We start from the raw sequence: 57,671 nt of genomic DNA on the forward strand, positions 1-57,671 counted from the left end.
GGCGTCGGCAGCGGTGGCCAGCCACGCGGCCGTGACGGCGCCGGCCGCGCCACTCCAGCAGGCACGGCCGATGCCGGCGCAAATTCAAGCGCCGAGCTACGCCGCAATGCCGCCGGCGGCTGTCGCCACCGGTGCGCCGGCGATGAACTCGGCGCGCGCCGCCATCAACGCCGCGCTCGAGGCAGCCCGTTCGGCCAGCCGCGGCCAGAACGCCGCGCCAAAGCGGCCGACCGCGATGTCGAACCAGGCGGCCGCCAGCGCGCAAGCACAAGCACAAGCGCCAGCAACTGCGCCGGCGCCGCCGTCCCAGCCAGAACCGGAGCCTGCGCCACCCGCACCCGCCGCCGCGCCGTCGCCGCCGCCGCCCTGGGATCAGCCAGGGGCGCCATCCGCCGCAGCGGCGCCGGTAGTGCAGGCCGCGCGCCAGGTTGAGGAAGAGGACGAAGGCCCGCCATCCTGGGTCACCGAATTTTCCGACGATACCGCGCTGGCGCAGCAAGCGCCAGCCGCCGCATTGATCGTGCCGGCCCGCGCGAGCGCCGCAGCGCGCGCGCCGTATATCATCACGCCGGTGCCCGCCATCGAATGGGATGGCAACTGGCCGGCGCTGGCGGCGACCCTGGCCTTGCGCGGCGTGTCGCAGCAATTGGCGATGCAGACCGAACTGGTCGGGTGCACCAGCGACGGCCACCAGAGCACGTTCCGCCTGCGCGCACCGATCGATACCTTGCGCGCCAGCGGCAATACCGAAAAACTGGCGGCTGCGCTGCAGGAACGTTTTCCGCGCACCCGGGTCGCGGTCGAAATCGATCTCGGCCCGGTCTGGTTCACCGCTGGCGTCGAGGCCCAGGCCTGGCGCGAGCAGTGCATGCAGCAGGCCGAGGCGACTGTCGCCGGCGACGTCTTCGTGCAGGAGATGGGGCGCCAGTTGGGCGCCTTCGTGGTCCAGGGCTCGGTGCGTCCGCCTTCGGGCGCGGCCTGAGCCTGCCGTCGAATGCCCTATAATTTGTCACTGTATTTGTCACCCTTTTAGATTTCGGAGAACACCATCATGATGAAGAACCAGCTCGCAGGCCTGATGAAGCAAGCCCAGGCCATGCAGGACAATATGAAGAAGGCGCAGGAGCAACTGGCGCTGATTGAAGTCGAGGGCCAGTCCGGTGCCGGCCTGGTGAAGATCGTCATGACGTGCAAGAACGACGTCAAGCGCGTGTCGATCGACCCGTCGCTGCTGGCTGACGACAAGGACATGCTCGAAGACCTGGTCGCCGCCGCGTTTAACGACGCCGTGCGCAAGGCCGAAGCGACGTCGGCCGAAAAAATGAGCGGCATGACGGCCGGCATGGCGCTGCCGCCAGGCTTCCAGATGCCGTTTTGAGCCGTCAGTGATTGATCTTTCTTTGATCCTCCAATGTCGAAGTCGCTCGATTTCCTGACCGAGGCTTTGCGCCGGTTGCCCGGCGTCGGTCCGAAGTCGGCGCAGCGGATGGCTTTCCACTTGCTGCAGCACGACCGCGAGGGCGCGGCGATGCTGTCGCGCGCGCTATACCAGGCGGTCGACACGGTGCACCACTGCGCGCTGTGTAATACCTTCGCCGAAACCGAGGTATGCAGCCTGTGCCAGGACGACGCGCGCGACCGCACCTTGCTGTGCGTGACCGAAACTCCGGCCGACCAGATGATGATCGAACAGACCTTGACTTACAAGGGCCTGTATTTCGTGCTGATGGGGCGGCTCTCTCCGCTCGACGGCATCGGCCCGAAGGACATTCACCTTGAAAAGCTGATCGGGCGCGCTGCCGACGGTGTCGTCGGCGAGGTGGTGCTGGCCACCAATTTCACCAACGAGGGCGAGGCCACCGCCCATTACATCGGCGAAATGCTCAAGGCGCGCGGGCTGCGCGTGTCGCGCCTGGCGCGCGGGGTGCCGGTCGGCGGCGAACTCGAGTACGTCGACGCCGGCACCATTGCGCGCGCGATGCTCGACCGCCGCGCCACATAGCAAACGCGATGGACGCCATGGACGCAAAGAATACGCCGATGGGACCGGGGGCGTTGGCCGGCATCAAGGTGCTCGAACTGGGCACGCTGATCGCCGGTCCCTTCTGCGCGCGCATGCTGGCCGAATTTGGCGCCGACGTCATCAAGATCGAAACCCCCGATGGCGGCGACCCGCTGCGCAAGTGGCGCGTGCTCAAGGACGGCACCTCGCTGTGGTGGTCGGTCCAGGCCCGTAACAAAAAATCGCTGACGTTAAACATGAAGGATGCGCGCGGCTGCGCCATCGCCAAAAAACTGGCTTTGGCCGCTGACATCGTGATCGAGAATTACCGTCCTGGCGTGCTCGAAAAATGGGGCATCGGCTACGAACAGCTCAAGCGCGACAATCCGGCCGCGATCATGGTGCGCCTGTCCGGCTTTGGCCAGAGCGGGCCGATGAAGGACCAGCCCGGTTTTGGCGCGATCGGCGAATCGATGGGCGGCTTGCGCCATGTGTCGGGTTTTCCGGACCGTCCGCCGGTGCGGGTGGGCGTCTCGATCGGCGACTCTGTGGCGGCGCTGCACGGCGTGATCGGCGCGATGATGGCGCTGCGCCACCGCGATGCGACCGGCGGGCGATCTGGCGGCCAGGGCCAGATGGTCGACGTGGCGCTGTACGAGTCGGTGTTCAACCTGATGGAGTCGCTGGTGCCTGAGTTCGACTACGCCGGCGTGGTGCGCGAGCGAACCGGCGGCGCGCTGCCCGGCATCGTGCCGTCGAATACCTACGCCACCGCCGACGGCGAGAGCATCGTCATCGCCGGCAATGGCGACGCCATTTTCAAACGTCTGATGCTGGCGATTGGCCGCATCGACATGGCCGGCGACGCGGGTCTGGCGCGCAACGACGGCCGGGTGCCGCGCAGCCTGGAGATCGATTGCGCGATCCAGGCCTGGTGCTCCGGCCTCGACATCGACAGCGCGCTGGCGGTGCTGCGGGCGGCCGATGTGCCGGCCGGAAAAATCTATTCGGTGCGCGACATGATGAGCGACCCGCAGTTTCTCGCCCGCGGGATGTTCGAGCAGCACCAGTTTGCCGACGGCACGCCGGTCAAGATGCCGGCCATCACGCCCAAGCTGTCGGCCACGCCAGGGGTGACGCGCTGGCTCGGTCCGACGCTGGGCGAGCACACCGACGCGGTGCTGCTCGAGCTCGGCTACAGTAGTGACGAGATCGCTATTTTTCGGCGTGACGGCGTGGTATAAAGTGCCTTGACCCGTTTTGAGTGTGCGCAAACCGCGCTAGTGGCGCGCTGCTATCGTGAGCCTTACTCACGATGGACCCTCGAGCATGCATCTGGTCGACATCACGATGTTTTATGCCGCGGAAGGCGGCGGCGTCAGCACCTACCTGAACGCCAAGGCGCGCTGGCTGGCGCGGCACAGCCGCATCGCCCACACCATCGTCAGCCCGAACGTGCACAGCGGCGGCAGGGCGCCGGCGCTGCGCGAAGTCCCGGCGATTGCGTTTCCTGGCATCCACGGCTACCGCATGCCGCTTACGATCGCCTCCCCAGCGCGCATCCTGCGCGCGCTGCAGCCTGACCTGATCGAAGCGGGCGACGCCGGCCACTGCGCCTGGGCGGCGCTGCGGGTCAAGCGCGAGCTCGGCATTCCGGCAGTCGCTTTCTATCATTCCGATCTGCCGCGGCTGATTGCCAACCGCTTCGGTGCGGTGGCGATGCGCGGCACCCGTGCTTACCTCGCCCGGCTTTACCGTCAGTTCGACATGGTGATGGCGCCGAGCCGGCTGATGGTGCAGCAGTTGCTCGAGATGGGCGTTGCCGATGCCATCCACCAGCCGCTCGGCATCGACATCGACGTGTTTCGCCCGCAACGGCGCATTGACACCCTGCGCAAGCATTTGCACTTGCCGCCGGACGCGCGCCTGCTGGTCTACGCCGGGCGCTTTACGGCGGAAAAAAAACTCGACGTGCTGATCGACGCGGTGCGCAAACTCGGCCGGCCGTATCACCTGGTGCTGGTCGGTGGCGGCGCCGCGCTGCCGCGTTTTCCGCAGATCACCCATATCCCGTTCCGGCGCGACCAGCGCGTGCTGGCCCGCCTGTTGGCCAGCTGCGACGTGATGGTTCATCCGGGCGACTGTGAAACCTTCGGCCTGATCGCGCTCGAAGCGATGGCTTGCGGCTTGCCGGTGGTGGCGACCGGCGGCGGCGTGGCCGAGCTGGTCGATGAGCAGACCGGGCTGCTGGTGCGGCCCGACAGCGCCGCCAGCCTGGCCGAAGGAATCGCCGCCATGTTCGAGTGCGACCTGGCGGCGCTGGGGGCCAACGCGCGCCGTAAGGCACAGGACCACCACGACTGGAATCTGGTGATGCCGCAACTGCTGAACCGTTACGGTGAACTGCTGGCTAGCCGCCAGCGCGCCGAATTCGACGCCGATCGCATCTGTGCAACCGACTGAGCCCAAAGCGCTGTGCGTCTCGATCCACGATGTCGCGCCCGACACGTGGGCCGACTGCGCGCGCCTGCATGCGGCGCTGCGCGCGGTGGCCGACGTGCCGCTGACCTGGCTGGTGGTGCCGCACTACCACGGCCGCGCCCTGGCCGCGCCGGCAATGGAGGATGGCTTGAACGGCGTGCTGGCGCAAGGCCATGAACTGGCGCTGCATGGCTACACCCACCTCGACAGCGCGGCGCCCGGCGCCAGTTGGCGCAGCCGCTTCCTGCGCACGGTCTACACGCAAAACGAAGGCGAGTTCGCCGCCATTGACATTGAAGATGCCAGGTCGCGCATCGAATCCGGGCTGGCCTGGTTCGGCGAGCGCGGATGGCCGGTGCGCGGTTTCGTGCCGCCAGCCTGGCTGTTGGGCGAAGCGGCGTGGCGCGCGCTACGCGGTTTTCCGTTCGAGTACACCACCACGATGCGCTATTTTCACTGGCTTCAGACGGGCAGGAAGCTGTCGTCGCCGGCGCTGGTGTATGCGGCGCGCAACCGCAGCGGCCGGCTGCTGTCGCCGCGTGTGGCCGGCGCGATGGCCTCGCTGCTGGCGCCGGCGCCGCTGGTACGGCTGAGCCTGCACCCGCCCGACGCCCGCCATCCGGCTTTGCTGCGCCATGCCCAGCACTTGGTCGAGCGCCTGCTGGCTGATCGGCAGCCGCTCACCAAGGGCAATTTCGCCAGCGCGTTCGTTGCGTCCGCGCTTCCCATGTGCGAGCTGGGCTGACGCAAGGAGAGCGGATCTGCATGCCGGCCTGAGTGTCGGCCTTAATGTCGGCCTGAACGCTGACCCGACGTGGACTTGCGCATCGATTTACCAGGCCGGCCCCCACATCCCGCCGCCGCCCCAATGCGAACGGCCGAAGCCGCCATAAAAATTGCTTGAGCCGTAACGCAGGATATCGTCCTTGGTGCTCAGTTGCAGCACGCAGTTGCGCCACGGGTCGGAGTTGGCTTGATATCCCAGCCGGACGCAGGCCGGGCCGTATTCGGCGACGATGCGGTCCATGTCGGCCTGCTTGCGCGCGGCCCGCTCCTGCGGCGTGGTGCAGCCGGCCAGCAAGAAGGCGCTGGCCGCGACAATCAAGAGCTGTCGCATATCGATTCCTTTCCAAAGAAAAACGTGCCCCCGTAAACGGTTTATTTGTTTGAGCTTAAGGGCGAGGCCTGTTCAATCCATGATCCAGATCAATCCGGCGCGGAAAACCGGTCGCTTCGCCGCCAGCGAAATTGTTTTTATTATCAATATTTTCTGTCACTATTGTTAGTTTTTTTAATTGGAAGGGAGTGCGATGCACAATCCGGGACTGAAACGCTGGTCGTTGCGGGTCTTGCTGAGCTGCGTTGGCGTGTTGGCGTTGGCGTTGCTGGCGGCCTGGCTGTTCTTGCGCGCCAGCCTGGCCCAGCTCGACGGCACGCGCCGCGCGCCCGGCCTGTTTGCCACCGTCAGCGTGGCGCGCGATACATACGGCGTGCCGCTGCTGCAAGGGAGCAACCGGCTCGACCTTTCCTACACCACCGGTTTCATCCACGCCCAGGACCGGTTTTTTCAAATGGACTTGCTGCGCCGGGTCGGCGCCGGCGAGTTGGCCGAGCTGTTCGGCGAGCGCGCGCTGGCGGCCGACAAGGCGCATCGTCTGCACCGCTTTCGCGCGCGCGCCGAGCGGATGCTTGCAGCCATGCCGGCCGCCGAGCGCCAGTTCATCGACCGTTACGTCGCTGGCGTCAACGACGGCATGAAAGCGCTCGGAGCCCGGCCGTTCGAATACGCGTTGACCGGAACCGCGCCGCGCGCCTGGAACGCGGCCGATTCGCTGCTGGTGGTGTGCGCGATGTTTTTCGATTTGCAGGGCAGCCAGGAACCGCGCAAGCTGGCGCGCGGCTGGATCGTCGAGCACACCGACCCGGCGCAGCGCGCTTTCCTGCTGCCGGATGTCACCGAATGGGACACGCCGCTCGACGCGGCGCTGCTGCCTGGTCGAACACCCATCCCGCCGCTGCCACCGCGCTGGTGGGGCCAGCGCGGCGGCAGCGCTTTGCTGCGGGTAGCGTCGGCCGACTTCATCGATGCGGTCGGCAGCAACAACTGGGCGGTGGCCGGCAGCCGCAGCCGGGACGGCGGCGCCATCGTGTCCAATGACATGCACCTCGGTCTGCAACTGCCGACCACCTGGTACCGGCTGGCGCTGCAGTTCCAGGACGCCGACGGCAAGCCGCGCCGCATGGCCGGCCTCATGCTGCCGGGTACGCCGCCGCTGATTGTCGTCGGCAGCAACGGCCATGTGGCCTGGGGGTACACCAACAGCTACGCCGATCTGCTCGACCTGGTCGCGCTCGATGTCGATCCGGCCAACCCGGCCCGGGTGCGCACGCCGAACGGCTGGGAGACGCTGGCAAGCCATGATGAGACCATCCTGGTAAAAGGCGCAAAAGCGCACCGGTTCGTAGTGCGCGACAGCTCGCTCGGTCCCCTGCGCCAGGCGGGCGGGCGCACCTACGCGATTCACTGGATCGCGCACCTGCCCGGCGCACTCAATTTAAACCAGCGCAAGCTGGAGACGGCCGACACGCTGGTGGACGCGCTGGCGGCGGCGGCCACGATCGGCATCCCGGCGCAAAATTTCATCGCCGGCGACGACAAGGGCAACATCGGCTGGACCATCACCGGCATGCTGCCGCGCCGGGCGATGGCTGCGGTTACCTGGGACGGCGCGCTGGCGCCGGCCAACTATCCGCGCATCGTCAATCCGGCCAGCAGACAACTGTCGAGCGCAAACAGCCGCCAGCTGATGGGGGCGGGCGCGCAGCTGATCGGCGACGGCGGCTTCGACCTTGGGGCGCGCGGCCGTCAGATCCACGACGGCTTGCTGGCGCTCGGGGCCGATACCGACCTCAAGGCCGTGTACGGCGTCACGCTCGACGACCGGGCGATTTTCATGGCCGGCTGGCGCCAGCGCGCGATCGCCGCGCTCGATGCCGCCGCTGTTGCGGCCAAGCCGCAGCGCGCCGAATTCCTGCGCCTGCTGCAAACGGGATGGCGCGGGCGCGCCAGCGTCGACTCGACCGGCTACCGGCTGGCGCGCGGCTTCATGTGGGCGCTGTACGACCTGCTGTTCGGCGCCGCCAACGTCGACATGGCCGCGCTCGACGACAAGGCCGGCATGAACGCGGCCAGTGCGCGCTGGCCGGCGGTGGTGGCGCGCCTGCTCGACGAACGGCCGGCGTCCTGGCTGCCGGCGGCGTATCCAAACTGGCGCTCGCTCGAGCTGGCGGCGATCGACGCGGTGATCGCGCAGCTGACCGCCGGCGGCGAGCCGCTGGCAAAGGCGACCTGGGGCGCGCGTAATACGGCGTCCATCGCGCATCCGATCAGCAGGGCCGTGCCGGCGTTGAGGCGTTTTCTGGCGGCGCCGGCCGACTCGCTTCCCGGCGACGCCAACATGCCGCGCGTGGCGGGCCCCAATTTTGGCCAGTCGGAACGGATGACGCTTACGCCGGGCAAGGAGGAACAAGGGGTCTTCAACATGCCGGGAGGGCAGAGCGGACACCCGCTATCGCCGTTTTTCCTGCGCGGGCATGCGGCGTGGGTGGCGGGGGAGACGGTGCCGCTGCTGCCCGGGCCGGCCGTTCATACGCTGCGCTTCGAGAAGTAGCCGTCGTTGCCGCCGGCCGGTTTAACGAGCTATTCGGCTACTTCGCCGGCGCCGGCGCCGCCGCGCACGGCTGCAGCAGGATCTGCGTGATGGCCTCGTGCGGCGACGGATGGCCCAGGTAAAAGCCTTGCACCATGTCGCAGCCGTACTCCTGCAGCATCAACAGTTGCTCGTCGGTCTCGACGCCTTCGGCCACTACCACCATCTTCAAGCCGTGCGCCATCGCGATGATGGCGCGCGTGATGGCGGCGTTTTCGGTGTCCTGGGGCAGGCCGCAAATGAAGCTCTTGTCGATCTTCAGTGCCCGCACGTCGAAGCGTTTGAGGTAGTTCATCGACGAATAGCCGGTGCCGAAGTCGTCGATCGACAGGTACACGCCGATCGCCCGCAGCTGCTCGAGCGTGGCCATGGTGGCGCGGGCGTCATCCATCAGCGTGCCTTCGGTCAGTTCGAGTTCGAGCATTTTTGGATCGAGCCCGGTGTCATGCAACGCCGAGATGACGATCTGCGACAGGTTCTCGTCCTTGAACTGCTTGGCCGACAGGTTCACCGCCATTCGCAGCGAGCGCCTGGCGATGCGATGCCATGCCATGGCCTGGTTGCAGGCGGTGCGCAGTACCCATTCGCCGATTGGCACGATCAGGCCGGTTTCTTCGGCCAGCGGAATGAATTCGGTCGGCGAGACGATGCCGCGTTCGGGGTGGCGCCAGCGCACCAGCGCTTCGACGCCGACGATCTCGCCGGTGCGCACTTCGATCTGCGGCTGGTACAGCAGGTACAGTTCCTGGTTCTTGAGCGCCTTGCGCAGGCCGACTTCGAGTTTGACGTGGCTCATGATCTGCATCGTCAGCGATGAGCTGTACAGCTTCGCGTTGTTCTTGCCGCAGTTTTTGGCGTGGTACATCGCGGTGTCGGCAAACTTGAGCAGCGAATCGCAGTCGTCGCCGTCTTCCGGGAACAGCGAGATGCCGATACTGGCGGTCACGAAAATCTCGTTGCCGTCGATAAGGAAGGGGCGCCGCATCGCTTCTTTGACCCGCTGCGCGACATTGAGCGCGTGATCGACCCGTTCGAGGTCCGGGATCAGGATGGTGAATTCGTCGCCGCCCAGACGGGCCAGGTTGTGCGACTGGTCGCCGCGTGCCACCAGGTCGCTCGGGCGGATGGTTTCGCGCAGGCGCTCGGAAACCACCTTGAGCAGACTGTCGCCGACGTTGTGGCCGAGCGTGTCGTTGATGCGCTTGAAGGCGTCGAGGTCCATGAACAGCACGGCGAACTTCTTGTTGCCGGTCTTCGAACGGTGCAGCTCGCGCTCCAGCGTTTCGAGGAAGGCTTGGCGGTTCGGGATACCGGTCAGGCTGTCGCAGTAGGCCAGGCGGCGGATCTGTTCTTCCGTGCGTTTGCGTTCGCTGATGTCGCGCACCAGGCCGAGTACCTCGCTCGCTCCCGTGGCGACCAGCCGCGCCTCGAAGTGATGCACGGCGCCGAAGCGCACCAGTTCGTAATCGACTGAGCGGATATGCTGGGTGTCGAGCACCGCGCGCATCTGTTCGACCAGGCGTTCGGCGATATCGCGCGGGAATACCTCGGTGACGTGCTTGCCGATGCACGCTTCCATCGGAAAAGCGGAGATGTTGCCGTGGCCGGGGCGCTCGTGGCCCGGCTCGTAATCGAGGTAGAAGCCGTCGCGGTTGAGGCGGAAAAACGTGTCGGGTATGGCCGCGAGAACCGCCCGGTTGTGGGCGTCGGCAGCGCGCAGGCGCACGATGGCGTCGGAAGCGCGCAGCACGTACAGCACGCGGTGGCCGAGGATCGGCCAGTTGATCGGTTTCGAGACGAAATCGGTGGCGCCCACTTCGTAGGCGTTGGTGACCGCCTCGATGTCGTCGCCGCCGGTGACCATGATGATCGGCACCGGCGCGCCGGTTTCGATGCGGCGGATCTCGCGGCAGGCCGAAAAACCGTCCATGTTCGGCATCTCGACGTCGAGCAGGATCAGGTCCGGCGACATGCTCTGGAAGTAGGCGACGGCCTGGGCACCATCTTCCGCTTCGATGCCGTCGAGTCCGACCTGGCCGAGCATTTCGAGCATCAGGAGCCGCATGACCGGATCATCATCGGCGACCAGGACGACACCGCGTTTGGTAGAGTTGGGGGATGCCATGTCAATGTTCCTTCTCTAAGATGGCACTGAGCGAATGCCGGACAGCCTGGAATTCGTGCTCCATGTCGGTGAGGATGCCGGCCGCTCCTTCGGTGGTGTCGGTGCGGCCCAGGTGCTCCATGTCCTTGCACATTTGCGCCAGCGTTTCGGCGCCGACGTTGGCGCTGCTCGATTTGAGACTGTGCGCGACCTTGCGCAGGTTGCCGGCGTCAAAGCCGGCGATCGCGACGCGCAGCGTTTGCAGATGCTGCGGCGTGTCGTCGACGTAGGCGTTGATGACGCGCTGGACCAGCGCGCCGCCGCGCTCGGGCGACAGCGCGCGAATGTTGTCGAGCGCATGCTGGTTAATAACGTCGCGTGAGCCGGCGCCGCGTTTCGGCTGGACACTCTGGCCAGGGCTTGGCTGCACCGGCTTGGGCTGAACCGGTTCGCGTTGAACCGACTCGCGCTGTACAAATTCGAGTACCTGCGGCGGCAGTGAAGGGCGCTGCTCGGCGTGGTGAACCGTCGACGCCAGCGGCAGCGCGATCCAGCGGCCGATGACCGCGCCCAGCTGCTGCTGGGTGAACGGCTTGCTCAGGTAATCGTCCATGCCGGCGGCCAGGCACGATTCGCGGTCGCCCTGCAGCGCGTTGGCGGTGATCGCGATGACCGGCACCTTGCGCGCACGGCCGTTGTCGCGTTCGAAACGGCGGATCTCGGAAGTGGCGGCAAAGCCGTCCATCACCGGCATCTGGCAGTCCATCAGCACGATGTCGTACTGGCCCTCGCGCACCGCCTGCAGCGCTTCCTCGCCATTGCGCGCGCAACTGACGTCCAGCCCCAGACTGTCGAGCATCGCGGTGGCCACTTCGACGTTGACCGGGTTGTCCTCGGCCAGCAGTACCCTGCGCTGGCGGGTGCCGGCACTGACCTGGCGTACCGACGCCGGCGGCTCGGCCAGCGGGGCGACGGCGACGCCTTTGCGCGGACGGGTGGCAATGCACTCGAACAGGTCGCCCGGACGTACCGGCTTGATCAGCTGGTAGGCGACGCCGGCTTCGCGGCGTTGCTGCGGATCGGCCGCCAGCCGGTCGGAGCTGAGCAGCAGGATGCGGGTGGCGCGGCTGGCTGGATCGGCGCGAATGCCGGCGGCGAGCGACAGGCCGCTGGTGCGCTCGAGGTCCATGTCGAGGATGGCGACATCGTATGGCTGGCCGGCGCGCGCCGCCGATACCAGCCGCTCGGTCGCCTGCATGGCCGAGCCGACGCTGTCGCACGTGAGCTTCCAGGCCACTACCTGGTGCTCGAGTTCTTCGCGGCTGGCTAAATGTTCGTCGACGATCAAAACGCGGAGTCCTTCAATGGCGGTGAGGGAAAATCCAGGCTCGTCAGGGTCGACGCGCCGCTTGTCAAAACTTACCGTGAACCAAAAGATGGAGCCTTGCGTTAAAGCATTATCGACACCAATTCTCCCGCCCATCAACTCGACCAGTTGCTTCGAGATAGCCAGGCCGAGGCCGGTGCCGCCATACTTGCGCGTGGTTGATCCGTCCGCTTGCGAAAACGCCTCAAAGATGCGGTCGCGCGCCTCGCGCGAGACGCCGATGCCGGTGTCGTGCACCTCGAAGCGCAGCGCCACCGATTGCTGGTCCTCGCGGTTGACCTGGACCTTGGCAAGGATGCGGCCCCGGTCGGTGAACTTGATGGCGTTGCCAAGCAGGTTGGCAACGATCTGGCGCAGCCGGTTGGGATCGCCGCAGATCGAGATCGGGATGTTGTTGGCAATGTCGAAATCGAGCCCGATGCCCTTGGCCTGGGCTTGCGGGGTGTAGACGTTGTTGATGTCGTCGAGCAAATCCCACAAATTGAAATTGATGTACTCGACGCTCAATTTGCCGGCCTCGATCTTGGAAAAGTCGAGAATGTCGTTGATGATTACCAACAAGTGCTCGCCAGAACTTTTGACCAGCTTGGTGTATTTGCGCTGCAGCTCGCTCAGGTTGGTGCCGAGCAGCATCTCCGTCATGCCGAGCACGCCGTTCATCGGCGTGCGGATCTCGTGGCTCATGGTGGCGAGAAAGGCGCTCTTCGCCCGGCTTGCCGCCTCGGCCGCGTTCTTGGCCTTTTCAAGCTGTTCGGTGCGCACGCTGACCTGGCGCTCGAGCTCGTCGCGGTGGTGGGTAAGAGCCGCGCCGCGGCCCTCGATCTGCGCCAGCATGTCGTTGAAGCTGTCGATCAAAGTGCCGAGCTCGTCGGTGCGGTCGTGCTGGATGCGCAGCGTGTAGTTCTGGCTCGCCGACACTTTCTGCGCCGCATTGATCAGCTTGGCCACCGGGCTGGCGATGCTGCTCTTGAAGCGGCTCGCCAGCAGCAGCGCCACCAGCAGCGAGCCGCCCATCGCGGCCGCAATCACGCCCAGGCTCTTGAAAATATCGAGCCACATGTTGGTCAGGTCCGCTTCGATCATCACCAGTCCGACCTGATGGTCGTTGCCGGTGACGGGGCGGTATAGCCGCATGCGCGTCGACCAAAACATGCTGCCCTGGGCGTTGGCCTCGGCCAGCGCGTCTTCGTCCATGCCGCCCGGCTCGATCTTGTCGGCGGCCTCCTCGACGCGGCCAGGCGCGCTGTAGCGCGCAAACAGCTTGCCGTTGCGGTCGAACAGGGCGGCCTTAGAAATTTCCTCCTTGGCTTTTAACGCCGACAAGGTAGCGCGCGCCGAATCGGGATCGTTAAATACCAGCGCGTCGACACTGTTGGTGCCGACCACGCCGGCGAACGAAGACAGTTGCATGCCTTCGTCCTTGCGGTGATTGAGCACCGACGTCACCGCGAAAGCGATGAATACGAAGAGCAAGGCGGTACCAGTCGACAGGGAGGAAATGATCGTCAGTTTATGGTTGAGGCTGGAGCGCTCAAAATTCAGCATGGCATACCCTGCGGCGCGGCGTTGAAAAGATGGGCAAGGATGGGGCGAATCGGTCGGGCCCTGCATGGAATTGCAATTCCGGCAGGAAAAATATACGGGGAAAGGTTCCCTCTCCCTTTGATGTGTCGCAAACGGTCACAGTCTTACAGGAAACAGTTAGGTTTATCTAGGGAAATTCGACAAGGAGGGCGGCGTGCTTAGCGTAATGTGCTGCACTTCCCGACGCTGAAAGCGGAACTTGCGGCGAGCCGACGAACGCACCGTAATGCACGAAAGTAGTGACGTCAGCTTACGACAGTATGTCCACATGGCAATTAAGAGATTGCCTTCCATCAATTGCTGCTTTAGTATTGATTGAACGCAAAATGAAAAGAATGCCGATGGACGCGCCCGATTCCCTGTTACCGCTGGTCGAGATGCAAGCTGCGGCCAACGCGGGCAATCAGTGGGTGGCGCTGACCCTGTGCATTGATGCCGGCGCACAAGACCCGACCGCCGCCTGGCAAGCCGTGTTCGCCACATCCGCGCTATTGACGGCGCTCGCCCCGCTCGACTGCGTGCTGCTCGTTTCCACCCCCGCGATCCTGACGCCGGCCTTGTTGGCGCTGCTGCCGTCGAACCGCGTGCTGTTCGCGATTGCCGCCGGCGCGTTGCTGGACCCTGCCGCCTGCCGCGCCATGGCCGCGCTGCAGGAAGCGGGTTACCGCATCCTGATCGACGGCTCGACGCCGGCCGGCGTGCTGCTGCCGCCGAATTTACGCGCCGTCTCGCGTGATTGCACCGGTGGCGCCAGCGGCCCGGTGCCGGGCGCGCTGCTGGCGCTGTACGGCCCGCACCTGGCGCGCGGCGTAAACCACGCCGCGCGCCGCGACGCTTGCGAGCAAGCCGGCTTCGGCTGGTTCAGTGGCGCGTATCCGCTCCATCCGGCGCCATCAGACGACGCAGATGGCGGCTGCGCGCGCAAAAGCCTGCTCTCGCTGCTCGGCCTGCTGGCAGAGGACGCCGACACCCGCGACATCGAAATCCTGATCAGGCAAGACCCGGCGCTGTCCTACCATTTGCTCAAGCTGGTCAATTCGGCCGCCTTCGCGCCCGGCACGCCGATCACCAACCTCCACCAGGCCATCGGCCGGCTCGGCCGGCGCCAGTTGCAGCGCTGGATGCAGCTGTTGCTGTATGCGCGGCAGCGCGATGACGGCTTGCCCAATCCATTATTGCCGGTGGCGGCAACCCGCGCCGCCCAGATGGAGTCGCTGTGCAGGCAGCGCGGCGGCGACCGCGACGCCCAGAACGCAGCGTTTACCATCGGCGTGTTTTCGCTGCTCGACGTGCTGCTGGGAATTTCGATGGGCGAGATCGCCGCCGCCCTGAAGTTGGCGCCTGGCAACGCTTGCGCCCTGATCGAGCGGCGCGGCGAGCTTGGCCAGCTGCTGGCGCTGGTCGAAACGCCGGCGCCGACGCTGGCCGGTCTGCAGGCCGCCGGGGTCGCGCCGCCGCACTGGTGGCAAAGCCAGCTGCACGCCTACCGCTGGGCCATCCAGGTCAGCCGGAACCTGTAGATGCAGATGCGCGCTGACCCTTACCCTGAATCCGACTTCATCGCCAGTAGCGCGGCGCTGTGCGAAGCGGTGCTGCGGCTGCGCGGCAGGGTGCTCGACGAAGAACTCGGCCGCATCGCACGCTGCCTGCTGGCCAGTCCGTACGGCGTGTTCGAGCCGGGCGAGGGCGACGATGACGGTCACAAGGAGATCGATGACATCGGCGGCGAATTGCGCCAGAACGTCACTTGCGACGGCAATTATTTCGGCAGCTACAAGGTGTTCGGCCGCGCCAACTTCGGCCCGACCGACCGCCACCACCTGGCCAGCCTGGCCAGGCTGACCGCCAGCCTGCTGCAGGTTCATTCGCTGGCGCAACGATCCGCCCACGCCTACGTCCAGGTCGAGGCGCAACTGGCCCAGCAGCAGCAGGTGCTCGACCAGATCGAAGAATCGGTGCTCACGCTCGACCTGACTGGCTACATTACCAGCTGGAACAAGGGCGCCGAGCGGCTGTTCGGCTACAGCGCGGTCGAAGCGATCGGCAACCACATCCTGTTCCTGTACACCGACGAGGAGGCCGATGTTCACGACCGCTTCGCCGAGCAGGGCGGGCGCGTGATGGAAGTGCGGCGCCGCAAGAAATGTGGCGACGTCTTCTGGGCCAGCATGACGCTGTCGCGGCTGTGCGACGCCAACGGGCGGTCGAGCGGCCTGATCGCCTATCTGCACGACATTACCGGGCGCAAGGAGGCCGAAGAGCGGCTGCACCACCTGGCCTATTACGACGCGCTGACCAAGCTGCCCAATCGCAGCCTGCTCACCAAGCTGCTCGATCAGGCGCTGACGGTGGCGCAACGCAACGCAACGTCGGGCTGCGTGCTGTTCATCGACCTTGACCGGTTCAAGTGGATCAACGACACCCTCGGCCGGAGGATCGGTGACGAACTGCTGCGCCAGGTGGCATTGCGTTTTCGCGCCGTGCTGCGCCACGAAGACATCGTCTCCCGCATCTCCGGCGACGAATTCGTCGTCGGTCTGTTCGACATCCGCCAGCACTTCGAAGCCACCACGGTGGCGCAGAAGCTGCAGGCCTCGCTGGTCGATGCCTTCGTCATCGAAGGCCACGACCTGCGGGTCGCCGCCAGCATCGGCATCAGCGTTTATCCGCAAGACGGCGGCGACGCCGAAACCTTGCTGCGCCTGGCCGACATCGCCATGGCGCGCGCCAAGCGCGGTCATGACACTCTCGAGGACAGCGTGGCGTTTTACAGCCTCGACATGAACCGGGGCATGCACGAGCGCATGCGGATCGAATCGGGCCTGCGCCACGCCTTGGGCAACGGCGAACTGCTGCTGCACTACCAGCCGAAATTCCAGATCGACGGCGGACGCATCATCGGCGCCGAAGCGCTGGTACGCTGGCGTCATCCCGAGCGCGGCCTGATACCGCCGGGCGACTTCATTCCCCTAGCCGAAACCACCGGCCTGATCGTGCAAGTAGGCGAGTGGGTGCTGGAAGCGGCCTGCGCGCAAGCGGCCGTCTGGCAGCGCGCCGGCATGCCGCCGCTGCGCATCGCCATCAACGTCTCGGCGCGCGAGTTCACCGCCGCCTTGCCGGGCCGGCTGGCCGCGACCCTGGCGCGCTACGAACTGGCCCCAGTCTGGCTCGAACTCGAGATCACCGAAAGCGCGCTGATGCACGACATCGAGCGCGTGATCGACATCATGGACCAGATCAACGCGCTCGGCGTCACCTTGTCGCTCGATGATTTCGGCACTGGTTACTCGAGCCTCTCGTACCTCAAGCGCTTCCCGATCCACACCCTGAAAATCGACCGCTCCTTCACCACCGGCCTGCCGTCCGACGCCAGCGACTGCGCCATCGCCACCACCATCATCAGCATCGGCCAGCAGCTGCGCCACAAGGTCATCGCGGAAGGCGTCGAGACGGTTGAACAGCTCGAGTTCCTGCGCCAATCCGGCTGCGACGAAGTGCAAGGCTACCTGTTCTCGCGCCCGCTGCCACCTTTCGAATTCGAAACGGCGCTACGCGAGAACTGGCTGCTGGTCGAATAGCGGCCACAGGCGCTACCGGCGCTTGGGTGATTTATGTATAATGCGGGTCTGCAGGAAGCGTGGCCGAGCGGTTGAAGGCACCAGTCTTGAAAACTGGCGACGGTGTGAGCCGTTCGTGAGTTCGAATCTCACCGCTTCCGCCACTTAAGTCCTTGATACTAAAGGGCTTTTTTTGTTTTAACGGGTGGGCATTTGCTGCTCAAAAACATCGATCATCGGTGCTTCGTGGGTCTAGTTGCGGAACCGAGTTCCGCAACCTACGTTCCCCGTAGACTTCCACGTTAATTGAAAAAGCCCAGAGCGATCCGGGCTTTTTTTATTTCGTCGGCCGCACGGCCTGGCCAATGCGTCGATACACCCGCTCAGTGATGTCTTTTTCGGTGTGACCGAGCAGGGCGCTGGCGGCCGTCATGTCGACGATCTCACTGGCCGACTTGGCGCGGATGTCCCGGAACTGGAACGCCTTGATGCGCTCGGCCAAGGCAAGGTTATCGTCCTTCGTGCACGCTTCGATAGCGGTCTTGCGTGCCGCGTCAAAGCGGACGCGCAGGTGCCACTTCTTGACTTGTTCGCCGCTCGGCAACGTGACCAGGTAGCTGCCTGCCTTGCGACCCGGCCGGCCCTGAATGCGCTCGACGACGCTGGCCAGCTCCGACTTAACCGCATTCTCCTCGAGCATGATGCGCAGGAATTTCCCGGTCTTGCCTTGCTTGACGTGCAGCGAGCCGTCGCGAATATCGGCGTCGCGCATCCGGAGCACGTCCGCTGGCCGCTGGCCCGTCAGGTAGTTCAGATCCATGGCGTCCTGCAGCTCGAGGCAGGCCACCTGGTGCACCGTGGCCCAGACGTCCTTGTCGGCGTAGAAGTCGCGCGGCTTCTCCTTGTTCTTGCGTACGCCCCGGCATGGGTTCTCGTTCTTGGTATAGCCCCATTCGCGCGCCATGTTGAAGACGTGCGACAGCAGCGTGACTTCGCGATTCGCCCGTACCTTCGCCGTGCGTGCGTCGCGGTACCGGGCGATGTCCTGGGGTGTGAGTGCGTCGATCGGGGCCTTGTCGAACGCCTCGCGCAGCTGCCGAAGCGATCCGCTATTTTCGCGTTGCGTGCTTGCCGCCTTGGTAGGCAGGATGTCCTTGATGTACTGGTCGAAGACAAACTGCATCAGCGTCACGTTGGCGGGCACAGGCTTGCCCTCGTACTCGGCCCATTTGCGCTTCGCCTCGTTCAGATCTGTCCCCAGCGGCAGCTCGACCCGTTTGCCGTCCTTGTCCCGGCCGCTGTAGTAGTAGCCGATCCAGATCGTGCCGGATTGGCGGCTGCGGCGTCTTGCGACCATCCGTGGCGGCAGCTTCTTTCCAGTGGTTTTGGGGCGCATCGTGGGTTTTCCTTATCGTACTTTTGATGTGTCAAGGCTCCAGCCTGCTGCTGCTGGTGTGCTCAGCGTGGCTGGATTGATTCCGGTCAGTCGAAGCCTGGCGTACAAACGACCAATCTTCGGTGCCCCTGCGCGGTTCAGCAGGAACACCCAACCATTTTTCGTAAGCCAGTCCACCTGATCATTCTTTCGGCTGCAGCCAGAGATATCACTGACTTCCTCATCGCTGAGGGTTTCAGAAGGCAGTGTCATTTCAAATATCGCGCTCACGGGACCGCCTGCGCCGCTGGATTCTTCACTTCGACGATGTCCAGCTGGGTGCGGACGTCGGTACTGAATACCTCCGCCCAACCTTCGCCATGGGCAAGCGCGGCGCAAATCAACCTATCGAGCATAAAGGCATGTTCGGCCTTAGATTGCGTCGGGATCGCAAAACCTGCTTTTCGAAAGACGTGCGCGATGGGGCTTGTACGGAAGTTCGGGAAGCCCAACACATGTGTAAGTGCCCGCGTCATCGTCCGTGGGTAGAGCATCGGCACGTCACCGAAAGGCAGCGCTAGCTGCTGAGCGACAATAGCTATTATGTCGGTGATCTGTTCGCTGATTCCCCCGAGCAGCGGCTTAACTCGCCGAAGGAGCTGCTGCAAGGATTCATCCAGCTCTGCGGCAATCACAGCGCGCACGCGCACCACATTGTGTCTGCGGCCACTCGGCCCAGCCGGGGGGGCTTCGATCGAAGACTGGCGGCGCATGCACGAGTGGCTGTTGGGTGTACGGCCGATAAGGTGCGATGGTTCGTCGAAGCTGAGATTCATACCTTCAGTCTTCGCATGCATCGGTTTCGGGGCAGGGGTAGTGGCAACGGCAATAATCGTTCTATCGCAGGCCACGGACCTCGATCCGCAGCTTTTACCCGTGTCCTGGTCACCATGACATATTGACTCGGGCAGTTGTAGGGGTACTAGATTATCCGCGCGGATTGTTTCCATTAGCCGCGCGCCGGTGCGGTACGCCGCAAACGCTTTTCCCGCTGCGCATCGAATCTTTCCCTTAAGCGACCATACGCTCCCAACTGGGCGGGTTGCGACCGCAGCGCCATGATATTTTTTGCGGTCGCTATGGCCGTGCTGCAGATATCGACTGCTGACTCCGGCATTTTGGCGACCGCTCGGCTGGGCGCCTGCCATGAATCCTGCCCAAAAGATTTGAGGTGTCATAGAAAGTTTAAGGTGTGTGGCCCCAGCCCGTGTGCCGAATAATGGACTGAATTACGTGGCGGATCCACGCTGACCACTACAACTAACGGACCACGTACTGATTCCGTTAGCCTATCGCCTCACATGCGGCAGAACCACCTCGTGGTTCACCTGGCAACCGCAAATTTCTTTACTACATTATCTGTTTTTTTGGCATCGGTGTTGCAAACACGACTTTTTCACCTGTTTCACATATTTATTTCTCATTTGAGGTAACCGTAGCAACATTTATTTCAATATGGAAACTATGGCGTCGGTTAGATTGGCGAGTGATTACTCGGTACGGCCAGAAAGCTAGACAGCTACTAATGCGTCACATTGAGCTTCCCCGTATCAATGAGATAATTTAGCATAACTGCATGCATCATACTTTCGGAAAAGGAGCCGCAGCGTCGCTACTTTGTCATGATTAAAGCACTTCCGGTTACTCGCAAAATCAGCAAATTTTCAAAAAATGCGTATACGAAATCGAAATCTTTTATGATACTTGCAGCACTCTTCCTTCTGCTTAACCGCACCTGGGCGCACTCAACCCTCGTCGTGCCTCGGCATTCGCCAGATTTGCTGCTTGTCTCTCGTGTCGTTAACTATCCCCAAGCTCTTAAAAACGATAATCTACCATTCAAGATTTGCAGCGTTTCTTGACCGCTGACGCGGTCTTTGGAAACGCAGAGCAAACAAGCCCTTAGCCACGAAGTTTTGTGGCGAAGGCTATTTGCTCTGCACTTTGGTGCAGAGCTGCATTTGATGTCAACATTATGCAGTAGTAAAGTCGCTCGTTGACGAGCTGCACGGCTGTCTTTACATGGCGCGAACCTTCGTGCAAACCTCGTTCTATTTCGCTAGTCACAGCCAATCCGAACCGGGCAAGGACCAGAATAGGTACGCTCATCACGCACGCAGTCAGGACCCGTTAGGACGTGTAAAATTGACTGTCATGACCTGATGCGGTGGCAAAAGGCCATATCCCCAACGCAACTGAGGAAACTTTCATAACCTTATCATCTGCGGCGTGATAAGCGGGCGGCGGCACCACTTTCCTGTAGTTTTTTCGTAAAAATCGAAAATAAAAGATCGTATCGACACAAAGCGTTGATATCGACATGCCCACAACAGACAGAATGAACCGAAATTTTTACGAACTATCTCGCAATTTTGAGTGTACCTAAGAAAAATTATTGAGAATATATAATATATCAGGCGCCGAATTTATATTTAGATTCAACGGACTGCAGCTCATATCTAAAAAAATTATGAACGGAACTGATAGGTTAGCTGAAAATTTCATTGATCATTCATAACCAGATATCGAGCTGTTTGTGGATGTTGTTAGAGATCTCGACTTTCGTCGCCCCGCGCGCTTGCGCAGTTGCGGAAGCCCGCACGACAGGTGGCGACCCATGCGTGCAACTTAGGGCGCTCAACCGGCTCCCCGATCAGTTCGATGGTGCTGCAACCTCTCATCGCCCAGGGCGGCAATCTGAAAGTCGCGCACCGCCACGTTGCGATTTCAATCGTGCTCGCGTATGGCCCGCTGCTGGAAAATTTTCGGCAAGACAATGACATGCCGCTCGCGATGGTCCTGCGGTGGGTGGCGCAGCAGGCGCGGGGATGAATCGTTGTCGAACACTGGCGTCATGTCGACCAGTTTCCGGTCCCGCACGCGCGGCGATGAAACGTTCGCACGTATTGCGTCCCAGACACGCATCGCTATTAGCCGTAAGCGCGTAAAAGAACCGTTACCAACGGCGTCCTTGCGCTCCTGAGACACCCGTTCCCCGCACGCGAGGACGCTGCAAATCCCCGCACGGCCGGGCGTTGCAACTCTATTTTGAGCCAGTTTCAGTGCTATGCTGAAATGTTGATCTCACTGGAGATGACGGATTAGTCGGTGCAAGACCCGTGGAAGAAGGCTAACAACGACTCTGGAGAGACCATAAACGGTCGAAGAGTTCCCAGTGGCCTCCGGAGCGCTACAGCCGCACAGCGGCCTTCGACAACACTTCAGTCTCGTTAGTCGAACAGGTTAGCGACGGTAAATGCGGCAACCTTGCCAGTTTGCTTGAGGTAGTCGGGCAAAAGTGTGGCGCCCACAAAGATAGCCTTCGGAGCGCCTGTGACAAATCGCCGTCCGCTGTCGAGCCGTCCTCAATACTGGCGCGCGGGAAGCTGCCGGAAAGCCATGAAACAGGTCAAACTGCTACTCGTCGAGAGGGGTGATTTTCGAAAGAGTGGTCATTGGCTGTCGCGTGAAGTTCGTCCACGAGCAATATCTCAAGTTGAGGAGGGTTTTCGCGGTAACCCTCACGCTCGTGGATGAACCGCGAACAAGCGACGCGACACGCGCCTAGCTGTCTAGATTCGTGGGATCATGTACCCATGCGTAGTTGGCCACTGTTCAAAGCCAGAGACGCCCTGCGTACAATGCAATCAACGACAACCCACCGGCGACTTCATGACACAAGCCCTGCATAGCCAAGCGCGTACAACCCACCTGATCCGTGAAGAGATCCGTACCTCGACGTTGTCTCAAGCGGCCCTCGCGCGGCTCTATAATGTCACGCGCCAGACGATTCGCAAGTGGCAGGATCGCGATAGCCCGGTGGACCGATCCCACAATCCGATCACGATGTACACCACGCTCACGCCTGTACAAGAACTGATCGTGGTGGCGCTGCGCGAGACGCTCCTGCTGCCCACCGACGACCTGCTTGCAGTCACACGTGAGTTTATTAATCCGGCCGTCTCGCGCGCCGGCCTGGGGCGCTGCCTGCGCCGCCACGGCGTCTCAGACCTGCGCGATTTGGTCCCTGTCCTCGAGGGCGAGAAGCCCGCGACCAAGAAGACGTTCAAGGACTATGAACCGGGCTACCTTCATATAGACATCAAGTATTTGCCGCAAATGCCCGACGAGACTGCGCGACGCTATTTGTTCGTCGCCATCGACCGCGCAACCCGTTGGGTCTTCATGGAAATCTATGCCGACCAGTCCGACAGCAGCAGCACCGATTTCTTGATCAAGGTGAAAAACGCCTGTCCGATCAACATCGTCAAGCTACTCACCGACAACGGCAGCCAGTTCACCGACCGTTTTACCAGCAGGAAGAAAGACCCCGTCAGCGGCGATCGCATACCTACTGGCAAGCACGCATTCGACGTGCTCTGCAAAGACCTGGCGATCGAGCATCGCCTCATTCCGCCACGCCATCCGCAAACCAACGGCATGGTCGAACGCTTCAACGGCCGCATCAGCGAGATCGTCAATCAGACCCGCTTCGGTTCTGCCGCCGAGCTCGAATCGACTCTGCGCAACTACCTCAAGATTTACAACAACAACATCCCGCAGCGCGCACTGGAACATCAAACTCCGATCCAGGCGCTCAAGAAATGGCATGAGAAAAGGCCCGAATTATTCGCTAAACGCGTCTATAACCAAGCGGGTCTTGACACCTAGCCAACGCGTCAAGCAACGCATTGTCGCACCCGGCCGAGCGGTGGATCGCTGCCGACGCATGCTTTCATGCGCGGGACGCCCTCCTCGTCGCTTACTAAGCTCATTCGTCGACGTCGTCGGGCAGGCTGGCTAAGAGCTCGCCAATCCGCGCCAACTGTGCCTGCAGCGCGGGTACACACGAGGCAACGGCGGGAACCGTCAGATCGGACGATTCAGTCTTTGATAAGAAACCGTTCACGATCGTCCCCGAGCCATTTCGGTTGCCGACCGCGACCCGTCCACGTTTCGCCGTTCGGGCCCCGATATTTTGCGGGGACGTTGCCTGACGACTTCGACGACTTACTCGTTTTTTTGCCAACGCCGAGATCGCTTGGTGCAATACCGAATTCACTCATCATCGAGCGGATTTTGGCAACCGCGTCCGCCTGGCCAGCTTTTTTCACACTGGCCATTTCTTTTTCTAGCGCGGCGCGCTGTCGTTTATAGGTCGCTTCGAGTTCTGCATATTTTTCTTGCAGTTGTGCGAGTGTTGGGTTTGTCATTGAGTTGTCTGTTCTGGTTGTTGGTACTTTTATATGTGAGTAGGGGCGACTTTGAAAAAGTCGATGTTAATTGTCTCATATCTTCGCGCTAACCCGATCTATCGTGCGGAAGGCCGCGTTTATCAGCAAGGAAATCTGGAAGGTGCTTTGAAAGCTCAAGCAGAAGGGACAGTCTTTCCGAATTCCTCATGAGCTATCGATAGTCAGTGATTTCAGTGGAGGGCGGAGTTCTCGAGGCGGACCAGTACCAGGTAGTGTTTGCAAACACGGCGATCGTCTAAAATTCGACACGGCAAGTCTGTGCCCGCGATGACCGATTTTCTACCGCCGCGGTAGCTTATTAACGAGGTGGCACCGAGCTACTAACCGGTATCCGCTAAGCCTGAGAACCTCGAAGTATTTCACTTCAGCCGGATTTGCCTATTCGCTTGGCGCGCTTCGGCGCGTTGATCTTCTCCGCCAAGCAGTGAAGGGACGTGCGTTTCAACCGCTGCTCCAGCGTCGACAGGAATTTTCTCGATAGCTACGTTATGCCGGCTGATGCGACCGATTGCGCTGCCGCCCACGCCCGCCAAGTCATCTCTTGCCTTCTGCAAAATCACTCGGTCACACGCAGTATTTGCGACGACGTCGAATCCTGCCCGCAGCAATGCAGTCATCGCGCGATACCTGAAATCATCGCTTCCGCTGCGCACCGTGAGCGATCTCCATCCTTTTATTTTCGCAAGCTCGATCATTGCCTCGATCTCTTTGCCGTTGCCCCTGTCGCAGTGAATACTAAGCCCCCGGTCAACGACCCGACCGTCCCGGTTTGTGAAAACGACGCCTTCAAGTGATTTATCGACGCGCCAATATTTCGCGAGCTTCTCTGATGACTGCCCATAGGTTTTCTCCAGCATCTGCTGACGATGCCTGCTTCGAGATTGCGGAATATCCGCTGGAATATTCGCGAACAGAGGCCTGCGCAAGCGGGAATCGAGCGCTATTTTTTTATGATCTTTTCGAAGAGCGTTTTCTGCTTTCCTGCCTGCATCGGCACCGCGCCCAGCTTCTTCGAGAGAGGATTGAGTGATAATTCGATCAACTCGACGCGCGTGCTCGTCATTTTTAATGTCGCTGTCATGCATGGGGGCAGCCGAGCGAACGGTGGCATGTTCTGCAGGAACTGATCGTATTGCGACAGCGATGAATCCGTTATCGCCAAGTTCTCGATTTCGTTCCGCAATTGCATTTCGTCGTGCTGCGTTACCCCGTGCGGCAAGTTGTTCACTATCGCGAGTTTGCTCATACTGGATAACTTTCTGTAGTTCAGACCATTTATATTTCTCGCCCAGTTTCGATCCCGAAAACGCTACGCCGGAAAATGTAAAACTGAATCCGTTCATTTTCCCAGTGCTCGCAATGTTTGCGACTACGCCGATGCCCTTGGCCTCAAGCCGGCGCACAAATTCGATTGTACTGGGACGCCCTCCTGTTGCAGCGGTCACAAGTTCTTGCAAAATAAGGCGCGGAGGCCGCTCGCCGAGGCGTATAGCTTTTTCTACTTCGCCATTTGTTAGCGCCTTATGAGCAGCTTCTTTGCTCGCGCCGACCGGTGTTAATGCGTAGTCTCGTTCGAGCTCGCGCATTAGCTTCTCTTGACGCTTGTAGTCGTTGCTATCACTGACCACAGTTCCGTCGAATCTGATTCGATTGGCAAGGATATGAATATGCTCGTGGTCAGTGTCGGTATGACGCGTTACAACGAATTGGCTTTCCTCAAGGCCCATGGATTTCAAGTATTTATTGCCAATTTCTATCCACTGTGCGTCGGAAAGCTTTTCGCCGGGCGCGGCAGAAATAGAGACGTGCAAGACCGCCTTTTTAAGATTGGGACGAAGTTTGCGGATTCGGCCAAATTCCTTCGCCATTGCGCGGGACTGCACACTGGCGAGATTTGTATACAATAGCTGGCCACCATATTTCCCCAGATCGTATTCGAGTGCACCCCGAAAGCCAGCGCCTATTTTCTTTTTAGCGATCACTCTCTTACTCCAATCAGGTCTAAGCGAAGCCGACTAACTTCACCGATCATATGAATTAAAAGATCGTCAGCGACGATAACCTGACGACCAGCATTTGCATGTTTCGCAAGCTGATTGAGATTCGCTGATAAGCGAGCGAGCGATGCGTATTGGTCGCGATTAACAGCGGGCGCAGGGGGCGAAGGAAGGCGGCGCGATAGCGCTGTCTCACGCACGAATTCCGCCAGGCGCATCGCACACGCAAGGGCGCGTTCGCACAGATGAGCGTGCTCACCACGCGAAAAGGCCACGTTAACGCTCTTGTAGCGCACGTCCGCTGCTGGTAGACGCGGGCGGCCGCCGCGGGATCTTACTTTCGTTTCCGTCATAGTTTTCTCCTTAGTGAGCGCAGCGGGTGGTATTTCCCCCCGGAGGGCAGGTCACCCCAAGCGAAGCGCCGGGGTGAGTTTCCGCGCAGTGGAAACATGGCTTGCTACTAACCTGCTGTTGCTTTCGAACTATTGCGTCTACGCTAACATGCGTTGCCAATCAGAACCTAGCCGGAGACCCTACGTCGGCGGGTTTTTCGTGCCGGCGACGAAATAAGTGCCTCGGCCGGACGGGGGCGGCAACGTTGTTCGTCGTCGAAAATGGGGGTGCGGTAGACTGAAGAGAGGCTGCAATCGCTTAAGCGATTACAGCCGCCCTGGCGGGCGCGAGGGGGGGCTGCGGGGGAGGAAAGGCGGGTACCTGCAGTCAGCAGGTCTTGGCCGGCGCCTGGATCCCATTGCGCATTAACGTGAGTTCACCAATTAAAAATGACCCGACTCAACATCTTCCTTGATACTGAATTTTCTGATTTTGTCGGCCTCGACCTAATCTCGATGTCGCTTGTTGCTGGCACGAGTCCACCGCAAGAATATTATGTCGAGATTACAGATTTTGATCGGACAATCTGCAACGAATTCGTGATCGCGAATGTCTTGCCGAATTTAAATAAAGCGCCTGGACGTGCTATGTTATATGACGCTGCACGTGACGACTTACGCGCCTGTCTTGAGGAATTTCGCAAAGCCAATGCAGTGGTTTGTTATGATAACGTCGGGGACTATGTGCGGCTCCAGGAGCTCTTATATCAGCCCTAGCGCGGCACGGAGTACGTTCGTTTTCCCGAGTGGCTGGGCACTCATAATATTTATATGCAGCTTGATCCTGTTTTGCTTTTAGAGTATTGGCGGGACCATCTGGAATATACGCAACGTCATGCTTTGCACGATGCGCGGGCGAATGCTGCTGACTATATCGACGGCGGTGAGGCGCAAAAGTATTTAGATACAATCGTATCCCGAACGCGAACACGAGCAAGATAATGCGAATTTATATAGACACGGAGTTCACGAATTTTGAAGCGCCGTCTTTAATATCGTTGGCACTGATCGCTGATACATCGCCACCAAGCGAATTTGATGGCGAGCTTGTGGCTGGCGATTACGAAATTTCAAGCTGCAGCAATTTCGTCCGAAAAAATGTTGTGCCGGCTCTCGGCAAGCGACCAGATCGAGTTTTAAAGATTGAGGAACTGCGCAGCCAGGTGCGCACTTTCGTAAAACAGTTTGCTGCGAGTGACCCGATTATTAGCTACGACTACCCGCTCGGTCTCGGTTTTTTTAAGGCAATTGTCGGCGATATACCCGCTGGCTACGATACGAAAGCATTAGAGGAAAATCCTCCGAAAGCGTCGTCGACGAATATTTTCTGACGAATCCGTATCATCATCGGCACCATGCCCTGCATGATGCCCAGGCGCTACGACATGCACACAAAGCGGGGTTTCCACCATGACGATCAAGCTAAGACGATTTCTTGCGAGCGATGCGTTTCAGGCGGCCGCGGCGAAGCGTGTTGCTGCGGCAGTTGGTGAGGCCGGCGCGACCTTTAACGCTGGAACCTCACAACATCGGTGAGCAGCGGAACTCGCAGCGGTCCGCCTCTATCGATGCAGTACGAGGCGTAATCGACAAAGTGTCGTTGCCTCGAACGGTAATGGGGGTAGTGGTCCAGATGCCAACGACAAGCATCGATGAAATCCTGTGCCGGTATGGCTAGCTGTTTTGATAGCTCTTCAAAACGGTTCAAATCGACCAGCAGCTCTGCACATTGCGCGTCGTTCGCTGCGTTCGGGGCCCAAAGCACTCCGGCTGGCAACTCATGAATCGCGTAATCAAGAACCGAGTAAATCTGAGCCACCTCCCGCTCAAGGGCTTGTACACTGGCGCCTTCTGGAATTGTCATAACGAGTACGTGGTTAAGTAAATTATCTTTGAAGGACCGCTTTTGGCTGCGGATTCAATCGATGATTGCAACACTCTAACCTAAGTAGGCGCCGAGAAATTATTGTGATTTATAGCGAACAGCAAGGGATGCGATGCAAGGCGTCCGCCGCGACGCCTAGTTACGGCCACCGAAATTCGACATTACAGGAGAAATGTCATCTTTTGCAGCGGTTGTCGCAAGCGATTCGAAGTGGGCCGAACACCAACGCCGATTCGACTGGTCCCTTGAGACCGCTTACGGAAGCATCTGGCCAGTTCAAGTATCGTGATGATCGCAACGGTCGTCGTCACGGTGGCAACCCATGACTTGGCGAAGGGCGTGCTAACTGGGGTATTGTTGCCTGGCGTCTTTTTCGCTTAGAAAGTGAGCCAACTCGTCGAGGTGCGCTCGCGCACTGGAGACGCCGGACGTGCCCGCCAAAAGCAGATGGCAGGACAGGTTTTCTTCGCTTCATCTGATCAGCTCGTCCACGCGTTCGACTACGGCGAAGCCCTCGATCGCGTGCACATTGACCTCAGCGATGCGCACTTCTGGGATATCACCGCGATCAGCGCATTGGATAAGGTCGTGTTGAAGTTCCGCAGGTCAGGAGCGCAAGTGGAGGTACACGGACTCGTAGCGATTCAACTGTTGGCTTAGAACATAAAATAGTTCCACATAGGAAGCCAAAACTACTTGACGACAAAAAATTAAAAAATGGTAAACGAGTTTTTAACGAAAACACAAAGTCGATGTATGTTTGTACTTACAGTCTGACACATATTAAGAACTTTTGAAGGTTTCCAGAATCTTACTAAGTAGACGCAGCGCCGCATCTTTACGGATAAAGAAGGCCTGGCAAATGCTATACGCGCAGTAACGTCTACGGTCGATCATACACGTTCGGGGAGAGCGGAATGGCTGGGAACCGGTTCGAGAACGATATAGCTGAGCTCTCCTTACAATCCAGGGAACGTCCCTTCGACGCAATCGTCGTCGGCGCAGGTTCTGCAGGCCTGACATTTGCGCGCACACTGTATGAAGAGGGGGTTAGGGTACTCTTACTGGAGGCTGGTCCATTGCCGTTCTTGGGGCACATCAACAATACTGACATGCGGTTTTCCCGGCAGTTGTCGCGTGAACTGCGGGACACGCTGGCCTACCGCCAAAACCTGGACGGCGGCGGGCATTTCGGCCCAAACTATAGCTGTTTGGGTGGGCGTGGTTTGTTCTGGAACGGCGCAAGCCCACGGTATTCACCCGGTGATTTCGCTCATTGGCCCTCGACAGGCGTACCAACGGAAGCGGATTACCTGTGGGCCGAGCATCAGTTTCACGTTTCTGCCGGAATGGGAGAAACCGCAATGGCCCAGAACATAATCGTTCGGCTCAAGCAGGCGACATATGCAGCAGAACCAGGCCCGTTTTCGGCCGATATCAGTGGCCTTTACCCCGGGCGCTTGAGCGCAGGAATAGGCTCTGGCCTGGGATTATTTCTGCGCGCTTGCGGTGATGCGCTGGTCAAGAGCGAAATCACAGTTACGATCAATACACGCGTCGATGAGCTGTTGATCGAAGGCGGAGCGGTGCGTGGGGTGCTCGCCTTTCAGGACCGGAATTCCCGGAGCCCGGTCGAGTTGCTGGGGCGTTCAGTTGTCTTGTGTGGCGGCGGCCTCGAATCGGTGAAGCTCGCTGCAGTCTCCAAAGTGCCGGATCCAAACAAAAGAATCGGCAGGGGAATCCAGGAACACTTGTTTTACACCGCATCCCTGAATGCCCATGCACTTTACGACAGGGACACGCCTTCATCGGCCATCGTCTACGTTCGTGCTCCATCACAAGTGGAACATCAGTGGGAACTGCATGCCCCTGGAAACCGGCTTTTTGCGATCGATGATGGCAGCATTTGGGCGCCCGCCAGTTCACCGCCCTACGAGATAATGATCCGGGCCTTCGCCGCCACCGAGAAGCGTGACGACAACGCTCTAGAGGCCAGGCGGGGGCCACTTGGAAGCTCGACCATTCATTTCACATTGTCCCTTGCGGACCAGTTGCGCAAGGATCAGATCCTTGCCGACGCAGTGCGTTTCGCGCGCGCCCTAGGGGCTGCGCCGTCTGCCTCGCCGGCGCTCGAATCGGTCGAACGGTTCCGGCCAGTAGGGAGCAGTTACCACGAGGCCGGCGGGCTAGATATGGGCTTGGAACTGACAACGTCGGTCACCATGCCTGATGGGCGCTTCCATCATCTGGACAATCTGGTCAGCGGCGATGCCGCGTCCTTTCCGCGAATTGGTGCAACCAACCCGCATTTGACGATCGTTGCATTGGCCCGCCGCAAAGCAACGTTGCTCGCACAGCGCCTCACCGCCTGACTGGAGACTGTTATGCCTCATGTACAAGGTGTCGAACTGCCCGTTGGGGCGTTAGGCGTGCGTCTATTCGTTGGCTACCGGGCAGCTGCTTTCGTTCCTCAAGCAGGAGATGACGGCACGACGCGGGCGAAAAAGCGCGCCGAGTTCTTCAACGAGCTCGGCAGTGCGTTCATGCCCGCAACGGCGGTCATGCAGGCGCCACTCGGTCTGGCGGCATACCTGCCCGCAGTGCTCGATACTGACCCTGCATCCGGACTTCCGGACGAGGTGGCAGCCATCGTGTACGCTTCGCGTACCGTCTACGACCGTTACCGCGAAACGTCCCTGTCGCGCAGGATTTATACACGCTCCCATGTAGCCGTGTTCGACATGGCGCGCTCCGTGGCCCAGTTTGGGAAGCCACTCGACGACCCAAACGTCGTCCAGGCCAATGGCAGTGCGCATCGTTTCAGCTTCCTCTTCGAACAGGCTAGGGTAGATTGGCAAGCTGGCCAGACACGGGTTGTTTTTATCACTCCTGGCGAGGCAGGTGAAGCGTTCCAGTGGGAGCTTTTGCACCGGCTCGGCGCGTGCGCTGTTGCCGCAACAGAATTTGGCGTGGACCAGATACTAGTTGTTTGTGCGAACTCGTTCGCAGCGCTCTGGATTCACGCGCCCCTTCCTGTACGCGATCCCGTTGGCACGCTCGATCTGCTCCCGGGGGGTGCCACCATCGTCCGCGATCTCGAAGCAATCCAGGTTCCGGTCACTGGCGACTTTTCGCCCACGCCGACGGTTGACGGGCCGGTCGCGATCACCTTTCGTTTCGAGCGCAGGCTCGACCTGTTTATTCCTCCGCAATAGGCTGGTGCCATGCAAACGCTTCAGGACCAACTCCGCGAGTACCTGGCTGGCTGGCGCAATGACATGAGCCCAGCTTGGGATGAATTCTTCGCGGGCATCGAGCCTGACCTTGAAGCGGTTGACTCGACGCTACTGGGTCCATCAGAGCTACCCGTCATACCGGGGCGGCGCGGTAAGCCCCTGGCCGGGGCGCCGGAAGGTGCGCATGTGTTCCGGGCGTTCGACGACATCGTTCCTGCCCGCGTGCGCGTGGTTGTGATTGGTCAGGATCCATATCCTCGAGTAACGAGGGCGACTGGCCGCGCCTTTGAGGACGGAGCCCTGATTGATTGGAGTGGCGAGGTGGCGGTCAGTTTGCAGCGTGTGGTGCAATCGGCGCTTGCATACCGATACCGCCGCCTGGACTTTGCGACAGGGCCAGGCGGCTGGGCGCAGATCCAGTCCATGCTTGTAACAGGCGCGCTAGCACTCGAACCGCAACGTGATTTTTTTGACCGTCTGCAACGGCAAGGTGTCCTGTTCGTGAACGCCAGCTGGACCTTGACCCGTTTTATGCCAGGTGGCGCACCCGAACAGGTGGCGCAGGTCGCCATGTGGCGGCCAATGGTGCGCCACCTGATTCAGGGGTTGATCGAACGTAGGCAGGGGGTTGTGTTCCTCCTGCTCGGTGCATTCGCCCAAGGCGTCTTCGCTCAGAGCGGCGGGGGCGGCGTTGAGCAAGATGGGGCACCACTCGCCGGCTTCGCAGCAGTGCGCCATCCCCATCCGAATGCAAAAGGCGCATGCGGATATTTTTCAAAACGGAACCCGCTTGCTCAGGTGAACGCTCGTCTGACGCAAATGTCCCAGCCGAGCATTGAATGGTGAGTCCACAAAGGGGAAGCAGATGAAACTGGGGGCATATCTCGGCAACCAAGCGCACGCCCCGGCGAACAGCCGCGCGGCTCTCATCAGTGCTTACACGGGCGGCGCCGGACTTCTGCACTGCGCAGTGCGTCTGACGACCGATGCCGAGTTTGTGATGGTGCGTGATGACGATATTGGCGACCTGACCGGCGACACGGGACGGGCGAGCGAGATGACGCTTGCGCAGCTGCGTGGGCACGACTTTGCGCGGCGATTCAAGCCACGCGGCACAGCGGCTGACAGCTTTTATTATTTCGATCCAAAAGTGGGTGGGCGCTCGCTAGCGGTGGCGACCCTGGCCGAACTGATCACTGAATGGCCACGGGACGTGGAATGGCTCATCGAAGTACGTCCGGCAGCGGCCGCGGTCCAGTTGGCCAAAATTTTGCGCGATCGTGGCGCGCTTGGCCGCTCGATTCTTGCGTTGGAGGAGGTGGATGCGGACACCGACTGGAAACCGCAATTTCCGCGCCTACGTACCGCCTTGCTGCTCGGCGACGCGGTGCCGTTGTCGGACCTGACGGCAGGCGTTCACGACCTGCTCGTCATGCCGGCCGGAAGGATCTGGCGCGATGGACGTTGGATAGGCGAAACTGAACAGGTCGAACGTTTGTGGCGCGACGGTGTTTTTCCCCTAGGCGTGCATTTGGTCGCGCTTGATCAGCCCGAACTCGGAACGCTGCTCTCAGCAGCCAACGGGACCGGCTGGGCATTCGGGCTCAGTAGTGCGTCATCGTTTGATTGGTGCAGCGCCCGCCCTTCCTATGTGCATGTGGACGAATCCTTCGCAGGACAGGAGGTCGACCGCGCATATTTCGCCCTCGGCTACTCCAAGGCGAACCGGTATGCGAAGGTGAGTTGGGATGATGGCGTGCAAGTCGAGCTAGCGCCCTACGATGGGCCGATGCCCGGGGGGATGGGTAATCCGATCGAGCGAAGGCTCGAGCGCCTCGAGTGGGACCTCATCAATGTGGCTAAAGACTGGCCCTATTATTCCGGCGGCGGGCTCGGACTCACGATGGGCATCAGTGATGATTTCGCGGCTGAGGTCAGTTATACCGTGCAGAGGACCGGCCAGGCGACAACGCTCGAGATGGCCGCGTTGAATGTCGATCCCGGTGCACATCGGGCAAGCCCACCTGCATCGTTCCGCGACAAGGACAGTTTTTATGACCCCCACGGTGCACCACCCTATGTCGGTGTTGAGCACGACGAAGACGACGGTTTCCGCATTAACTGGAATTTGGGTGTGGAGTATGACAACAACCAGTACGGCCGACCGGTTGGCGATGCGGCGACCCCACGTGGCGCGCGTTTGCGGCTAGAGCGCAGAGGCGCTTACTTCGCAGCCTATTACCGCAATCCGATCGATGAAACCGGCATGCTGCTGGCGCCACAAGACTGGGTTTGCGTGGGCGTGGCGCGCAATGACAGCATGAATCGCACGGTTTACCTGCGTTGTGTCGGGAAACGCTGGCGCCAGGAGAAGGCGGACGATCCTTCCGAATTTGAGCCCATCATTCCGAACATCTTCGTATTCCGGGATCTGCACGTTGAGTGTTTTCCATTTTCTGAGAAGGAGTGAGCCATGCTGCCACTGGAACAGGATTTAGCAAGGAAAATCATCGACTTCGGTCTGAACACGGAAGATCTCCGCTTGGAACCTGCCTCTCCAGAGACCACCGTTCTGGTCGACCTTGGCTTGCCGTGGCCAGCCGGTGAAGGGCCTGTTCCACTTCCCTGGCCCGCTGGCGAACTGCCTGCGTTGCACGATAGCCTGCCGGAAGCGGACGTGCTGGTTGTAACCTGGACAGTGGCCGAGCATGAGGCGCTGGCCGATGTGCTGACCCCCGGTTATGGGCGCAACACATGGGCGCGTTACGTCAGGCGCTTCGATGAGCATTATGCGCCGCAGATTCGTAACGGCGCGCCGGCCCAGCGCTCCAAGAGGCTGGGCTCCTATTTCCGCACGCGCGTCGGAGAGCGGATGGTACTGTGCTTCAAGTCTGAACTGCACCTTAACCAAGATGGCATCGCCAGCGAACCCGGTCGCGCAACGCTGCCAGTCAAGGACTTGTTCCGGCAGCTGATCGACGAAGTGCGCCCCTCGCTCGTGATCACAGTGGGCACTGCTGGAGCAACCTTCCCGCCAGAGCGTTCCGTGACGGTCGACGGGATGACCTGCCCGCCGCACGAACTAGGGGATGTCATCATCACGCGCGGTGCGAAATTCCGGCTGCAGCGCGAATTTGCGAACGAGGACTTCGCACGGCAGGCGTACCGCTGCAGCGAGTTCGAGATCCCTACACGGCGCCTAGCGGCGGCTCGGAACCTTCTGCGGGTCCATACTCGCAAGCTCGTAGAGCCTGCATTTGCGCCGCCCCACAACAAATATGCATGGCCACTGACGCAGCCCGTGGCTGGCTTTGCGAACGCGCCGGATCTCAAGATCGACGGTGAACACTTCCCGGCGTTTCACCCGATGTTAACGACGGACTTCTTCGAATTCGGGACCTCCGAAAACGGTCTCGAACAGGAAGGTTGCGGTGTGGAGATGGGCGATGCCGTGCTTGCGATGGTCGTGGATGAGATGAAGGGGCAGGGGCTCGCTGCGCCCCATTGGCTGGTCATCCGTAACGCGTCCGATCCGCAGATCAACGGCAAGCTGCCCACACGCGATTCGCCCGACATCGCGCCTGAACTGCGGCGCGCGTTGGACATGCAGGCGCACTGGGCGGTCTGGTATTACGAGACCTATGGTTATTGGACAAGCGTCAACAGCGCGGTCGCCGTATGGGCAATGGTGGCATGACATGGCGGCCGTCAACGATACCATTCCCGTCGAGGTCGAACTGGCGCTCGACGTCATGCCATGCCAGGCGATGCGCCGCACCTACGACAGTGCAGCCAAACCCCATCCCTGCTCGCATTTCGCCGAGTGGGGAGTCTTTCATAGCTATGATTACCAGGCCGATGGCCCGCCGGCCGTACCGGGTGTAGTACAGCCCAGCGCGTATGTCGGGAAGCGCCCAGTGGTGCCGGAAATTCTCAGTGGATGTCGTAAGGCGCCCATCCTTGCGGTGGGCATCAACCCGAATCTGCCGGGCTGGTCGACGGGCACACGCAATTCAATCCATCCCTATTTCGATGATTACCTCCAGTACGCGCACTACTTCCGCTGGCGTGCGCTTGACAAATTGCGCATCCCGGCGCAGCGTTACCGCGAGCTCAAAGGCACGCGCGACGACGATCCCTTCACTACATTACCTTTAACGCCCGAGGGTTCGCAGATCGACGTCGAGCTTGCTCCTGTGACGATGTACGCCGGTTATCAGTCCTTGCTCGACGGCTTGGCCGAGCGAATGGGCTGGGAACACCACAAGCTGATGGTTGGAGAAGATTTGGCCTACGCGAACATGGTGGCATGCGGTTCGGCACGGTGGACCACGAGACCAGTTGCAGGGATGCCAGTCATGGGGGAAGAGCGCGGACGCGCAATCGTCCACGAATGCTTCCACAAGCGGCGCTATTTTCTGCGACAGCTGCTGCAAAGCTTACCTGGCGTACTGCTTGTATTTAGCCAGACGACAGCAGACGCATTCATCACAGCGATGTCGGGAAAATTTACGCGTGGCGATCCGGCGCCACGCGAACCGTTGGCCGATCTGCTCCAGCGGGAGATACGCCTGCAGTTCGGGCACACCGACGATGGAGAGCTGCTCGACGCACGCGTCATCTTTTCGCCGCATGTGTCGGCTCGTCCCGACGAGTTCGAAGCGGCGCGCCAGCGCATCATAGACCAGCTCGTTGCGGAAGTCACCTCAGGTGGCCTCACGTTCAACCCAACTACTGGACACCTTGCGCGCAAGCGCGGCGCGTGCGTGTTCTGCCGCAATGACCTGTACAGCATCGGGCCTTGCGACTATCGCGCCGAGCTGAGACCGGTTGCGACGGAGCGCGGTCCCAGTCCGCTCGAGGACGCCCCCCGCGCCGACGCGCTAGCCGAACGCGCGGCACAATTCAAGCTACTGGAGGCCTTCATGAATACCTCGCCAGCACCCCGCATTGATCTGCTCGACGACGCTGCTGCAAGCAGTCCACCGCTGGTATTGCTGGGTGACGTCGTTACGATGAATGGGCCGCCGTTGGCGCAGGGAGCCGTCTATCTTCGGGGCGGCAAGATTATCGCGGTGCAGGCGGCCGATGTGGTGGCGCCGGCCGGTTTCGACGACGCGCCGCGCATTGCGACAGACGGCGTCATTTATCCTGGATTGGCTGACCTGCACAACCATCTGGTCTACAACGTACTGCCGCTATGGTGGCCAAAACAGGCCCGCATGAACCGTTCTCAGTGGCTGCGCGATCCTGAATACAAGCGGCTGGTCTCTCTGCCAATGGAAGTGCTTGCCAAGCGCCAGGACTTGTTGCGGGCAGTGGTGCGCTACGTCGAAGTCAAGCTGTTGCTGGGAGGCGTGACGTCCGGCCAGGGAATGGTTAGCAAATACCGGGGCGGGAAAAACTTTGTGGGACTGGTTCGCAACTTTGAGCAGCCAACCGACCTGGACCTGCCTGCGATACGCCATAAGATCACCGATCTGTCCAACCGTGACCTCGAGACATTCAGGACAACGCTAGAGACCGGGAGTCAGTTCTTCTTCCACCTGGCGGAGGGAACCGATGCGCGCGCCCGCGACCAGTTTGCGCTGCTAGACGCGAACGGACTGTTAGCACGCAATCTTGTTGGCGTGCATAGCCTTGGCCTGAAGTCCGAAGACCTGCGCAAGCTGGCAGATCACGACGCGGCAATGGTGTGGTCGCCATTCAGTAACTCGATCTTGTACGGCCAGACCGTGGCACCTGACGTTCTGCTAGAGAGTAACATCCGCTTTGGGTTGGGCAGCGACTGGACACCTTCTGGCAGCCGCAATCTGCTTCAGGAAATGAAAATTGCTTCGCTGACGGCCGAAGCCAAGGGCGTGGCGCTGAGTGCCGAGCGCCTCGCTCGTGCAGCGACCGTCGATGCGGCGCACATCGCCGGCTGGGGCGAACGGTTGGGCCGCCTTCGGACAGGCTACGACGCCGACCTGCTCGTGCTTGTGAAGGAGATGGCAGATCCCTATGAAAACCTGATCGCAGCTACCGAGCGCGAAGTGCGCATGGTGGTCATCGCCGGACATCCACGGCACGGCGACCTAGAGTTGATGCGTGCCTCACGAATCGCGGAGCATGACCTCGAAACCATCACCGTCGGCGGGCGAACCAAGGCTTTGTTCTTGCGCCATCCCTCTTCTTCATTGAATTACCTTCGCTTCAGTGCCGCCCAGGATACCTTGCGCAAGGCAATGTCAGATCTTCCGGCCGCACGCAACGCAGTCGTGTTCGATCCCTTGGACGATCAGGACTGGTTGGAGGTGGAACTCGAGATGCAGACGCCTGGGCCGGAGCCTGGCGAAATCGATGTCCTGGCGGACGTAGTGCTGCCGACCTCGGTAAAACTCGATCCGCCAACGGTTATCGATGATCCAGCCTATTGGGAAACGCTGGATCAGATAGCGCACCTGCCAGCGTATCTGAAAGGGCCAAACGGTTTGAAACGTTTCTATTGATCCCCGAGGAGACCGTCATGGAACATCGCTTTTCTCTGCTCACGATCAACGACCAAGAACTGGCCACCGCGCGCCGCGTGCTCGGTGCGATACCTGTCGTTCAGGACGACCACTACTTGTACGGGACAGCGAACGACCAAGTCTTGCGGGCCTTGTTGGAGCAGGGGTTGTTGGTCAATGTGGTGCCAGACGACGTGCTCCACCCATTTCTGGAACCCGACAATGTACGCATCAACTCTTTGCTCAGCGACGTGGGACTGCCCATAACGGGGATGCCGGATGGACCAATGACGCACTGCCGGGTGACGCTCGCCGGGCCAATCAATACCGAGCGGCAGCAGGTATTGGCCGGCATAGGCATCAAGCTGCTGCGAAAGCTTAGCCAAAGTGCCTATCTCGGTGTGCTGCGGAGCGAAGAACTACCCGAGTCGCCACCTGCATGGGTGAGCATTGCGCGTTATGGCATCGATGCCAAGCTCGATCGCCAGTCGCTTGATCGTGCGCTGCCGATTTTACAGCGAAGCACATGGCGCGTCTTGACCGGCCCATTGGCGATAGACAACGGAACCGTGACACCAGACACCGGGACAGGGCCAAGCCCGGAGCCAGTGCCGACCTCTAGCGACGGGTTCGTGACCTACGACCTGCGCACGCACGCTCCGGCAAGCCTGCAGTTGGTGGAAAGGTGGCTCAGGTCACGTTTGACCGACGTCGAGGCCGGGGACGACCGGATTCGTTTTCGCGTGGCAGCCGGTGCCACCGAACAGGAGTTGCTTGCGACGCTGGCCAGAATCGAGGAAGTCTCGATCGTCGAAGCCTATGTCCCGCCAATGGTGGACGTCGCATATGCAACACGCATCGTGCTGGGGAAAATGCCTGCTGTCGACAGTCCTTGGAAAGGGCGCGGCCAGCTGGTCGGCGTCGCCGACACTGGAATCGATGCCGATCACCCCGACTTGCGTGGTCGCGTAACGACCGTGTTGCGGGTTGCCCCTTTATCGGCACGCGACCCCAAAGGGCATGGCACCCACGTCGCATCCATCATTGCTGGCAACGGCGCGGCCAGTCAGGGTGTGCTTACCGGGCTGGCACCAGAGGCGAACTTGTTCGTGCAGAGCTTGGCCGACGCCGCACTGAAGCTACAGGTGGGGGTCGGCCTAAAGCCCTTGCTGCGGGAATCCTATGACAGGGGCGTAAGGATCCAGAACTACTCCTGGGGCTCGCCGGTCAAAGGCCGGTATACCCTTGACGCCGACGACATCGATGCATTCGTGTATCAGCATCCGGACATGCTGGTCATTGTCGCTGGCGGCAATTCCGGTACCGAAGGGATCGACGACCCCGACGCACGGATTGCGCTGGAATCTCTCGCATCGCCAGGCAGTGCAAAGAACTGCCTCACTGTCGGCGCATCGTGTTCGAGCCGGCCAGACGGTCCATATGCCGGCCTGACCTGGAACGCCTACGACGGCTCTAATCCGCCGCGGCGACCACCCATGAGCGAATTACCGATCACTGGCAACAGTGACGTCGTTGCCGCGTTGTCCAGCCGAGGTCCGTCAGATGACGGCAGGATCAAGCCCGACTTGGTCGCGCCCGGCATCGGAATTGCCGCGGCGCGCAGCGCCGACAGCGAGGCAAGACATCCTTACCCCGGCTTCGATGGGCATTACCAATATATGTCTGGCACCAGCATGGCCGCGCCAATGGTCAGCGCAGCCGCCGCGATCGCGCGTCAGTATTACATTGAAAAACGTGGCCACACCCCGTCGGCAGCGCTCCTCAAGGCCACCCTGATCAACGGGGCCAGCTGGATCGAAGGGGAACTGTGGGAGGACCCGGACATTGGCGAACCCAATTTTCATCAGGGTTTCGGACGCTTGTCGCTCGAGCGCGCAATACCGTTGAGCGACGGCGAGTACGGGCTAGCATTTGCTGACGTCGCTAACGATGCGCCGCAGGCAATATATAACGATGGCGAACGACAGCGCTGGGTCAAAATTCTGCAAATGAAGAAGGCTGGGCCGTTGTCAATCACGCTTGTCTGGGTTGACCCACCAGGGCGCAGCATCCAGCATGAGCTCGACTTGGTCGTCGTTGCACCATCTGGAACGAAGTATGTCGGCAACGCGCATCTACGAAGGCTTGCCTACGAAGCCTTTGACCGCCAGAATAACGTCGAGCAGGTGAGGATTTTTACTCCCGAACCTGGTGACTGGGCGGTATATGTCCACGCCCGAAATACGTACCGGGGTGTCCAGGGCTTTTCAATCGTTATGACAGGTGGATGGTGAGCACCGTTCGAGAGTTCAACCTCATTACTGATGATGAGGTCATTGTTGATGAATCTCTTCTCCTTCTGTAGCCGAAGCTGTTTCAGGTCGTCTATCATGTTCGGGGTGGTCCTTATTTGAAACTTTTTTGGATGTGCCCACGTCGTCTCGCTGCACTCTGGCACAACGCAATGCCGGGTCACGCCGCTGCGCGGCATAGCGCCAGTAGCCGGACGGGGCGACCTGCAAAACTTTGCAAATCGACTCGCCCCCGTAAGCATGGCGGTTCTGGTCAATAAAATCCCTCACGATTTGAAGCGTCGGTCGAGCTCCGCCTGGGCGAAAAACGCGCTGGCCAGGCGCAGAATTTCGTTTGCCTTGCGCAGCTCACTGATTCACAGAACATTCTTCACGTAGCGTCAGCTCGGCCTTTGCTTTATTTGCTCAACAAAGCGATCTTGCGCATCGGGCACGGGAATGCGACCCAATCGGTACGGCGCGCAAGGCGCTCAAAATGAGTAGCGCGCTACTTAAGAACCGCACAGACCGACCTTACTGGCCGTCCTTCTCCGCACAAACGTCTGAATATGTGAGCTACGACAAGGCTGCTGCGATTTATCCCGGCGATTATTTGGTTATAAAAATTGACAAGAGCTTCTTTTGTCCTATTGTATTTTTACCCTCGGCAACGCTGGTGGCAAGCGCCAGCGCCAGTATTGGCGCGTTGAGCGTGCTATACCGAGGGGATGCATATGGGCGAGTCCGGCGACCGTGCCTGCAGGCGTTCCTCAGCCAATGAATCGTCTATCGGGAGTTGATCATCGTGCACATCATGCTGCGAAACCTGGGCTTGATCATGTCGTTGGCTGGGTCGGCTAGCTTCGTTGCTGCGCAAGCCCCTAATAACGACAACAAAATTACAGGAATCGTCAGCAAAATAGTACGTACGTCTGCAGATCCGAGCAAAAGCGTCAGCCCAAGCTTGGGCAGTACAGTTTATGTAAAAACCCTGGAAGGGGAGACGGTTGAGTTCAAATTTCAAGACCTGTCTGTACCAGCAGCACCTCCCGCAACGCTACCGCCATCTTTATCGCCCTCGCCATTACCAGCACCCGATGCTGCTACGGCAGCAAAGGCCGCCGCTGTCGCAGATGCGAAGAGCCCGCAAAGCGCCATCATTATTCCTACACGCAAACGATTTGAAGCAGGCCAACTGGTAGAGAGCGCCATGGCAGGGGACTCGACCCCGGATAATCCGAAGTATGACCTTAAGGTAATTGGCGACACGATTAGCGGGACAGTCGAAGAAGTATCTGATGATAAATCATGGGTGATCGTAAGGACACAGCGTCCTGAGGATCACGCTAAAAGGCCGGCAAATGACTCCGACGCGGCGACAGCAAATAGCTCCACGACAGGTGCTCCAAAGCCCTCGGCAGATACAGGGCGAAAAAAGGACGGGGTGACGACGACACAGGCCGATGCAGAGAAATCAAGAAGCGAAGAAAGAATACAGCTTTCGCCTAACATCAATGTGTCCTTGCTAACTGGCGCCAAGTTCGAACCGGTTGTCGCCGCACTACGTCGTGGGGATGGAATCAATGTAACGTACAGTAAGGGAAAAGATGGCGCTGCTAATGTCGTGCAAGCCCTGGAATGGCAAAGCATTCCGGTAGACCGTATTTACAGATGGGCCTCCCTCCTTGCGGCAGCCGCGTCCCTTCTTTTGATAGCCTTCATTTTTATAGGGAAGCCCACAACCTTAATCCTGGGCGAGGACAACCGGTATAGCACATCGAAATTCCAAGCCGCTCTGTGGTTTTGGCTCGTTATCAGCGGTTACATAGCGATCGTCTTCCACCGAATGAACGCCGCCGGGTGGAATTACATTGGCGGGGTCGATATTCCGCCTAATCTGCTACTTCTTTCCGGAATCAGCGTGCTGACGTATGCCGGCGCAAAAGCGATAACAAACAGCCAGATTGAAGATGCCGCCTCGAAGGGCGAAGTGGCAAGAACCAGAGCAGACGAGCCAGCAGTAAAAAACCTGGTCACCAGCAAAGGCGACCGGGTAGATCTGGGCGACTACCAGATGGTGGTGATCACTATTTTGGCCGTCGTCGTCTATGCAGTCGGTGTGGTGGAATTCATGGAGCACATCGAATTTCGTCGTGAAATAACTATGCCTGACGTCGACGCTACCTTGCTTGCCATTTTCGGATTAGGGCAAGCAGCCTACCTGGGCAAAAAATACGCTGGCGACACGCCAAGTGCTGAAACTGTCCAGTCTGCGTTGCAGGCTTCGGAGACCATCGCCCCAAAAGCAAAAATGGATGCAGACAAAGCCGATACTGCAGCCAGCCAAGCGACCGCAAAGGCGGAGGAAGCCAAGGCAACGGGCGGCAAGGCAGACGCTGCTCCCACAAAAGCAGATGCCGTTAATGAGGCACAAGCCGCTTTGTCACTGGCAAGTACAGCCCGCGGCGCAGCGGACGCTGCCATGAGCGCGGCAAAAGCAGCCGAAGCGAGGGCTAGGGACGCGAGCAAGATTCTTGCCGACTGGGGTAAGGGCGCGAACGCCGCCAAGTTCTCCAAGGCCTCTGCCGACTGTCAAACCGAGGCAACAAGGGCGATGAGGTGTGCCATTGATGCCGACGCCAAAGTAAAAGAGGCCGAAGCCGTTGCGCAGAGAGCCAGGGCGAACGCCGACGCCCGGACCTGATCCGCGGTCCGACGTAAGGCTCGGGTCCGGGGTCGTTCGACAGTCAGCATTGTCGACGCAAGCATCATGTGTGCGCCGCTCAGGAGGTCTTTCGGGCGCTTGGAAATGTACAGCCAACGTAGTCATTTATGAGGGACAAAATGTCATCAGGCGCTGCATTCACAGTCCGACATCGACGACTGCTCACGTGCGCTACATACAAGGCGGCCTCGGGAGTACGCGTCGCATGCAGACGGGTCGGTGAAAGCTCTACGGCGCATTACCTGCCTCGCCTTACACCGCTTGCGTAGGTGGTGCCGTCGTAATTTTGGTGGAAGAGTTCGCGTGCCTGCAAGATGGGAACCACGCCGTCGACAAAGGCGTCGATTCCGTCTTCATAAACGTCGGAAGACACCCAGAAGCCATTAGCAGCGCCTGCGTCGAATCATTCCTGCATATGATCGGCGGCAACGACAGCGGGGCCCGCGATCACCGGATGATAGTCGATCACGCCATGGGCCAACACATCGCGCAGTGTCCATCGCACGCGCGATCTTCAGAGTATGAGCCGAGCGAGGATCGTGCGGCGATGGACGGGCGACGGCCAGCTACTCGTGTGACAGAAGCTTGTCGAGCCCGGCCAGATCAAGCCGCACGCCGAGCATCTGCTCCAAATACGCTACCCGGAGCATAAAGGTGCGTTCAGTCAGCGCGATCCGCCGATCAAGTGCCGATCGCTTGTCGCTCGTGATCGTCGTCTCAGGCCGATAATGAACTTGATCTCGTCTGGGTTGCGACCAGCTCGTTCGGTAGCATCCCGGAACGCGGCGCGTTGCGCGCGAGCGTCTTCGATCGTTGAAGGCCGCACCGATAACAGCGCTGGCGTAGCGGCCAGCCAGGTCAAAGCATTAGGGCCTCCACCGGCGTGGAAGATGACGGGCTGACCTTGCTCGGACGGAGGGATGTAGAGCTGCCCACGCGAAGCGACGAACTTGCCGCCCCGGTTGATCGGTGCGATCTGATCCCCCTTCGCAAACTGTCCAGTCGCCTGGTCGCGCCCCCAAACATCTAGCCCCCAACTGACCCACAGAGCGTGCACAAGCTGGACAGTCTTATGCGCCCGGCCGTAGCGTGCCGGACTGGACGGAAGTCGCATGCCGTAGTTCGCCGCGACCTCCTCGCCGCTCGATGTGACAGCATTCCAGCCCGCTCGACCGTGGCTCATGATATCGAGGGCCTTGAACTGCCTGGCGAGGTTGTAGGGCTCGTTAAACGTGGTGGAGCTGGTGGCGAGCAGGCCGATGCGTTCGGTGCCACCGCCAAGGCGGCAAGGGTAAGCATGACGTTGCCAGGCTGGGAGAGTATGTTCGTGATTAGGCCGGGGCCGGGCGAGTAGGGCACCTCAGCAAATCCAATCGAAGCCTCCCCTCCATCATCCGATTGCGGCAGCTCGGCACCGGCTGGGATAGGCCTAGCTTAGCGACCCAGCGGGTAAAGCTGGCTTCACGCAACATCACCCGAGAAGGCTTACGGCCGCCATATGTCGTCACACACAGCTCAAGAAAAACAGCGCACCTCCAACTAAAGATAACCGACATTATAAGAATAATGTTATGTTTTGCCGTCGCTATTGCGAGCCACACCTTCCCCTAAGCTTTCAAGCATCGGCGAACTTCAATGACAACTAAGTCAGCCCCTGGCTTTTGGCTTTCCTAGAATCGGGTTCATAGTCTCAAGTCGCCGAGGGCCTAACAAGTCGGTATCGTGACGTTTATCTTGCCGCAAAAGAGGACTCGATTGCTTTGAGCCTTAAGTCAATCGACGCAAGCGACGTGCTCAAATCTTCCAGTGCCAGCATCGTCGGCTCCAGAGCGATCGCCATCGCTTTCGCGCGTTCAGGTCGCTCGGTGGTAAGGTGTCGGCTTATAGAACTGTTAAGCTGTTGAAGTGATTCCAAGCCGGGGCGTACGGCTGATTCGATAGCGTTCGTAGGGTCCAGGAGCTGCCTTGCAAGCTGTTGAAATATTGAAACCAGCGTCGAAATCGTGGAACTTAACTCCTCGTCTTTGCAGCGAATTACTGAGCTCGGTGGGCGTTGTGGGCCATTTGGCAGGCTACTTGCTTTTTCTATTTTTCTCATATTCAATGCCCCTTTTCGAAGTAAACTCAATTTGCGCTTATTTCTCGGTGGGATCATCGCCAGCCGCCCACATCGCCTCTATTTCTATAAGTTACCATAGTCTCCATCAGCCAACACGTCGCTAGGGGCGGAGAAGTCAATTTTTTGCATTGACGGAAAAATAGTCTTTGCGCCGGGCCACGCCACTGTTGACTAAATTTTCTCAGACTGCCGGACCACGGCAATCCCCAAGCACGGGACATTTTACGGATAGCACCGGCGCGGCCCGAACCAGCACTTGAGCCGATTGTGAGATGCGCGCGGTTCTGCCGGCCGGGGTAGACGGCGCTTCGTTTGGCACAGTACGAGCACTGCGAATGTGGGGACTGCGCGGCAGCGGCCCTCCGATGCCCTAGACATTCACGATTTATTTTGAGCCCGTATCTAGAGCCGAATGGACGCACGCGTTGCGGCCCGCTTTTTTTTGGGAAAGAGCCGGCGACGATTGAAAGCGGACTCGAGGAAGGTGCAATCAACGGATCGACTACGCAATAATCAGCCGCAAAATGGAATAGCGTATATTCACTAAACAATCAAATATATTCCGCATAAATACTTTTATTGCACGGATATCATTTTTGCTCTATCATCCGATTTATTCTATTTATTGTTAATTGGAAGGGCCAAGATATTATATATCGGTGCCGGGCACACATCTGGAACGTGTCATAATGTATGCAACTGCAAAAGAAAATAAATGTACAAACAACCAAAAATTATCTTGATTCGCGGGTTACCTGGGAGCGGAAAAACGACAATGGCGAAACAGATGGTTTCACACAGCCATTTCGAAGCCGATAAGTTTCTACAAGTTGACGGATTTTACTTCTATGATTTGAAGAGAGTAAGTGCATCACACGAACTGTGTCTAGCTGCAGCAAGAAACGCACTGATGAAGGGCCAAGATGTTGTGGTATCGAACACCTTTGTTCGCTTATGGGAATTGCAACGTTACATCAATCTTGGATATCCCTTCGAAATCATTGAATGTGTCGGCCAATGGCAGAATGTTCATGGAGTGCCTCAAGATAAAATTGATGCTATGAAGCTCAAGTGGGAATCTATTTTGATAGAAATGAAATCGAATCAACACGCTGATTTTCAAAGTCAAGTTGCCACACATTAGGATCGATTTTGTGATAATAGGTTAGCGGTGAGTTCTCTTGATCCGACGTTTTCCATCCGCATACCAGAGCTAAACAGAGAATACATAATTGTTAGTATTTTTCTTTCTAGAACTGGCGCAAAATGGATTTTTCCAGCGAAAGAAAGGCTGTACGTCGTCTTTGCTTTGAAGGTGTCAGTGCCGACGATGTAAGTCGCGTTGGCGCCCAGGTATTGCTTGTCTTTTGCACCGGTCGAAGCATTGACCTAGGGAAGTGCTGAATTATTCTTTCGGGACCAGTTCGGTTCGCTGGCGCGACCTGAGACAATAATGGCATCCCGACCACCGTCCAGTTGATTATGTAGAAGCGCTTTTCCGACCTCGAATACGCCGCCAAGAAGAAGCTGACACGGCGCGACCGCTTCCTCGCGAAGATCGACAGTGTCACGCCGTGGTCGCAATTGCATGACCTCATTGCACTGTTCTATCCGAAGGTCGAAGGCGCTGGCAGCCCGCTGATCGGACTGGCGCGCGTGTTGCGCATGTACGTTGCCCAACAGTGCTTTGGCCTCTCTGACGAAGGCTCGAGGATGCAATCTACGACAATCAGGCGATTCGTGGTTTCGTTGGTATCGACCTGAATCTGGAGTCGGCGCCGGATGCGACGACGCTGTTGAAATATCGCCGGCTGCTCGAGACACACGAGCTGACACGCAAGATCTTCGACACCATCACCGGGCATCTGCCAGCGCAGGGTTTGATGATGCGCGAAGGGACCATCGTCGATGCCACGTTGATAGCGGCATCGCCATCGACCAAAAACAAAGACGGCAAACGCGATCCGGAAATGCACTAGTCTAAGAAAGGCAACGACTGGCACTTCGCGCTCAAAGGGCACATTGGTGTGGACGCGGCGTCGGGCCTCGTGCACACCTTGATCGGCACGGCCGGCAACATGTCGGATGTTACGCAAGCCCATGCGCTGTTGCACCGCGATGACGTTGCGGCAATGGGTGACGCAGGCTACCGGGGCGTCGAAGAAGGCAGCGAAAATCTTGGGAAAAGCGTGACCTGGCACGTCGCGATGAAGCGCACCAAACGCAAGGCGCTGCCCAACAACAAGCTCGGGCGCACGACGGAAAAGCTGGAGCACCTGAAGGCCAGCGTTCGGGCGACAGTGGAGCATCCGTTCCATGTGGTGAAGAACCTCTTCGGTCATCGCCAAGCACGCTACCGCGGCTTGGCGAAGAACACCGCGCAACTGTTCACGCTGTTCAGAGTCGCGAATCTGGTGCTGACCGGAGCGCAATTTAGAGTCACTGAAACCCGAGCTCCGTCCTGAGGACGAGAGCGCGGGGAAAATGCATCAAAAATGGCAAAAGTCGCCTGTCAAACAGTTTGAAATTGAGGAGCCCGGCTGCTGAAAAACACGACGTTTCTGGTTGCACAATTTGCACCGAAATCGTCAATTGTTCAGATGGTATGGACGTCCCTCCTGAACGGGCCGATACGCTAGCGCCGGTGCCAGTTCTTGATCATCTTGAGACCGCGTATCACCCAATTCATCCGCTTTTCGTATGCAAAACATAGGCGGGGCATGGAGCGGTGATCGGCAAGTGATCAATGCATACATGACGACTTAGGTTTTCGGGGCGACATGGGACGATGTCAGCGATGGTGTTGGCACTAATGTCGTCGTTGGCAACGTTGGTCACGTGCTCGTTAGGAAGGCGAAAATCATGGCGACCTGGACAGCTATAGGTAGAAAGCACCACAACATGAGTCCGATGAAGCGCGCTTCGTGGCGTTAGTCGCTTGCGAAGAAGTTCGGCGCCGCAGTCGTCGTGGCAGCGGCATCAACTCACTTTTGGGATAAAGAAATGAACTACAAACAGCTTTAGAACAGCATGCCGGATGCCGTCCGTTTCTATTTCGGCATCGAAGAATCCGCGATTGAAATCTTCAGGCGCCGTCTTGATTCGGGCAGACAGCGGGGACGTACTACTGCGGTACCGTCGTGGCGGTGCCGGGGCTGGCCGGCATCGAAGTCCTTCCGGCAGCGCAGGTTTAGAGCGGCAAAATGGCCCGAGGTCCGGCGTGCTTTCGCCTCCGAACGAATCTGCCCAACGTGAACAGTCCGAGCAGGAACATCGACAACACCCCGGGTTCTGGGACATCGGCGCTCACCGAATTGATTTCGAAAAGACGGGGCTTGGTGTAAAAATATGAGTTATTTGGCTCGTCACCGGTCGCTTCAGAGATGTTCAAGAAACTGATGGCGGTGTCCTCCGGTTTGGGTGCGTACTGGAATGCCGCACTAAAGTTTGGTACCGGCCCGACAAACGCGTTGTAATAGGAGTACACGATCTGTTGCGAATTAACCTTGTAGCCAGATCTATCCAGGCCAAATATGAAGGTGTAAACCTGATCACTACCGGCGCGATTTGGGCCTCTGGTGGTGACATAGTTGTAGATGCCTGCGTCATTGTTCGGATGTCCTGCGTCGATGAAGCTCGAGTACGTTGCCCCATTTATTGACGCGCTAAATGCAATTTTTGCGATCCCGTCTGCGAACGTATAGTTGTAGTCGCTGCCAAAACGTGTGACGTTTGTCGTGTCCCAGCTATATGTGAAAACGAAGTTAGAACCGGCAAGATTCTCACCAGCGGTTCCGAAGATGCCAAGACCATCGAAACCTCGTTCGATCGTGCCAGAGGAGCGTATCGTAAAGAGCGAGGCCTCGGCTGTCCCGCAAAGCAAGGCAGTTGCTACGAAAATTAACCGGATGTTTGCGGGTACGGACATAAAATTGCTTTCGCGAAGAAAATTCCTTATAAGCAATTATCATGCCGGATCAAGATAGTCGTTTGTTTTCAAATGCTTGCAAAAAACGTAACGTCCTGATTCCAAATAGTGTAAGAATTTCCGACATTTATGGAACGTCTATCGACTCATGTCTGGCGACGTTTCAACCTTGACCTTTTCCGTTGAAGAAATCATCACAACAAGAGCGCTCCGAGGTCGATTTCTTCAACGTGCAAACTGAACGTAGTTTTGCTTGGGGTTGATTGGTATAAACGAAGAGAATCCGTCCTTTGCGTTACCCAGCCGTGCAATTTCGCTCTGTCCGGTTCGGAAATCTGTGCACCAAGAATAATTCCGGTGAGTGCCTTCGGGGGAAACCGATATACGCCTGGCCCGCCGTTGTATTGTATCGCTCGCCACTCTTCTTCATATTTCCAGTGCTCAGACTTACTGAGCAACGCGGCATTCATCATTTCAGTTCTGGTTTGCTTGAATGGATTGATTGTTGGCCGCGACGGCTGATATTGAACTTCAAGCGCGTTCGCGAAGAACTCGTAGTAACCGTCGAACTCTAGGCAAATTCCACGGTGCGAGTCGGCATAGTGAGACCACATCAGTATGTCGTCGCGATTCGCTGACAGACAAAGCACCCCGATATTGTTCGTAATTTCTTCAGTATGCAGCTCCTGCATCCGCAACTCGGCCTCCAGTCCAGTAGGGTTGCGACCCTTGTCCCGGCGCGTCGATCGCGCTTCCTTCCGACGTTCTGCTCGATTTAGTTCCGGAAGATGGCCTCTGTATAACCGCTGATAGTAAGAATCCATCTCCCTCGCTGTACCTTCGAAGGAAAAGCACGGCCTGCAGTCAAACGGATCATTGAAGCTACGCGGGGGAGCGAAATAAAGTTCGTTGTGGCAGATAGTGCGCTCGACGTACTCAGACGCGCCGGAGCTAAGGCTTCGGTAACGGTAGAACTCGGTTGGGCATTTTTCCGTCATAGGTAAGTCCTTGGTGCGACGACGCTTTGATCAACGAAAAATCATCGATGCCGGTCATTCGGGCGCGTGCGAACAGGCTTGGCACACGATTCCGGTTAGCACCTTAGTACGCGGATGGATTTCGATGACGACGCACTGGACGCATCCGAAAATCTTCGGTATCAAACGTTGCTGGCGACCAAAACGTTTCGGCGTCGAGGAGTCTACGGCAGCGGTAAAAAGCCACGAGTCGAAACTTAGAAGGGGAGGTCTTCTCCAAAGGTAAATTTGCCCTCGTATCGATACACATCCTTCAACGCCTTCGCAACCGTCTTCTTGAGCCTTTCGTCACTGTTTAGCTTGTCTATGTCGTTTTCTTCAAACAGCACCCCAACCCACACTTCGTCGCCGTTCGCATCCCAGTTTACAGTGACCGGGCCAATTTCAGAATAGTTTCGAGCCACGCGCACTGCAATGTCGTATTGAACCTTCTTCTTAAAATCCTCTGCCAGCACTTGGGTGCGCTTTGAGTCCTTAACCAGCCCGTCATAAAATGAATCAGTTTCCTCCGCGAACCAGGTGCAGTTAGCTGTATGAAGTCGCCCGTAATCTTCTAATACGCTTTTAAACCTGTCCGCTCGAATGAACCTGATTCGCGAGAACGTTTCGCGCTTTCGCACAATGTAGCCAGCTAGGTAGTGTTCAGTTTCAAGGCTTGATGCCACAATTTCGTCGTCCGAAAACATAAGCCGAACAAGATCGGTGTCCACCACCGATAAGAGGTTGAACTGGTAGACGCTGGGAGACTTTTTTCGTCCGGGTAAAGCCGCCAGTTCGTACGCCTGCGCTTTCATCAAGGAGGTGACTGCGCTAAAAATTGGCTTATCGTTCTGCGGGCGCCCCGAGACCTTGTCCATTTCCTGGTAAGCGAAGACCTCAACACTCGGGTCATTGAGGGCCTCTTTCACCCCGAGTTCGCTGACGCGCTTATGGTACCGGTTTGCCTTTGCAGGCTCAGATAGTTTGTAGGTTAGCGCTCTGTCGTTTGACCAAGCATGCAGTGGCCACCAGTCCGAGTTCGGATCTTTAAGATTGATTTCCCGAGCGAGCAACGCCCAGGCGTTGGCATCGCTCTTTTTGCAGCTGATGATTAACGTGGTGTAGACGTCGAAATGCTGCACCTTTGTGCATCGATACGCGACCAAATCGATTTCACGAACTGTTTCCTCCGAATCGTCAACGTAGTATTTATTGCTAATGACGGTCCAGCCGGCAGATTTCAGCTGCTGCGCTATCCGGTTTTCCAATACAAAACCGGTTTTTCGAATTTCGTCAGCAAACGGTGGTTTTTGCGTCATGAGTGGGGAAGTCCAGTAAATTTCGGGACGGGAACATGGGATGTTACAGCCAAGATTATCGCATTATTCCTTTCATTGCCCACCAGTTTTAGTTGCTGGCACCTTCCACTCGGCGATCGATCCGAGCTTCGGTGAATGAAATGCGATTTTCGTGAGTTTTACAAGTATAACGCACTCATCCCACGTCTCCTCATAGAGATAATCAATCTTAGCTTTCTCTTTCGTATTTTTGCAGACAATCGGATGTTTATTTTCACCCGCGACAATTACACCCTCAATATCCATTTCTAGGCCGATAACAGCCACGCGCGCCTCTTCAGGACTTATCGATATTTCTTTCGTCAGGTTCTTGTAAAAGATGTAATCCTTCGATGAATATTTGTCTTTTTGAAATAACCCGACATAAGTAGCGCGCTTGTTGCCAAGTCCAACGATAGTATGCTGCACTGGTGTGACCGCTTTAGTCAGTCCGTATGCGTTAGACATCGGTTGAGCCGCACCGTAAATACCTGTATGCTGCAGAATCAGAAAGTCTAGTTTAGGATCGAGCTCATGGCTTCGATGATAAGTTGAGTCTAATTTCGCCCAAATCTTGAGCTTTTCATGTTCGGTATCGTAGCTATAATGCAGCGAGTTATTATATTTATCATAGGGCACAGTGACCTTGAACAAACGGCCGAGCAAAGGTTTATCATCGAAGCGTTTGGTAAATTGATCGTCCTTAGGTGGGATCGACGCCGCTTGCGCGTATGCAACCATCTTTTCTGCCCCGATTGTGCCCACTGGTAGTTCAAGAGGGCTTTTCGTAGTCGGAGCAATAGCAGTGGACGCACTGTTAGACTTTTTTGAGGTCTTGTTTCCTAACGACGAATCGTTGGAGCAACCCGACAAGATACATGCAACCAAGGTGACGATACTGTTAGTATGTCCCCACATAGCACTGCGATTTAATCGATTCGACAGAGTCATATGCGCTTAGTGTTTCGAATATATTTGAGTTAAATGATTGCAATGTGCATTTTCCCTTAATACGGGACATATTTAATTTTGCACCCGGGCAAAGCGCTTTTAAGCGAGTTAATAAGTTTATATTGCAACATATCAGGTGCACGCTAGCCTTTAGTGAACACTCGGGTGTGGGCCGTATGCGCCGTTCGCCAGAGCTTAGTGTATTACGCATGTTGCACTGATGGCAAGCAGAGGTTGGTTAGGCGCTCTTAGGATCCCGCCCACCTAGTTTTTGTTCCTGCCCACGGCACTTGTCCTACCGGTCTACCACAGCCTACTCCATCGATCCAAAATCTAATTTGGTGAGAATTCGCAGCGCGTGATGCGCGGCACATTACCCGGCGTTTTGCTATTGCATAAAGTGATGCAATGGCTACTAAAAAACTCTCTCACGCACACTTGCGTTTCACCTCCGCTGTCGCAATTGACAGCGCCGAAGCTGCATCCGGCGCCCCTCGGCCGTTCGCCAGTGTCGCCTATTCGGCACGGATCTTCCCGGAAGTTGCGATGTCTTCAAAAGCCCATCGGCCTCCGCACCGATTCGACATCGATATCTGAGCCGATGACGTGCGTACGCTCGCGATAGAGTGCAGCACCGATTCCGTCTTCCAGCAGTTGACGGATACGCCGCGGCGACTGCGTAACGAGCACGTCAACAGCAGACTGCGCAAGCGTTACGTCGGCGAATGCAGTTGAGCGCTCGCGCTGTAACTGCTGGAAAATATTTCGAATAATTTGCGTCGGGTCGATCGGCATGCCGACGGTAAATCGCTTTAAGCGGCTGCGGATCGCGGGGTCAACTGCATCGTAATTATTAGATGTGCAAAGAAAAAGCACATGACTTAAATCGAGCGTGAGCCACGGTTCGGAGCAGTCCGAAAAAGTTTTCGCAGTTTCTCTTTCAAATATTCGATAGAGCGCAGTTTGAGGGCGGAACCGCTCATCGCCACCCATTTTGCAGATTTCGTCCATCAGAACGACCGGATTAGCAAACTTGCCATCGACCATCGCGTTGTATAAGGCTCCTGGCGCTGAGCTGCGATAACTGTCTGAGTCGCCGACAATTTCTCCAGCAGTCTGCATTGTTTCGAGGTGAAGCGCGTGAAATTCGGTGCCCAGACACTGCGCGAGCTTCTTGGAAAAATACGTTTTTCCACAGCCGGGCGGACCATCGATAATAATGTTTCCAAAGACTGGTACACCATCGCAACGCTCGGCAATCGCAAATACACCACGCAAATATTCAATCACCGGCGTGAAATTTGGGTGATCAATTTCGAGCGAGTTCAGCGTAGAGCGCCAAGAAGTAGGGATCTTTGCCAAGCGCCGATACTCACCATTGTGACGCAAGGTATTGAGGCGCTCTTTTATCTTGGTCCGTTCGTCGCGATCACCTGTTAGCGATTCGATTCTGCTATAGCGATGATGTACTGCTTCTTGCTCATAAATCTGAATAAACTCGGAAATTGGAGAGGGCGGAAGCGGGAATGGGTACGCCGATACAGCTTTTGAAAGGCCTCCGTCATCTAGTGCGGGTTCCCAGTTGTCTGGATCGTGTGGATCAACCGCCGGACCCGCAGAAGCGATAAGCGCTTTCACTTTCTTCATAGCGAGCGCTAATTTTTCTTTAGCTGCGATTTCTTTTGCGAATGCAAATGGAGTGAGAAGCAACGAGTCGTAAAGTAAGAATCCCGACTTTAGATCGCTTTTTTTTTCATCGGGAGTAGAGTAATGAAATGACATATTGCGCTTTCAGTTTGATCGATCGCGCGTAATTACGCGAAAGCCACTTACTCACACGACCGCTTACCGCCCGAAATTGCTGCCGGCCTCGCCATAATGTCGTTTCTATTGCTGAAATAATACCAGAAGTTCTGATGGTTTACAAGCGGGGTTCACTCGATTTTCCCAGAGGGACCAACGGACGGGGCGCCGCAGCAGACGCGTCGATGCACTGCTACCGCAGAGGAGCCTCGCGGAAGAATGGTTGACAGTTTGATACTTCTTCGGGGTACACTACGTACTCTTTAACCCTCAAATTAGCCATATGTCAGACACAAAGAACGCGAAACCTAGTCCGGATGAAGACGTGTCGAGGATTAAAGAGCTGCTCGATAAGGGCATGCTAAACACGATAACCGTCGACACTTCGATTTTCGACGAAAAAGGGCGGACACTGACCAAGGGGATGTTTTCGCAGTTGACGCAGTTCGGCAGGCACCCTGCGACGCTAGTGATTTCGGACGTAGTGCTGAAGGAGATGAATAGCCATCTCGTTGACCAATTGAAGTCGGCGAAGGCGAAGTTCTCGCCTGACTTGCTGGTGGCGTGGGAGTCGTTGGGGTTGGAAAAATCCCACGTTCAAGAGTTGTTGTCGATTCTTAAAGAACGCCCGAGTTTGGAGGAGATTGCAAAAGGGCAGTTCAGCGAATTTTTAGACGAATCTGACGCGGAAATTTTGTTGGCCAAGGATCACGTTCCGATGGACGACTTGCTCGAAATGTACTTTCAGCGAAAGCCGCCCTTCGAAGAAAGCAACGTGAAGAAGAGCGAGTTCCCGGACGCGATTGCGCTGCAAACTCTTGAGGCTTGGGCCAGTAAGACTGGGCGAAATTTGATTGTCGTATCCAAGGACAAGGACTGGAAGAATTTCTGTAGCAAATCAGAATTGCTTCACCTCGTGAGTGACTTAGCTACGGCCTTGGAACTCTTGCAGACGCCCGATGAAGTGGTTAAGACCATGCTTCGTAGGGTCCATGATGAGTTGCAGGACCCAGGACGTTACCTTCACGCTGCAATGACGGAGTTCGTCGAAGACATCGAGTGGTACGAACACATCCGTCTCGACGCAGATTCGCAATTCCAGTATGAGCAGGACGAAATAGAGGTCGAGGAGGTGTCGAACATCCTCTTTCCTACCCATCTGGAAGACATAAAGTTAACGGAGTTGACTGCAGAAAATATCACGGTTACTTTCAGGACCCAAGCTGATGTGCGGTTTGTGGCTCACTTCAATTTCCGGAAGTGGGATTCGTTAGATCGCGAGTACCTGAGTATGGGATCTGGAAAAATGGAACTCACAGCCGCTTTTGAATTTGACATCATTTTGATTCTTCCGATTGCGAATGGCGCGTTCAACGATATCACGATGGATGCAGAAATTGACACAGTTGACATGCAAGTCGGCGAGATCGAACCCGACTGGATGTCTTCGAGTAATCGCGAAGACGAAAGTCCAATAAATATTGCAGCTTGGCAGCACACTTCAAGCAATCATAGATGACAATCAGGAAGGCACGCTTGGCCGCCTCGTACGCTGAAATGCGCTGGGAATGCCATACGAATTGAATGGGCATGTAATAACGAAACCGCTAGCGCCAGAGGAGCCTACAGCAGTGAATTTCGGTTGCGAAACCCTTCAAAGCCGGCGCCCTTCAAAACCGGCCCTTTTGATGCCCATGCTCTTCGGTGCCGCACACCTACGGCCACGAAGCCCGCGGCCCCCTGACGAGGTCGAAACGTCCGAGTACGTGCCAAGCAGCGAATGTCGGTTTCGAAACCCTTCGATGTCGATGCTGCGATGTCGATGCTGCGATGTCGTGGTTTTTCGATCTCGATGACCTTTGATGTCGCACACCTACGGCCGCGAGGCCGCATGCCGCCGGAAGAGGTCGAGACGTTCGATTACGGGTATTTTCCGATGCCGAGGGGGTGTTGGCTGCCGCAGACTTCGCTGCCGAAGATGTTCGATGCCGAAGCTTCTGCTCTCCGAAGAAACCTCCGGCATACACTGGCCGGGAAATTAAAGTATTAAATAGACAACGCACCTTTCCCCCTTTAAACTACTGAGACTATGCAAATCTAGGATATAAAATGATTCTTCGTTCTGTTATTTTCACTGTGACGCTCCTGCTTGCTAACTCAAGCGCAAACGCACAATATGCTTCAGTAGTCGAATCAGAAGCGGCTCGAAAGTCGAGTGAGGAAGTAAAAGTCGACGCCGCGCGCGCTGCGCTCCTCAACGCTCAGTTTTGGGTTGTTCCTAATCCCAAAGCCAGCAGCAGGCTGACGTTTCGGGAGGGTCTGAAGGGCGGCTCCGATGCAGAGTTTGTACTGACCGAGCCATCAACCTTCAAGGTTGTCGGATTTGCTCCAGATGAGTACAAAATATATCATTACGTTTTGATAGAGTTTCCCGATGGGAAGCGAGCGTATCTAGCTGAATCCAATTCGTTCGACGATGGCTCCAAGAAAAACGACCTCTTCGCCGATATCTATACTCCCGGCAAGCCACGATATGATTTCATAGAATACATTCTGACGGCCTCACCTGAGGACGTTCGCCTTGCTGAAAAGACTATGCGGACCAAGGCCACTGCTGCAGCGACAGCGTGGAAAGCACGGGGCGGGGTGTCGATCGGGATGACGCCCGGCCAGGTGCGCGCCTCAAACTGGGGAAAGCCCGACAAGATCAATCGCTCAACGGGAAGTTACGGTGTGCACGAACAGTGGGTCTACGGTAGTAACAGCTATATCTATCTGGAGAACGGGTTTGTGCGATCGATTCAAAATTAACCGTATCGCACCGAGCCTCTCCAGGTCTTGTTAGACGCTCTGAGGCGTTTCCAAGTTTTGACCGTAATTTGGCAGCAAATTGGCAGTTTGGCAGCGCACTTCAGCGCACCGTAGATCACGTTCAATGAGGTATGCCGGGCATACTCCATACGCTGAGTGTGCTGTCATGTTCTGTTGAGGTAATGTCGCAAGTTCGAAACTTGCACTCCCACCAAAATTCAGCTTTAAAATCAATAGCTTGATGTAGCGAGCGGCGATTTTAAGGCGTCGGCGGAAGCCGACACCGCGGTGAAAAATAGGGGAATTCGACGAACGATTCCACCAAATTGAGGCCCACCATGGCGTCCATCCCGCGCGGCATTCGAGTCATTGACTGGAAAAACGCCGACAAGTCCCGCTCCATCCGCTATCGCGTGCGCGTCGAGCGCGGCGATTTCATCGTCGATCGGTCGTTTGGCCAAGACGAGCTCGAAAGAGCCAAATTATTCCTAGAAGACACCAAGACGCCGCAGGGCAGGCTGTTGATCGCCCAAGGCAAAGATCGCGCTACCCTCATGGTCTCGGAGATGGAGCGGCTCGCCGCCGAGTTTGTGACGGAGGGGCGCTGCACGCTTAATCACGCGATCGACACCTATCTTCGAGCCTACGTGACTCCGGGGATTAACTGCGGTGTCGACAAGGTTCAGCAGACAGCGAAAGCCGCCGACGCGCGCCTGAATCATTGTCGGTCGATCGAAATCTCTTACATCAAACCGGGATTCATTGAGCCCTCCGGTCCGCTCGCAGGCCTTCGGGAGATGTCAAAGGGCTTCGCGCGAAAACCGATCGGCGAGTTCTATATCGACGAGCTGACGGAGCAGTCCACCACCGAATACATCAACGAGCGGCTCAAGCTCGGTCGGGCGAAAAGCACGGTGAAGCGCGAGGTCTACGCTTTGCAATCGGTGGTGAACAAGCTGCGCTACACGGACAACAAAGCTTGGAAGAAGCTCAACGGCCACAACCCATTCGCGCTAGCGGACAAAACTCTGGTCAAGGGCGGGGAGTGGCGCCGGCGGCGCATCATCACGGACGCCGAGGAGGAGGCGTTGCTAAACGAGCTGCGCTCGTGCCGCAACATCGAAATGCCGTTGGTTTTTGCCGTGGCGCTCTCGACCGGTATGCGCCGCGCCGA

General features: G+C 58.2%; 42 protein-coding genes, 1 tRNA gene, 6 pseudogenes and 1 other annotated feature (1 of these 50 running past the window's edge). Of the genes and pseudogenes, 31 read left to right on the forward strand and 18 right to left on the reverse strand.

Annotation, left to right across the window (positions count from 1 at the left end; all coding sequences use genetic code 11):
* The 6 genes and pseudogenes from CR103_RS22740 to CR103_RS13875 form a co-directional block, all read left to right on the forward strand.
* A pseudogene (locus tag CR103_RS22740) lies at window positions 1-982 on the forward strand (DNA polymerase III subunit gamma/tau); the annotation flags it as partial.
* A 69-nt stretch (window positions 983-1,051) separates the two neighbouring features.
* The gene (locus CR103_RS13855) at window positions 1,052-1,378 is read left to right on the forward strand and encodes a YbaB/EbfC family nucleoid-associated protein (RefSeq protein ID WP_099916572.1); all 327 of its coding nucleotides are present in this window, start codon (window positions 1,052-1,054) and stop codon (window positions 1,376-1,378) included.
* A 33-nt stretch (window positions 1,379-1,411) separates the two neighbouring features.
* Window positions 1,412-2,002 (forward strand): recombination mediator RecR, encoded by a 591-nt coding sequence (gene recR / locus CR103_RS13860; RefSeq protein WP_099916573.1) that lies wholly within the window; start codon window positions 1,412-1,414, stop codon window positions 2,000-2,002.
* Window positions 2,003-2,019: 17 nt separating this feature from the next.
* Window positions 2,020-3,246 (forward strand): CaiB/BaiF CoA transferase family protein, encoded by a 1,227-nt coding sequence (locus CR103_RS13865; protein WP_099916625.1) that lies wholly within the window; start codon window positions 2,020-2,022, stop codon window positions 3,244-3,246.
* 85 nt (window positions 3,247-3,331) lie between these two features.
* Window positions 3,332-4,465, forward strand: coding sequence for a glycosyltransferase (locus CR103_RS13870; protein WP_099916574.1), 1,134 nt, complete (start codon window positions 3,332-3,334; stop codon window positions 4,463-4,465).
* On the forward strand, window positions 4,452-5,228 hold the full coding sequence (locus tag CR103_RS13875; protein ID WP_099916575.1) for a DUF2334 domain-containing protein: 777 nt from the start codon (window positions 4,452-4,454) through the stop codon (window positions 5,226-5,228). Before CR103_RS13870 ends, CR103_RS13875 begins: the two co-directional genes overlap by 14 nt.
* A gap of 87 nt (window positions 5,229-5,315) precedes the next feature.
* On the opposite strand, the gene CR103_RS13880 is transcribed toward CR103_RS13875, so the two are convergent.
* Complete coding sequence (locus CR103_RS13880) at window positions 5,316-5,600, reverse strand: hypothetical protein (protein WP_099916576.1); 285 nt, start codon at window positions 5,598-5,600, stop codon at window positions 5,316-5,318.
* Between the two features lie 193 nt (window positions 5,601-5,793).
* Here CR103_RS13880 and CR103_RS13885 point away from each other — a divergent pair, with 193 nt between their 5' ends.
* Window positions 5,794-8,154, forward strand: coding sequence for a penicillin acylase family protein (locus CR103_RS13885; RefSeq protein ID WP_099916577.1), 2,361 nt, complete (start codon window positions 5,794-5,796; stop codon window positions 8,152-8,154).
* Window positions 8,155-8,191: 37 nt separating this feature from the next.
* On the opposite strand, the gene CR103_RS13890 is transcribed toward CR103_RS13885, so the two are convergent.
* Together CR103_RS13890 and CR103_RS13895 are read right to left on the reverse strand one after the other, a co-directional pair.
* A complete protein-coding gene (locus tag CR103_RS13890) occupies window positions 8,192-10,318 on the reverse strand; it encodes a putative bifunctional diguanylate cyclase/phosphodiesterase (RefSeq protein ID WP_099916578.1) in 2,127 nt (708 codons plus the stop codon).
* Window position 10,319: 1 nt separating this feature from the next.
* Complete coding sequence (locus CR103_RS13895) at window positions 10,320-13,229, reverse strand: hybrid sensor histidine kinase/response regulator (protein ID WP_099916579.1); 2,910 nt, start codon at window positions 13,227-13,229, stop codon at window positions 10,320-10,322.
* Between the two features lie 365 nt (window positions 13,230-13,594).
* On the opposite strand from CR103_RS13895, the gene CR103_RS13900 reads away from it, so the two are divergent.
* The 3 genes from CR103_RS13900 to CR103_RS13910 all read left to right on the forward strand — a co-directional run bounded on the left by CR103_RS13900 (window position 13,595) and on the right by CR103_RS13910 (window position 16,989).
* Window positions 13,595-14,788, forward strand: coding sequence for an EAL and HDOD domain-containing protein (locus CR103_RS13900; RefSeq protein WP_229443058.1), 1,194 nt, complete (start codon window positions 13,595-13,597; stop codon window positions 14,786-14,788).
* A complete protein-coding gene (locus CR103_RS13905; protein ID WP_229443059.1) occupies window positions 14,789-16,846 on the forward strand; it encodes a putative bifunctional diguanylate cyclase/phosphodiesterase in 2,058 nt (685 codons plus the stop codon).
* A gap of 53 nt (window positions 16,847-16,899) precedes the next feature.
* Window positions 16,900-16,989: transfer RNA gene (locus tag CR103_RS13910), tRNA-Ser, on the forward strand.
* Window positions 16,990-17,162: 173 nt separating this feature from the next.
* Here CR103_RS13910 and CR103_RS13915 read toward each other — a convergent pair.
* The 3 genes from CR103_RS13915 to CR103_RS13925 are packed head-to-tail and all read right to left on the reverse strand — an operon-like array spanning window position 17,163 to window position 19,057.
* A complete protein-coding gene (locus tag CR103_RS13915) occupies window positions 17,163-18,221 on the reverse strand; it encodes a phage integrase (protein WP_099916580.1) in 1,059 nt (352 codons plus the stop codon).
* A 12-nt stretch (window positions 18,222-18,233) separates the two neighbouring features.
* Window positions 18,234-18,491 carry a DUF4224 domain-containing protein gene (locus tag CR103_RS13920; RefSeq protein WP_143752610.1) on the reverse strand — a complete coding sequence of 86 codons (258 nt, stop codon included), beginning with the start codon at window positions 18,489-18,491 and terminating at the stop codon, window positions 18,234-18,236.
* Window positions 18,488-19,057, reverse strand: coding sequence for a hypothetical protein (locus CR103_RS13925; protein WP_099916582.1), 570 nt, complete (start codon window positions 19,055-19,057; stop codon window positions 18,488-18,490). The genes CR103_RS13920 and CR103_RS13925 overlap by 4 nt, the downstream gene beginning before the upstream one ends.
* Before the next feature lie 1,864 nt (window positions 19,058-20,921).
* On the opposite strand from CR103_RS13925, the gene CR103_RS22745 reads away from it, so the two are divergent.
* Together CR103_RS22745 and CR103_RS13930 are read left to right on the forward strand one after the other, a co-directional pair.
* Entirely contained in the window at window positions 20,922-21,092 is a 171-nt protein-coding gene (locus CR103_RS22745) for a hypothetical protein (RefSeq protein ID WP_180279396.1), read from the forward strand.
* A gap of 840 nt (window positions 21,093-21,932) precedes the next feature.
* Window positions 21,933-22,931 carry an IS481 family transposase gene (locus CR103_RS13930; RefSeq protein WP_099916583.1) on the forward strand — a complete coding sequence of 333 codons (999 nt, stop codon included), beginning with the start codon at window positions 21,933-21,935 and terminating at the stop codon, window positions 22,929-22,931.
* Between the two features lie 212 nt (window positions 22,932-23,143).
* On the opposite strand, the gene CR103_RS13935 is transcribed toward CR103_RS13930, so the two are convergent.
* From CR103_RS13935 to CR103_RS13945, 3 genes are all read right to left on the reverse strand, one after another.
* Complete coding sequence (locus CR103_RS13935) at window positions 23,144-23,473, reverse strand: H-NS histone family protein (RefSeq protein ID WP_099916584.1); 330 nt, start codon at window positions 23,471-23,473, stop codon at window positions 23,144-23,146.
* Between the two features lie 401 nt (window positions 23,474-23,874).
* Entirely contained in the window at window positions 23,875-25,497 is a 1,623-nt protein-coding gene (locus CR103_RS13940; protein WP_143752612.1) for a relaxase/mobilization nuclease domain-containing protein, read from the reverse strand.
* Window positions 25,494-25,865, reverse strand: a complete 372-nt coding sequence (locus tag CR103_RS13945; protein ID WP_099916586.1) for a plasmid mobilization protein — start codon at window positions 25,863-25,865, stop codon at window positions 25,494-25,496. The genes CR103_RS13940 and CR103_RS13945 overlap by 4 nt, the downstream gene beginning before the upstream one ends.
* 429 nt (window positions 25,866-26,294) lie before the next feature.
* On the opposite strand from CR103_RS13945, the gene CR103_RS13950 reads away from it, so the two are divergent.
* A complete protein-coding gene (locus CR103_RS13950; RefSeq protein WP_099916587.1) occupies window positions 26,295-26,621 on the forward strand; it encodes a hypothetical protein in 327 nt (108 codons plus the stop codon).
* A 281-nt stretch (window positions 26,622-26,902) separates the two neighbouring features.
* Entirely contained in the window at window positions 26,903-27,235 is a 333-nt protein-coding gene (locus CR103_RS22125) for a hypothetical protein (RefSeq protein WP_218968487.1), read from the forward strand.
* Window positions 27,236-27,411: 176 nt separating this feature from the next.
* Here the strand turns inward: CR103_RS22125 and CR103_RS13955 are convergent, their stop codons facing one another.
* The gene (locus CR103_RS13955) at window positions 27,412-27,768 is read right to left on the reverse strand and encodes a hypothetical protein (RefSeq protein ID WP_099916588.1); all 357 of its coding nucleotides are present in this window, start codon (window positions 27,766-27,768) and stop codon (window positions 27,412-27,414) included.
* A gap of 276 nt (window positions 27,769-28,044) precedes the next feature.
* Here CR103_RS13955 and CR103_RS13960 point away from each other — a divergent pair.
* From CR103_RS13960 to CR103_RS13995, 9 genes and pseudogenes are all read left to right on the forward strand, one after another.
* Window positions 28,045-28,425: pseudogene (locus tag CR103_RS13960) on the forward strand (STAS domain-containing protein); the annotation flags it as partial.
* Between the two features lie 281 nt (window positions 28,426-28,706).
* Window positions 28,707-28,859, forward strand: a pseudogene (locus CR103_RS24145) (NAD(P)-binding protein); the annotation flags it as partial.
* 42 nt (window positions 28,860-28,901) lie between these two features.
* Window positions 28,902-30,161: a GMC oxidoreductase gene (locus CR103_RS13965; protein ID WP_229443060.1), complete on the forward strand. Its 1,260-nt coding sequence runs from the start codon at window positions 28,902-28,904 to the stop codon at window positions 30,159-30,161.
* A gap of 12 nt (window positions 30,162-30,173) precedes the next feature.
* A complete protein-coding gene (locus CR103_RS13970; protein ID WP_143752614.1) occupies window positions 30,174-31,004 on the forward strand; it encodes a hypothetical protein in 831 nt (276 codons plus the stop codon).
* Between the two features lie 9 nt (window positions 31,005-31,013).
* Window positions 31,014-31,871, forward strand: coding sequence for a uracil-DNA glycosylase family protein (locus CR103_RS13975; protein ID WP_099916591.1), 858 nt, complete (start codon window positions 31,014-31,016; stop codon window positions 31,869-31,871).
* Window positions 31,872-31,890: 19 nt separating this feature from the next.
* The gene (locus tag CR103_RS13980; RefSeq protein WP_099916592.1) at window positions 31,891-33,495 is read left to right on the forward strand and encodes a glycerophosphodiester phosphodiesterase; all 1,605 of its coding nucleotides are present in this window, start codon (window positions 31,891-31,893) and stop codon (window positions 33,493-33,495) included.
* A gap of 3 nt (window positions 33,496-33,498) precedes the next feature.
* A complete protein-coding gene (locus tag CR103_RS13985) occupies window positions 33,499-34,722 on the forward strand; it encodes a hypothetical protein (RefSeq protein ID WP_099916593.1) in 1,224 nt (407 codons plus the stop codon).
* 1 nt (window position 34,723) lies between these two features.
* Window positions 34,724-37,516 carry an amidohydrolase family protein gene (locus CR103_RS13990; protein WP_180279397.1) on the forward strand — a complete coding sequence of 931 codons (2,793 nt, stop codon included), beginning with the start codon at window positions 34,724-34,726 and terminating at the stop codon, window positions 37,514-37,516.
* 17 nt (window positions 37,517-37,533) lie between these two features.
* Entirely contained in the window at window positions 37,534-39,810 is a 2,277-nt protein-coding gene (locus tag CR103_RS13995; protein ID WP_143752615.1) for a S8 family serine peptidase, read from the forward strand.
* Between the two features lie 138 nt (window positions 39,811-39,948).
* Here CR103_RS13995 and CR103_RS14000 read toward each other — a convergent pair.
* Window positions 39,949-40,184: pseudogene (locus CR103_RS14000) on the reverse strand (IS3 family transposase); the annotation flags it as partial.
* Window positions 40,024-40,140 (reverse strand) — a sequence feature (AL1L pseudoknot). (Overlaps the previous pseudogene by 117 nt.)
* A gap of 119 nt (window positions 40,185-40,303) precedes the next feature.
* Here CR103_RS14000 and CR103_RS22130 point away from each other — a divergent pair.
* Window positions 40,304-40,588, forward strand: a complete 285-nt coding sequence (locus CR103_RS22130) for a hypothetical protein (protein WP_143752616.1) — start codon at window positions 40,304-40,306, stop codon at window positions 40,586-40,588.
* Between the two features lie 24 nt (window positions 40,589-40,612).
* Window positions 40,613-42,511 carry a hypothetical protein gene (locus CR103_RS22135; RefSeq protein ID WP_143752617.1) on the forward strand — a complete coding sequence of 633 codons (1,899 nt, stop codon included), beginning with the start codon at window positions 40,613-40,615 and terminating at the stop codon, window positions 42,509-42,511.
* Window positions 42,512-43,196: 685 nt separating this feature from the next.
* Here CR103_RS22135 and CR103_RS24150 read toward each other — a convergent pair.
* A pseudogene (locus CR103_RS24150) lies at window positions 43,197-43,802 on the reverse strand (LLM class flavin-dependent oxidoreductase); the annotation flags it as partial.
* A gap of 459 nt (window positions 43,803-44,261) precedes the next feature.
* Window positions 44,262-44,630: a hypothetical protein gene (locus CR103_RS22140; protein ID WP_143752618.1), complete on the reverse strand. Its 369-nt coding sequence runs from the start codon at window positions 44,628-44,630 to the stop codon at window positions 44,262-44,264.
* A gap of 736 nt (window positions 44,631-45,366) precedes the next feature.
* Between CR103_RS22140 and CR103_RS14020 the strand changes: the two genes are divergently transcribed.
* Window positions 45,367-45,795, forward strand: coding sequence for a P-loop nucleotide/nucleoside kinase family protein (locus tag CR103_RS14020; protein ID WP_099916599.1), 429 nt, complete (start codon window positions 45,367-45,369; stop codon window positions 45,793-45,795).
* A 383-nt stretch (window positions 45,796-46,178) separates the two neighbouring features.
* Window positions 46,179-47,116: pseudogene (locus tag CR103_RS14025) on the forward strand (IS5 family transposase).
* Between the two features lie 725 nt (window positions 47,117-47,841).
* Here the strand turns inward: CR103_RS14025 and CR103_RS14030 are convergent.
* The 5 genes from CR103_RS14030 to CR103_RS14050 form a co-directional block, all read right to left on the reverse strand.
* Window positions 47,842-48,579 carry a PEP-CTERM sorting domain-containing protein gene (locus tag CR103_RS14030; RefSeq protein ID WP_099916600.1) on the reverse strand — a complete coding sequence of 246 codons (738 nt, stop codon included), beginning with the start codon at window positions 48,577-48,579 and terminating at the stop codon, window positions 47,842-47,844.
* A 194-nt stretch (window positions 48,580-48,773) separates the two neighbouring features.
* Complete coding sequence (locus CR103_RS14035; RefSeq protein ID WP_099916601.1) at window positions 48,774-49,577, reverse strand: DUF2971 domain-containing protein; 804 nt, start codon at window positions 49,575-49,577, stop codon at window positions 48,774-48,776.
* Window positions 49,578-49,813: 236 nt separating this feature from the next.
* Window positions 49,814-50,914, reverse strand: a complete 1,101-nt coding sequence (locus CR103_RS14040; protein ID WP_099916602.1) for a hypothetical protein — start codon at window positions 50,912-50,914, stop codon at window positions 49,814-49,816.
* Between the two features lie 72 nt (window positions 50,915-50,986).
* A complete protein-coding gene (locus CR103_RS14045; RefSeq protein WP_099916603.1) occupies window positions 50,987-51,697 on the reverse strand; it encodes a hypothetical protein in 711 nt (236 codons plus the stop codon).
* Between the two features lie 738 nt (window positions 51,698-52,435).
* Complete coding sequence (locus CR103_RS14050) at window positions 52,436-53,665, reverse strand: AAA family ATPase (RefSeq protein ID WP_099916604.1); 1,230 nt, start codon at window positions 53,663-53,665, stop codon at window positions 52,436-52,438.
* A gap of 304 nt (window positions 53,666-53,969) precedes the next feature.
* Between CR103_RS14050 and CR103_RS14055 the strand changes: the two genes are divergently transcribed.
* The 4 genes from CR103_RS14055 to CR103_RS14065 form a co-directional block, all read left to right on the forward strand.
* Window positions 53,970-55,205: a PIN domain-containing protein gene (locus CR103_RS14055; RefSeq protein WP_099916605.1), complete on the forward strand. Its 1,236-nt coding sequence runs from the start codon at window positions 53,970-53,972 to the stop codon at window positions 55,203-55,205.
* A gap of 261 nt (window positions 55,206-55,466) precedes the next feature.
* Window positions 55,467-55,736: a hypothetical protein gene (locus CR103_RS22145; protein ID WP_143752620.1), complete on the forward strand. Its 270-nt coding sequence runs from the start codon at window positions 55,467-55,469 to the stop codon at window positions 55,734-55,736.
* 59 nt (window positions 55,737-55,795) lie between these two features.
* The gene (locus CR103_RS14060) at window positions 55,796-56,497 is read left to right on the forward strand and encodes a hypothetical protein (RefSeq protein WP_099916606.1); all 702 of its coding nucleotides are present in this window, start codon (window positions 55,796-55,798) and stop codon (window positions 56,495-56,497) included.
* 338 nt (window positions 56,498-56,835) lie between these two features.
* Window positions 56,836-57,671, forward strand: partial view of a site-specific integrase gene (locus CR103_RS14065; protein ID WP_229443061.1) — the 5' portion only. It continues 493 nt past the right edge of the window; 836 of the gene's 1,329 nt are visible here — the first part of the coding sequence; its start codon is at window positions 56,836-56,838; its stop codon lies beyond the right edge, outside the window.

This window comes from Massilia psychrophila, assembly GCF_002760665.1.
In the GTDB taxonomy this organism is placed as follows: domain Bacteria; phylum Pseudomonadota; class Gammaproteobacteria; order Burkholderiales; family Burkholderiaceae_D; genus JAFCUW01.

Bases quoted from the DNA above. Each gene is read 5' to 3' on its own strand.
- CR103_RS13855 (WP_099916572.1), top strand. From the start codon at position 1,052: ATGATGAAGAACCAGCTCGCAGGCCTGATGAAGCAAGCCCAGGCCATG.
- recR (WP_099916573.1), top strand. From the start codon at position 1,412: ATGTCGAAGTCGCTCGATTTCCTGACCGAGGCTTTGCGCCGGTTGCCC.
- CR103_RS13865 (WP_099916625.1), top strand. From the start codon at position 2,020: ATGGACGCAAAGAATACGCCGATGGGACCGGGGGCGTTGGCCGGCATC.
- CR103_RS13870 (WP_099916574.1), top strand. From the start codon at position 3,332: ATGCATCTGGTCGACATCACGATGTTTTATGCCGCGGAAGGCGGCGGC.
- CR103_RS13880 (WP_099916576.1), bottom strand. From the start codon at position 5,600: ATGCGACAGCTCTTGATTGTCGCGGCCAGCGCCTTCTTGCTGGCCGGC.
- CR103_RS13885 (WP_099916577.1), top strand. From the start codon at position 5,794: ATGCACAATCCGGGACTGAAACGCTGGTCGTTGCGGGTCTTGCTGAGC.
- CR103_RS13890 (WP_099916578.1), bottom strand. From the start codon at position 10,318: ATGGCATCCCCCAACTCTACCAAACGCGGTGTCGTCCTGGTCGCCGAT.
- CR103_RS13895 (WP_099916579.1), bottom strand. From the start codon at position 13,229: ATGCTGAATTTTGAGCGCTCCAGCCTCAACCATAAACTGACGATCATT.
- CR103_RS13900 (WP_229443058.1), top strand. From the start codon at position 13,595: ATGAAAAGAATGCCGATGGACGCGCCCGATTCCCTGTTACCGCTGGTC.
- CR103_RS13905 (WP_229443059.1), top strand. From the start codon at position 14,789: ATGCAGATGCGCGCTGACCCTTACCCTGAATCCGACTTCATCGCCAGT.
- CR103_RS13915 (WP_099916580.1), bottom strand. From the start codon at position 18,221: ATGCGCCCCAAAACCACTGGAAAGAAGCTGCCGCCACGGATGGTCGCA.
- CR103_RS13925 (WP_099916582.1), bottom strand. From the start codon at position 19,057: ATGCATGCGAAGACTGAAGGTATGAATCTCAGCTTCGACGAACCATCG.
- CR103_RS22745 (WP_180279396.1), top strand. From the start codon at position 20,922: ATGGTGCTGCAACCTCTCATCGCCCAGGGCGGCAATCTGAAAGTCGCG.
- CR103_RS13930 (WP_099916583.1), top strand. From the start codon at position 21,933: ATGACACAAGCCCTGCATAGCCAAGCGCGTACAACCCACCTGATCCGT.
- CR103_RS13935 (WP_099916584.1), bottom strand. From the start codon at position 23,473: ATGACAAACCCAACACTCGCACAACTGCAAGAAAAATATGCAGAACTC.
- CR103_RS13945 (WP_099916586.1), bottom strand. From the start codon at position 25,865: ATGACGGAAACGAAAGTAAGATCCCGCGGCGGCCGCCCGCGTCTACCA.
- CR103_RS13950 (WP_099916587.1), top strand. From the start codon at position 26,295: ATGACCCGACTCAACATCTTCCTTGATACTGAATTTTCTGATTTTGTC.
- CR103_RS13955 (WP_099916588.1), bottom strand. From the start codon at position 27,768: ATGACAATTCCAGAAGGCGCCAGTGTACAAGCCCTTGAGCGGGAGGTG.
- CR103_RS13965 (WP_229443060.1), top strand. From the start codon at position 28,902: ATGCGGTTTTCCCGGCAGTTGTCGCGTGAACTGCGGGACACGCTGGCC.
- CR103_RS13970 (WP_143752614.1), top strand. From the start codon at position 30,174: ATGCCTCATGTACAAGGTGTCGAACTGCCCGTTGGGGCGTTAGGCGTG.
- CR103_RS13975 (WP_099916591.1), top strand. From the start codon at position 31,014: ATGCAAACGCTTCAGGACCAACTCCGCGAGTACCTGGCTGGCTGGCGC.
- CR103_RS13980 (WP_099916592.1), top strand. From the start codon at position 31,891: ATGAAACTGGGGGCATATCTCGGCAACCAAGCGCACGCCCCGGCGAAC.
- CR103_RS13985 (WP_099916593.1), top strand. From the start codon at position 33,499: ATGCTGCCACTGGAACAGGATTTAGCAAGGAAAATCATCGACTTCGGT.
- CR103_RS13990 (WP_180279397.1), top strand. From the start codon at position 34,724: ATGGCGGCCGTCAACGATACCATTCCCGTCGAGGTCGAACTGGCGCTC.
- CR103_RS13995 (WP_143752615.1), top strand. From the start codon at position 37,534: ATGGAACATCGCTTTTCTCTGCTCACGATCAACGACCAAGAACTGGCC.
- CR103_RS22130 (WP_143752616.1), top strand. From the start codon at position 40,304: ATGAGTAGCGCGCTACTTAAGAACCGCACAGACCGACCTTACTGGCCG.
- CR103_RS22140 (WP_143752618.1), bottom strand. From the start codon at position 44,630: ATGAGAAAAATAGAAAAAGCAAGTAGCCTGCCAAATGGCCCACAACGC.
- CR103_RS14020 (WP_099916599.1), top strand. From the start codon at position 45,367: ATGTACAAACAACCAAAAATTATCTTGATTCGCGGGTTACCTGGGAGC.
- CR103_RS14030 (WP_099916600.1), bottom strand. From the start codon at position 48,579: ATGTCCGTACCCGCAAACATCCGGTTAATTTTCGTAGCAACTGCCTTG.
- CR103_RS14035 (WP_099916601.1), bottom strand. From the start codon at position 49,577: ATGACGGAAAAATGCCCAACCGAGTTCTACCGTTACCGAAGCCTTAGC.
- CR103_RS14040 (WP_099916602.1), bottom strand. From the start codon at position 50,914: ATGACGCAAAAACCACCGTTTGCTGACGAAATTCGAAAAACCGGTTTT.
- CR103_RS14050 (WP_099916604.1), bottom strand. From the start codon at position 53,665: ATGTCATTTCATTACTCTACTCCCGATGAAAAAAAAAGCGATCTAAAG.
- CR103_RS14055 (WP_099916605.1), top strand. From the start codon at position 53,970: ATGTCAGACACAAAGAACGCGAAACCTAGTCCGGATGAAGACGTGTCG.
- CR103_RS22145 (WP_143752620.1), top strand. From the start codon at position 55,467: ATGTCGGTTTCGAAACCCTTCGATGTCGATGCTGCGATGTCGATGCTG.
- CR103_RS14060 (WP_099916606.1), top strand. From the start codon at position 55,796: ATGATTCTTCGTTCTGTTATTTTCACTGTGACGCTCCTGCTTGCTAAC.